This is a genomic window from Mesorhizobium alhagi CCNWXJ12-2 (assembly GCF_000236565.1).
Lineage (GTDB): Bacteria > Pseudomonadota > Alphaproteobacteria > Rhizobiales > Rhizobiaceae > Allomesorhizobium > Allomesorhizobium alhagi.
On sequence record NZ_AHAM01000140.1, the window covers coordinates 55,261 to 110,176 of the forward strand.

The window sequence follows — 54,916 nt, forward strand, 5'->3', positions numbered from 1 at the left end:
TTCCAGCACATCGATCTCGGATGTTTCATAGTGGCCGGCGACGCGCACCTCGTCGACCGCGAAGCCGGTTCGGGCGGTGACGGCCTGGACGAAGGCCGGCATATGGCCGCCGACATAGGCGCCGTAGAGGCTGCTCGCTCCAAGGAAAACGGCGGTCATGATGGTCGCGCAGAAGGGCGGCGGCGTGAAATCGCCGCTGCCGAGACGGGCAGCGACGCGCGCGGGCCGGCGCAGCCAGCGCGGCAGCACGAAATGCGGCGCGGAAAGCCAAGCGCCAAGGACGCCCGGCATGGCCGCGTCCGTCCTTTGGGCTTGTCCCGACTTCAACGCGAACACGAAGCGTCCTCCACCATCCAACTCAACAGCTCGCCGAAGGAATGTCCCGCTTCCGCGGCGATCTCGGGCACAAGCGACGTCGGCGTCATGCCCGGCTGGGTGTTGACCTCGAGCCAGATGAGCTCGCCATTTTCGGAATGACGGTCGTCGTAGCGGAAGTCCGACCGGGTGACGCCCCGGCAGCCGATTGCTTGATGTGCCTTGAGCGCCAGTGTCTGTATTTTTTGGTAAATATTTAGTGAAATTTTAGCGGGGCAGACGTGTTTTGAGCCGCCGGGAACGTATTTTGAATCATAGTCGTAGAAGGAATGGCCGGTCGGGATGATCTCGGTCACGCCGAGCGCCACGTCGCCCATCACCGCGCAGGTCAACTCCCGCCCGTGGATGTAGCGCTCGACCATCACCGCGTCGCCGTATTTCCACTCCGCCGAACCGATCACCTGCGGCGGATGCGACTGATCCTCCTTGACGATGACAACGCCGAAGCTCGACCCCTCATTGACCGGCTTGACCACATAAGGCGGCTTCATCGGATGCTTGTTCCCGATGGAGAACCGGCTCATCACCTTGGATTCGGCAACCGGAATGCCGGCGAGCTTGGCGATCTTCTTGGACAGTTCCTTGTTCATCGCCAATGCAGAAGCCAGCACCCCGGAGTGAGTGTAGGGAATTTCGAGATATTCGAGCACGCCCTGGATTGTGCCGTCCTCGCCGAAAGGCCCATGCAGCGCATTGAACGCCACGTCAGGCTTCAATTCCGAAAGGACCCGGCCGACATCGCGCGTGACGTCGACACGCGTCACCCGATAGCCCTCAGCCTCCAGCGCATCCGCGCACGAATTTCCTGAAGACAGGGACACGGGCCGCTCGGAGGAGAACCCTCCCAACAATACGGCGACGTGTTTCTTCGACATGCTTCCGCAATCCCCATGCGAACCGGCTACGCACCGTTTCCTAAAGTTGAATCCGAGTCTTCCGGCGGTTGCCCCCCAGACGGAAAACGCGTCATCGACTCAAATCAGGAAACGCTTTTGTCCAAAGAATCAGAGACTGGATTCCGTGGCAAGCCCCGAGGATTCAATCGGATTCACTTTATGTAAAAAGAACGCGGTTGTGGCTGGGTTGCAGCGCAAAAATCGGCGGTAGGAGGTAGGCTTGCGGCGGCGCACGCTTCTGTAAGACGTGGCGCGCCGCCGCTGCAAAACGAAAAAAGGGCACAATTCACGCTTGCTAAGGTTCCTGTACCGCAATCTTGATCGAGGCGTAGTAGGCGGCAAGATTGGCAATATCCTCCTCGCCCAGAGTTGGCGCCACGACCGACATCTGCGGATTCTTGCGCTCGCCGGTCTTGTAGGCAGTTAGTGAGCGCACGAGATAGAGTTCGTTCTGCCCGGCGAGATTGGGGGCGTCGGGCAGTTTGGCAATCCCGTCGAGGCCATGACAAACCCGGCACATTGCCGCGGCCTGCTTCTTTCCTGCCGCCAGATCTCCCCCAGCCTGAGCGTCGATGACGCAGGCCGAAATCGCGGCCAGCAAGAAACCTGTCAGGCGCACGGCGCACTCCAGCTTTGCCATGGAACAACGCCGTGCCGGGGGCCCCGGCACGGCACCAGTGCTATTCACCGTAAGAAATCCGCCAAATCGCGCCAGCCAGATCGTCCGAGACGAGCAGTGAACCGTCTTTGAGGACCTGAACGTCGACCGGGCGGCCTAGATACTCGCCATTCTCGTTTAGCCAGCCTTCGGCGAACACTTCAGTCTTGTCCGCAGTCCCATCCTCTTTCAGCGAGGTGAACAGCACCCGGGCGCCAACCGGATCCACGCGGTTCCAAGAGCCGTGCTGGGTCGAGAAGATGCCGCCACGGAATTTTTCGGGGAACTGCTTGCCGGTGTAGAACGACAGCCCGAGATCGGCCGCGTGAGCGTCCTGCTCGACCTCCGGGAAGATCACGCCCTCGGGCACTGTGGCGTCCTTGTACTCGACCGTGCGCGTTTTGCCGCCGCCGTACCAGGGGAAGCCGAAATTCTGGTCCGGCCCGGTAACACGGTTCATTTCGCCCGGCGGGATGGTGTCCCCCATGCCGTCGACCTGATTGTCGTTTACCCAAAGCGTCTTGTCCTTTGGATTGAAATCGAGACCGAGGGGGTTGCGCATTCCGCGCGAGTAGATCTTCCGGTCGGAACCGTCCTGCTTCATGCTGACGACGCCGCCGATGCCCAGTTTCTCGAATTCCGGAAGGATGTCCGCCGCCGGCACGTTGAATGGCTGGCCGATGGTAATGTAGAGGCGGCCATCGGGGCCGACGCGGCAGGTGCGCGCCGTATGATTGTAGCTCTCATCCGATGCCGGAATCAGTTCACCCTGCTTGACGATCGCGAAGGCGGCCACATCAGGACCTTCGTAGAAGAACTCGGCGGCCGGGAACCATAAAACCCGGTTCTGTTCGGCGAGATAGAGGTGGCCGTCTTTGGAGAAACAAACCCCATTCGGCACCGCCATCTTGATCGACGGTGCGAAGACTTTGACGTCATCGGCGACGCGGTCCTTGTTTCGGTCGGTTACCGAATACATCAGTTCCTTGCGCGTTCCGACAAAGGTGACGACGCCTTGCGGCCCTACCGCCATATGGCGGGCATCAGGCACGGCTGCATATAGGCTCACCTTGAATCCGGCCGGAACTTTTATTTTGGCGGCAATAGCCTTGAGCGCCTCGATATTCTCGCCGGTCTGCTGGATTGGCTCCATCATTGGCGTGCCGGTAGTCTTGAAACCACCCAACTTTTCAAGATTGCCTGTATCGGGCGCCGACTGAGCAAATGCCGCAGTCAGCCAAAAAGCGGTGGTGCATGACAAGGCGAAAGCAGTCTTCTTAATCATTACATCCTCCCTTGGCCCAGCAAAGGGTATCTCACCTACCAGACGTCACATCACCGGGCTGTTGCTTTGTGAGACCCCCCAATTCGGCAGCTTCCCGACTGCGGGCGCCGCAATGCTGAGTAATGCATGAATTGGTAGGACTGACAAATAGGTATTCAGCCGCCGCGATGGCGCGCCCGCAAGGCAACGTTCCATCCCCTGTCGAAGGTAGGCCGACCCACCAACGTCCAGAGCCGCCCCTAACCGAACCGTGCCGCTACAGCAATCGCCCCAAAAACTCGTCCACCTCATGCCCCGGCTTGAAATTGCCGATGCGCTTGATTTCCCACTGCAGCCTTATGCCGGAATGTTCGAGCACCCGCGCGCGCACGGTTTCGCCTAAAAATTCAAGGTCGTAGCCGGTCGCGTTGCCAGTGTTGATCATGAAGTTGCAATGCATCGGCGACATCTGCGCCCCGCCGATCATCAGCCCGCGGCAGCCGGCCTTGTCGATCTCCTTCCAGGCAGACGTGCCTTCCGGGTTCTTGAAGGTCGAGCCGCCGGTCTTCTCGCGGATCGGCTGCACCGTCTCTCGATGGTGCTGCACGGCGTCCATATCGGCCTTTATCTTTGCCTTGTCTTCCGGATAGCCCTCGAACAGCGCCGAGGTGAAGATCAATTCAGCGGGTGCTGAGGAATGGCGATAGGCGTACCCCATCTCGGCGTTTGTCAGCGTATGGACCTTGCCCTTGCGGTCCAGCGCCCGGACCTCCACCACCCGCTCGCGTGTCTCGACGCCGTTGGCGCCGGCGTTCATGCGCAGCGCTCCTCCGATCGCGCCGGGAATGCCGTGGAAGAAATGGAAGCCGCCTATGCCGGCTTCCAATGCGACGGCAGCGACCCGCTTGTCGGGCGTCGCCGCGCCTGCCCGTATCTGCGTCTCCGAAACCGCCTCGGCCTCGCCGAAGCCCTTGGCCGAAAGCCGGATGACGAAGCCCGAAATGCCGCCCTCGCGCACCAAAAGGTTTGAGCCAATGCCTACGACGGTCAGCGGGATTTCGGCAGGTAGCGCCTTCAGGAAGGCGGCGAGATCCTTCTCGTCGGCCGGCTGGAACAGCGCATCGGCCGTGCCCCCGGCGCGGAACCAGGTGATTTTGTCCATCTCGGCATTGGGCGTGATGCGGCCGCGGATCCCGGCGAGCCGGTCGCCGAGCCTGGCCAGCAGCGCCTCGCCGCGGTTCATGCCGCTTCCCCGCCGAGTTCCTTCGGCAGCGCATAGGCCCATTGGGTGATGTTGCCTGCGCCCAGGAAAACCACGAAGTCGCCTGGTTTGGCTATGTCGCGCACGATCGGCGCGATTGCTGCAGCGCCCTCGATGTAACGTGCGTCGCGGTGCCCGCCGGCGCGGATGCGGCCGACCAGCGCGTCGGAGCTGACGCCGTCTATGGCGTCCTCGCCAGCCGCATAGACCGGAGCCACCATCACGGTGTCGGCGTCGTTGAAGCAGGCGGAAAAATCGTCGAACAAATCGTGCAATCTCGTGAAGCGATGCGGCTGCGCTATCGCGATGACGCGGCCGCCGGTGGCGTCGCGCGCCGCCCTGAGCACCGCCTTGATCTCGACCGGATGGTGGCCGTAATCGTCGAATATCTGCACGCCGTTCCACGAACCCGTACGCGTGAAGCGACGCTTGACGCCGCCGAAGGATGACAAGCCACGCTTGATCGCCTCGGCGGAGAGGCCGAGTTCATGCGCCACCGCAATCGCCGCCGTGGCGTTGGCCACATTGTGGCGGCCGGGCATGGGCAGGCGCAGATCGCTGATAATCTCCGCCCCGCCGGTCTTGCGGTTGCGGATGATCACGTCGAACTCCGACACCGCGCCGTCCATGCGATGGCGCGTAAAACGCACGTCGGCCTGGGTGTTCTCGCCATAGGTGATGACGCGCCGGTCCTCGATGCGCGACACCAGCGCCTGCACTTCCGGATGGTCCGTGCACATCACGCCGAATCCGTAGAACGGAACGTTCTCGACGAACTGGCGGAACGCCTCGCGCACCTTGTCGAACGTGCCGTAATGGTCGAGATGCTCGGGGTCTATGTTGGTGACCACGGCGATGTCGGCCGGCAGCTTCAGGAAGGTGCCGTCGCTCTCGTCGGCCTCCACCACCATCCACTCGCCCTCGCCCATACGGGCATTGGTGCCGTACGCATTGATGATGCCGCCATTCACGACCGTCGGGTCGAGCCCGCCGGCGTCGAGCAGCGTCGCCACCATGGATGTCGTCGTCGTCTTGCCATGCGTGCCGCCGATCGCCACAGCCTGGCGGAAGCGCATCAGTTCGGCGAGCATCTCGGCGCGGCGCACGATCGGGAGCAGCTTTTCACGCGCCGCCATCAGTTCGGGATTGGATTTCTTGATCGCCGTGGAAACCACCACCACCTCGGCGTCGCCGAGGTTTTCGGCGCGATGGCCGACGAAGCACTCTATGCCCTTGTCGCGCAGCCTCTGCACATTGGCGCTTTCGGCCAGGTCGGAGCCCTGCACGCGATAGCCGAGATTGTGCAGCACCTCGGCAATCCCGCTCATGCCGATGCCGCCGATTCCGATGAAGTGGACGAGGCCGATCGTCTGCGGCATCTTCATGGCCGCGCTCCCTTTTTTAATTCAGCTACCGCTTTGCCCGACGCAATAGCCTCTGTCAGGTCGGCGAGCAACCGCGCTGCGTCCGGCCGTCCGGCCAGTTTGGCGGCTGCGGCCATCGAGGCGAGCTTGCCCGGGTTTTCCATCAGCCCGCCAACTAGCGACATGAGCGCCTTTGTCGACAGCGTCGATTGCGGATGCACCTGCGCGCCACCGGCAGCCGCGAGCGCTGCCGCGTTCGCCGCCTGGTCATGGTCCAGCGCATGCGGATACGGAACCAGCAGCGCCGGCCGGCCGATCACCGCTATCTCCGACACCGTCGACGCGCCGGATCTCGATATCACCAGATGCGCGGTCGCCATCCTTGCAGCCATATCGGTGAAGAATGGCAGAACGTCGGCCTCCACGCCGATCTCGTGATAGGCGGAACGGACGCGCGCAACGTCCTCGGCTCGCGCCTGCTGCGTCACCTTCAGTCGGCTGCGCTGGCTCGCGGGGAGTGCTGCGATCGCCGGCGGCACCGCCTCGGAAAAGAACTGCGCGCCCTGGCTGCCGCCAAACACCAGCAGCCTGAACGGCGCGAAAGGTCCGGACGAAGCATAGGGTGTTTTCGCCGCCTCGATGACCGCGGGGCGCACCGGATTGCCGGTTATCACGATCTTGGCGCCGGCGCCGCTCGCGCTCTCGCTCAGGAAGCCGCCGGCGATGGCGTCGACGCGAGCGGCGAGCGCCTTGTTGGCGCGGCCCATCACCGCGTTCTGCTCGTGAATTATCGTCGGCACGCGCCGCCTTGTCGCCGCATAGAGCGGCGGCAAGGTCGGGTAGCCGCCGAAGCCGACCACCACGGCGGGCTGGATCTTGCGGATCACCTCCGAAGCCTGCCTGACGCCGCGCCAGATTGTCCAAAAGGCGCCGGCCAGCGCAAAGGGATTGCGCGAGCCGAAAGTGGCCGAGGCGATCGGATGGATATGCGCGGCCGGAAAATGCCCAGCGTAGCGCTCCGCGCGCTCGTCGGTCGCCAGATCGACCCGCCAGCCGCGCTCGATCAGCTCGTGCGCCAGAGCTTCCGCCGGAAACAGGTGGCCGCCGGTACCACCGGCGGCCAGAAGGATCGTGCCCTTGGCCATTCTATTCCGCCGGCGCGGGCCGCCGCGGGAGCTCGGGGAAGCCGAGCTGCTTGCGTTTCTCCGGCTTCTTGCGCGTCAGCGCCAGCACCATGCCCATGGAGATGGCGATGGCGATCAGCGACGAGCCGCCATAGGAGATGAACGGCAGGGTCATGCCCTTGGCCGGCATCATCTGCAAATTCACGCCCATATTGATGATCGACTGGAAGCCGAACACGACGACCAGCCCGGCCACCGCATAGCGAGTGAAGTCGTCATGCTCCTTGAGCGCGGTGTTCAGCCCGCGCAGCACGATGAAGGCGAAGATGCCGAGGATGAGGAAGCAGAGCACGATGCCGAACTCCTCGCCGGCGACGGCGAAGACGAAGTCGGCATGGCTGTCGGGAATGACGCGCTTGATCGTGCCCTCGCCCGGCCCGACGCCGAACCAGCCGCCCTGCACCACCGCCTCGCGCCCCATGTCCACCTGGAACGTGTCGCCCTCGCCGGTCAGGAAGCGGTCGATGCGGCCCGCCACGTGCGGGAAAATGGTGTAGGCGCTGATCGCGCCGGCGGCCCCGATCGCGCCGATCACGATGATCCACAGCCAGGGCATGCCGGCCATGAAGAACATCACGCCCCAGGTGCCGACGACCAGGATGGTCTGCCCGAGGTCGGGCTGGGCAACCAGCAGCGCCATCACCAGTCCGAGCAGGATCACAGCAAACAGATTGCCGGGAATATCGGGTTGACGCGCATGCTCGGCAAACAGCCACGCGCAGACGATGACGAAGGCGGGTTTCATGAATTCGGACGGCTGGATCGACATGCCGAAAAGCGAGATCCAGCGATGCGCGCCCTTCACCTCGACGCCGATATAGAGCACAGCGACCATCAGCAGGAGCGAACCGCACAGCATTACCAGCGCCAGCCGCCGCACCTCTCTCGCCTCCAGGAACGATACCGATATCATCGCCGCCAGAGCCGGGATCATGAAGATGATCTGGCGGGTGGCGAAATGGAAGCTGCCGAGGCCGATGCGCTCAGCCACCGCCGGACTGGCTGCAAACGACAGGATGATGCCCAGTCCCATCAACGACAGGAAGGCCGCGAGGAACCAGCGGTCAACCGTCCACCACCATCTCGCGACAGGGCTCCTGTCCAGTCTGCTAGCCATCAGCTCAGTCCTCCGATAGGTCTGATACCCTCGATAGCATTCACAGCTTGCCTGAAGGCTTCGCCGCGAATCTCGAAATTCTTGTATTGGTCGAAACTGGCGCAGGCCGGCGACAGCAGAACCACCGCCTCGCCTGCATCGTCCAGAGCCGCGTCGCGTGCCGCATGCTCCACGGCCGCAGCCAGTGTGCCCGAAATTTCGTAGGGCACAGCCTCGCCGAGCGTCGCTGAGAAAGCCGGCGCGGCCTCGCCGATCAGATAGGCCTTGGCGACGCGCGGGAAGAACGAGCGCAGCGGCTCTATTCCGCCTTCCTTCGCCAGCCCGCCGGCAATCCAGTAGATGCGCGGGAAGCTCGACAGCGCGGGCGCCGCGGCGTCGGCGTTGGTGGCCTTGGAGTCGTTGACGAAAAGCACATGGCCCTTGCGGGCGACCTGCTCCATGCGATGCGCCAGCCCGGGAAAGCTTTCGAGCCCGGATTGTATCTCGCCGAGTTCGAGCCCGACCCTCACGCAAGCCGCAACCGCGGCCAGCGCGTTTTGCGCATTATGCTGGCCGCGCAGCGAGCCGATGCCCTCGAGGAAGGCGATCCGGCTGTAGCGCCCGTCCTTCGCTTCCATGATGTCGGCGCCGTCGGCGAAATAGCCGTCGGTCAGCGGCAGCCGCTTGGATATCCGCACGACGTCCTTGCCCACCCGCTCCAGCCGGTCGGCGATTTGCGCGCAGTAGACGTCGTCGACGCCGATAATCGCGGTTTCGCTGCCCGACACCAGCCGCTCCTTGATCGAGACGTAATGCTGCATCGTTCCATGGCGTTCCAGATGGTCGGGCGTCAGGTTAAGCAATATGCCGGCCGTCGGATTGATCGAGGGACCGAGATCGATCTGATAGGAAGAGCTCTCGACGACATAGTGCCGGTCGGGCTCTGGCGGATCGAGCGTCATCACCGCGCGCCCGATATTGCCGCCCATCTGTGTGTCGCGCCCGGCGGATTTCAGGATATGTGCGGTTAGCGCCGTCGTCGTCGATTTGCCGTTGGTGCCGGTGATGGCGATGAAGGGAGCGTCTGGCGCTTGGCGACTCCGTTCGCGCGAAAACAACTCGATATCGCCGATCACTTCCACGCCGGCGCCACGCGCGAGTTCCACGGCCCAGTGCGGCTTTGGATGCGTCAGCGGCACGCCGGGCGACAGGACGAAGGACGAAAATCCCTGCCATTCGGCGGAGCGCAAATCGCCAGTCGCGATCGAATGCGAATTGGCGTTTGCCACGCTTTGGGGATTGTCGTCCCAGGCCAGCACTTCGGCCCCGCCCTCGATCAAGGCGAGCGCCGTCGCTATCCCCGAACCGCCAAGCCCGAAGAGTGCGACACGTTTTCCGCTGAACGACCGCGCTGGAATCATCGCATTCCCTATCGCAGCTTCAGGGTCGAGAGCCCGACCAGCGCCAGGATGACGGCGATGATCCAGAAGCGGATCACCACCTGGCTTTCCGTCCAGCCGAGCTTTTCGAAATGATGATGGATAGGCGCCATCAGGAACACGCGCCGGCCGGTCATCTTGAAGAAGCCGACCTGTATGATAACCGAAAGCGCCTCCATAACGAACAGGCCGCCGATGATGGCCAGAACTATTTCGTGCTTGGTGGCGACCGCGATTGTGCCGATCAGCCCGCCAAGCGCCAGCGAGCCGGTGTCGCCCATGAAGATCGCCGCCGGCGGTGCGTTGAACCACAGGAAGCCGAGCCCCGCGCCGATCACCGCGCCGAGAATCACCGCCAGTTCGCCGGTTCCCGGCACGAAGTGGATCTGCAGATACTCGGCGAAAACGGCGTTACCCGAGAGGTAGGCGATAACGCCGAACGAGGCGGCGGCGATCATGATCGGCACGATCGCCAGCCCGTCCAGCCCGTCCGTCAAATTGACGGCATTGCCTGCGCCCACGATCACGATGCAGGCGAACGGAATGAAGAACCAGCTGAGATTGATCAGGAAATCCTTCACGAACGGAAAGGTCAGCGACGACGAGAACGGCTCCTGTCCGTTATGCATGATCGCCCAGGCGGCAATCGCCGCGATCACGAATTCGATGCCGAGCCGCGCCTTGCCGGAAAATCCGAGATGCGACTGCTTGGTCACCTTCAGATAGTCGTCGTAGAGCCCGATCGCGCCGAAGCCCAGCGTCACCAGAAGCACTACCCAGACATAGACGCTGGTTATGTTGGCCCAGAGCAGCGACGAGCCGACAATGCCCGAAATGATCATCAACCCGCCCATTGTCGGCGTGCCGGCCTTCTTGAAATGCGTCTGCGGTCCGTCGGCGCGGATCGGTTGGCCCTTGCCTTGGCGGATGCGCAGCGAATTGATGATCATCGGCCCGAAGATGAAGACGATCAGCGCTGCCGTGATCAGCGCTCCGCCTGTCCGGAACGTAATGTAGCGAAATATGTTGAAGACCGAGACCTGGTCCGCAAAATTGACGAGCAGCGTTAACATGCGTCCCCCGGATACTGCGCTCAGCCTGGCATCGCGCGTCCGGCTTCAGCCGGAAATTGTTTGATCAATGCATCGACCAGCTTGGCGAAGCCGATGCCCTTCGATGATTTGACCATGACTACGTCGCCGGGACGGATCTTCTCGAACACCACCGGCCTGAGGTCGTCGGCGCTGGCGCGGTATTCGCTCGGGACCGCATCCGGCAGCGCTTCGGCGAGCGCCTTCATATCCGGTCCACCCATTAGCACCAAATCGACGCCGGCGCCGGCAATCATATCCGCAAGGGCGGCGTGCAGCTTGGCGGAATGGCTGCCGAGTTCCAGCATATCGCCAAGCACCGCAACGCGCCGCCCTTCCCCGGTGACCGGGGTGGCGGCCAGCAGGTCGATCGCCGCCTTCATCGACACGGGATTGGCATTGTAGCTCTCGTCTATCAGCGCGAACGGGCCGTCCGGGTGCTGGAGCGTATGCCTCTTGCCCCGCCCGCTTTCTGCCGTAAGGCTGCCGAGTGCAGCTGCGACCTTGCCCATGTCGGCTCCAACCAGCCGCGCCGCGCCCAATACAGCCAGCGCATTCTGCACGATATGCCTGCCCGGCGCGCCGATTTCGGCCATCGTCTCCTTGCCGCCGATCTTGACCGCAATGGTCGAACGGTCGGCGAAGAGTTCGTGCCGCATCAGTTTGAAGTGGGCACGCGCGTTCTCGCCGAAGCCGACGATATGGGCCACACCTGCGTCGCGCGCGAGCTTTTCCAGAAGTTTCCAGCGCTGATCGTCGCGGTTGATCAGGGCATAGCCGTCCGGTTCGATGCCCTCGAATATCTCCGCCTTGGCGCGGGCGATTTCGTCGAGATTCTTGAAGTGCCCGAGATGCGCCGGCGCTATCAACGTGACGATGGCGACATGCGGCCGAACCAGCTTCACCAGTGGACGGATTTCGCCCGGATGGTTCATGCCGATCTCGAAAACCGCGTAGTCGCAATCCTCGGGCATCCGGGCCAGCGTCAGCGGCACGCCCCAATGGTTGTTGAACGATTTGTCCGACGCATGCACTTTGCCGACCGACGAGAGCACATGCCGGAGCGCTTCCTTGGTGGTCGTCTTGCCGACCGAACCCGTCACCGCGATGATCTTAGCCTGCGTCCGGGTGCGCGCGGCGACGCCGGCCTTTTCGAGCGCGGCCAGCACGTCGGGCACCACGATCATCGGCGCGGTCAGCCGCCCGAGCGCCGGCAGCTTGCCTTCCGCAACCACAAGCAGCCCGGCGCCCGCCTTGACGGCGGCGGTCGCGAAGTCATGTCCATCCATGGCCTCGCCCTTTATGGCGAAGAAGGCTTCGCCGGGCTTCAGGCTGCGGCTGTCGATGGAAATTCCGGAGACCCCTTCCGGCATCTGGCCGAGAGGCCGGCCGCCCATGGCGGCCACCAGCGCGTCCGAGGTCCACAAATAGCTCATACGGCGCGCTCCTCCAGCGCCTTGCGCACTTCCTCATGGTCGGAGAACGGGAACGTCTCGGAGCCGATCGTCTGGCCCTCTTCATGGCCCTTGCCGGCTATAATCAACGTGTCGCCGGGATGAAGCATCGCGACCGCCTCGTGGATGGCGGCGCGCCGGTCAGCGATCTCGATCGCGCCCGGCGCGGCGGCGAGTATCGCCGCCCGGATTGTTTCCGGGACTTCCGATCGCGGATTGTCGTCAGTGATGATGACGACGTCGGCCAGCCGCGTCGCGATCTCGCCCATGATCGGGCGTTTGCCGCGGTCGCGATCTCCGCCGCAGCCGAACACAACGATGACGCGGCCTGTCGTGAAGGGACGCACCGAGGCAAGCACGTTTTCCAATGCGTCGGGCTTGTGCGCATAATCGACATAGACCGGAGCGCCGTTGGCAGCCGTTCCGACCAGATCGAGCCGGCCCGGCGCGCCCTTCAGCTTTTCAAGCGCAGCGAGCGCGCGGCCGATCGGTGTGCCTGTGGCAATCGCGAGGCCTGCTGCGACCAGCGCATTGTAGATCTGAAAGTCGCCGGCGAGCGGCAGGTCGACCTCGTGGATGACGCCGTCGGCTTCCACTTCCGCACGCTGGCGGAAGCGTTCGTGTTCGACCCGCTTCAACTGCAGGAAAGTTCCATGCCGCCCGACGGTCAGCACATTCAGCCCGGCCGCCTGCGCCGACGAAATCGTGGGCTCCGACCACGGATCGTCCGCGAAAATGACCGCCGGCGCGTCCTTGGCCAGCAGGGACTCGAACAGCCGAAGCTTGGCCCGGTGATATTCCTCGACCGTCGGATGATAATCCATATGGTCGCGGCCGAGATTGGTGAAGCCGCCCGCCGCAAGCCGAACGCCGTCGAGCCGGCGCTGGTCGAGGCCGTGGCTGGAGGCTTCCATGGAGACGTGCATGACGCCCGAATCCGCAAGTTCGGCCAGCAGCTTGTGAAGCGCGACAGGGTCGGGCGTGGTCAGCGAGCCGTATTCGTTGCGGCCGGGCGCGACCACGCCGGTCGTGCCGATGCTGGCAGCCGCAAGTCCCGTCTGCTCCCAGATTTGCCGCGTGAAGGCCGCGACCGAGGTCTTGCCGCTGGTGCCGGTCACCGCGACCACCGTTTCGGGCTGCCGCGGATAAAACTTTGCCGCAAGCAGAGCGAGCGAGAGCCTGGGATCTTCGACGCCGATCACCGGCACCGACAGCCCGGAAAGATTGCCGCCCTTGGCAGCAATGATCGCCGCAGCGCCCCGGCTTGCGGCATCTGCGGCATAGGTCGCGCCATCCGCCTTCGTGCCTGCGACGGCCACGAAAACCATGCCGGGCTTGATCAGCCGCGAGTCCGACGACACGCCGCTGATTTCCAGTTCGCCGGGCTGATCCCCTTCGACAGGCAGGATACCGGCGAGGTCCTTGAGTTTCATCAAATCCCGTTCGTCACAAACAAATGGCGCGCTCTCGCCGGCGCGCCTTGAGAATCATTGGTACGAAGCCAGCGTAGCCTTACTTTCATGGCTGAATTCTGGCTTCACGCCAAGCAAAGAGGCCGAACGGCGTATTATATTGGCGACGATCGGGGCGGCATTCAGGCCGGATGTCGCGCCCATGCCGGGTTTTTCGGGTTTCGGCTCGTCGATGATGCTCAAGACGATGTATTGCGGATCATCCATGGGAAACGCAGCAAGGAAGGCGTTGAACCGCACCGTCGACGAATAGCGCCCGTTGACGACCTTTTCGGCGGTGCCGGTCTTGCCGCCTACGCGATAGCCAGGCACCTCGGCGCGCTTGCCCGAGCCCTTTTCCGCGTTGAGCCGGTAGAGATAGCGCATGTTTTCGCTGGTTTTCGGGTCGATCACCTGTTTGGCGACCGCGTCGGCCTGTTCCTGCGTGCGCGGCAGGAAGGTCGGGTCGATCAGCTTGCCGCCGTTCATCAGCGCGGCGGCGGCCACAGCGGTCTGCAGCGGCGTAGTCGACATGCCATGGCCGAAGGCGATGGTGATCGAATGAACCTTCTTCCAAACCTTCGGTTCGCTCGGCCGCGCGACTTCCGGAAGCTCGGTGTTCATCCGCTCCAGGAGTCCCATGCGATGAAGGAATTCGCGGTGACCTTCGATGCCGACCACATCGGCCTCGCGCGCCGAGCCGATGTTGGACGAGTAGATGAACACCTCCGGAACCGTCAGCACCCTGCCCTTGCCGTGGAAATCCCGGATCGTCTGGCGGCCGATGGTAATGGGACGTGACGCGTCGAAGCGGCTTTCCATCGTCACCTTGCCCGAATCGAGCGCCATGGCCGTTGTGAAGCTCTTGATCGTCGAGCCCATCTCGTAGGTACCGGCCGACATACGGTTCAGCCGGTCCTTGTCGTGCGCGTTGTAGGGATTGTTAGGATCGTAATCCGGCACAGAGGCCATCGCCATGACCTCGCCGGTCTTGGCGTTCAGGACGACCGCGCCGGCCGCAATCGCATGATATTTCTCCATGGCTCGGGAAATTTCGTCGCGCACGATGTGCTGGACGCGCAGATCGATCGACAGCCTGACCGGTTTCAGGTCCGTGGCGACGGCTAGACCCGTGGCCTGCAGGTCGGCGAGCCCCTGGTCATCGATGTATTTTTCCAGGCCCGAAATGCCCTTATTGTCGATGTTGGTCAGCCCGACGATGTGCGGCGCTGTTTCGCCTCCCGGATAGAAACGGCGCTTTTCGGTGCGGAAGCCGATGCCCGGAATTCCGAGCTGCATGATGTCGTTCTGCTGCTTAGGCGTGAGCTGACGGCGCAGCCAGACGAAGCCGGCCCCGCTTTTCAGCTTGTGATAAGTCTGCTCGACCTGGATGTCCGGCAGCACCAGCGACAGCTTTTCAATGACTTCGTTAGGATCGACGATGCGCCGCGGCTCGGCGAACAGCGAAGCCGTCTTGATGTCGGTCGCCAGCACCTCGCCATTGCGGTCGACGATGTCGGGCCGCGACGCTGTGATCCGGCTCTCCGGCCCCGAAGAAGCTTCGGCATCTTCGAATCCGAGATAGACGAGTCGGCCGGCTATGGTGGCGTAGATGCCGAAGAACACCGCCATGGTCATGACGACGCGGGTTCTCGCACGTCCGCCGGTCGACTTGCGTGCGCCGTCGACGACGATCGAGGCGGTCGACGCCTCGGCTTCGGAAGCGCGCTTGCGCCAGAGCTTCATCATTGCACCACCGCTCCGGTTATCGTCTTGTCGGTTTCGGTCTCAGCCATGCCGCCGAGACGCTCCGTCGAGAAATCCTCGATTTCCATCGGGCGCGCCGGCAGTTCGTCGAGCCCGACGATCTGGTGCGCTTCGACCGGCTGCAGTTCCAGTTCGGCCGCGTAGATCTCGGCAAGCTTCTGCAGCCGCGAGGGTTGGGTCAAAAGGCTCCAGTCGGCCTTCAGGAGATCGATCGAATCCTCCTCGAACCGGATCTGCGCCTCGATCTTGCGCATCGTCGAAAGCTGGTCTTCGGCCTCATGCTTGGTCTTGTAGGTGAAGGCGGCGGCCGAAACCATGACGGCGATGAGCACGATATCGCTGGTGCGGAACATGATCTACCTTTCTCCGGACTGGCGTATTTCGGGAAGCTTCGGCAGGCCGAAGATCGAAAGATCGGCGGCGCGCGACGGCGCTTGCGTCCGCACGGCCGCCCGCAGCTTGGCGGAACGGGCACGCGGGTTTGCCTCGATTTCGGTTTCGGTCGGCGCGACGGCGCCGCCCAGCTTCCGGAATGTCGGCGCCTTCTCCTGCGCCTCGGGCATGTGGCGTGATCCCGCAGCCTTGCCCGACCGGTCTGTGATGAAGCGCTTGACGATGCGGTCTTCCAGCGAATGGAAGGTGACGACAACCAGCCGGCCGCCGGGCTTCAGCGCGCGCTCGGCCGCGAAGAGTGCCGCCGCAAGTTCCCCGAGTTCGTCATTGACGAAGATGCGCAGCGCCTGGAAAACGCGGGTCGCCGGATGGATCTTGTCCTTGGGATTGCGCCCGACATGGTCGGCGATCGCTTCGGCGAGGTCGCGCGTGCGCTCGAACGGCCGGACCGCCCTGCGCTTCTCGATCATCCGGCCAATGCGGCCCGCATGCCGTTCCTCCCCGAGAAAACCGAAGATGCGAGCGAGATCGCCGGCCTTGAAGCGATTGACCACATCGGCCGCGCTCAGGCCCTCCTGCGCCATCCGCATGTCGAGCGGGCCGTCATTGCGGAAGGAGAAGCCACGTTCGGCCTGGTCGAGTTGCATGGAGGAAACGCCGATATCGAGCACGACGCCGTCCGCATTCTGCGCATGCTCGTCGAGATCCGAGAACGGCGCCCGGACCAACGTCAGGCGTCCATCGGAAGCCTGCTCCATAGCCCGCCCGGCGGCGATCGCGTCGGGATCGCGGTCGATCCCCACGACTGATGCGCCTGCCTCCAGGATCGCTTTGGTATAGCCGCCTGCGCCGAACGTGCCGTCGACGATCATCTCGCCGGGTTTCGGGTCCAGCGCCGCCAGCACCTCGTTCAGGAGCACCGGAACATGGCGGGCCGGGGCCCGCCAGCCGCGGATTCGTCCCCGCTGTGGCCGGCGCTCATTCCGTGCTCCCGGAGGCCTTCGCCCCCAAATCCTGCCGCAACTTCAAAAGCCGCGCGCGCGCTTCGGCGCCATAGGCCGCGAGCCGGCCCGGCTCCCATATCTGGAAGAAATTCCCCCGCCCGACGAAAGCCACTTCCGCCGAAATGCCGGTGTGCTCGCGGATGAAATCCGGCACCGTGATGCGGCCGTCCTGGTCCAGCTTCAGGAACGTCCCGTCGCCATGGCAGAAGAAGGACATGTCGTCCGCCGTCTGCAGGAACGGATCCTCCTGCGCGATCCGCTGCTCGTAGCGATCGAGCAGGTCGAGGCCGCCCACATCCATGGCCGGAATGTCGAGCGCGCGAAGGGCGTAGAGCTCCGAATAGCCGCGCTTCTGCACAACGGAACGGAAATGCGCCGGCACGGAAACCCGCCCCTTGGCGTCGATCCTGTTCACTGCATTTGACAGAAACCGGTCCATCACTCGATACAGCCGCTTCCGCCGCCGCGCCCCTTTTCATTATTGCGTCCACGCTGTCGTCGCGCGGCCCTTCTGCGAAAATATACTGCGCTCCACGGGCTGAAAAATCGCCCCACGCAGCCGCCCCGACCGCATGTCTGACGAACGCTTTCACCGAAACCGGAACAAAGACTTGATTGTCGAAATGGGATATCATGGGGCGATATGGGCGTCAACGGGAACAGGCTTCACAACTCGTCTGCGCCGGCCCGTAAACTCGGCTTTGGCAGCTTCCCCAACTTTATCGTCCATTAAGGCTAACGAACCGTTTAGAAGCGATGCTCGGGCAGCCCTTACGCCTTGTCCGCGGGCCGGCCTCAGCATAGCCTTGCAACCGGCATCTCCGCGAAAGAACAACCACATGACCGACAACGCTCAAGCGCGCGCCGCGCGCCTCATTCACCTGCGCCGCAGCGGATACTCGCTAGGCGATCCGGTTCCGTTGCCTCTGACCATGGCGGCGACTTATCACTCGCCCGGTGACGCGACCGGCTACAACCAGTATGGCCGCTTTTCCAACCCGACATGGGATGCGGTTGAAAAGGTGCTTGCCCATCTGGAAGATGCGCCTTGCGTGGCCTTCCCCTCCGGCATGGCGGCAATCGCCTCGACATTTTTCGGCTTGCTGAAGGCTGGAGACCGCGTCCTCCTGCCGTCGGACGGCTATCACACAACGCGCGGTCTAGCTGAACGCTTCCTTGGAAAGCTTGGCATAGGCGTCGATGTCAGACCGACAGCGTCCTTTCTGGACGGCGGCTTTGCCGGTTATAGGCTTGTCTTTGTCGAGAGCCCTTCCAATCCCGTGCTCGATATCTGCGACATCGCCGCCGTAGCCAAGGCCGTCCATGCGGCGGGCGGAATCCTCGCCGTCGACAACACTACCATGACCCCATATGGCCAGCGTCCGCTCGACCTAGGAGCCGACATCGTCGTCGCCGCGGACACAAAGGCGCCGAACGGCCATTCCGATGCGCTGTTCGGGCATGTCGCCAGCCGCAACGAGGACATGATCACTGCGGTCACCGACTGGCGCTTGACCTCGGGAAGCATCCCGAGCCCGTTCGATGCCTGGCTCGTCCATCGCGGACTGGAGACGCTGGAGGTGCGGTTCGACCGCATGTGCAATTCGGCCGAGCTGATCGCAGGCCGGTTAAAGGACCATCCGGCCGTTCACGGGCTGCGCTTCCCCGGACTGGAGGGCGATCCTTCCCACAATCTTGCGCGCATCCAGATGCAGCGTTTCGGCTTTCTGATCAGCTTTTCGCTGGCGTCTGCCGAACAGGCGGACGATTTCATCGCTGGCTGCGAATTGATCCAGCCGGCAACCTCGTTCGGAGGGGTGCACACATCGGCCGAACGCCGCGCCTGCAGGGGCGACGCGGTCGGCCCGGGCTTCGTACGTCTCGCCATAGGCTGTGAACCGGCCGAGGAACTCTGGTTGGCTATCAAGGCCTCGCTGGACAGGCTATCCGCATAACTGCGATTCGTTGAGAGCGCCGCGCCTAGTGTCTCGCCACATGACGCGTTCGGTGAAACGCGTTAGAATACCGCCATGAACCGCACAGAGATCATACATCGGCTTCGCTCGGTTGAGCCGAAGCTCAAGCCGCTGGGTGTCGAGGCGCTTTATCTTTTCGGCTCCTATGCCAGAGATGAGGCGCGCCCCGACTCCGACGTCGATGTGTTCATCGACAAGGCGCCCGGAAAGAAATTTGGATTCGAAGAGTTCATGGCCGCCTATGACTTGCTCAAAGAAGCTCTGCCGGATGCGGATATTCAGTATGGCACCCGGGAAGGCCTCTCGAAATACATTCGAGATGATGTCGAGCGCGAAGCGATTCGTATCTTGTAATGGCTGCGACGAAAAATCCGCTCGTACGCCTTTATCACATTCGCGATGAGATCAATGGTGTAGCGCTGACGCTTGCCGGCGTCGATTTCGACAGCTATGCGGCAAGCTATTCATTGAAGCGCACTGTCGAGCGCGCCTTGCAGATTATTTCAGAAGCCGTGAAAGCACTGCCGGATGATTTGCTCGACCGCTATCCCACATCGGACTGGGATCGCATCCGGAGCCTGGGCAATTTTCTTCGCCATGAATACCATCATATCGATCTTGAGCAGCTTTGGCTGATTGCCACCGAAAAGCTCCCGGAATTGCGTCCGATCGTTGCTATGATGATTACCGATCTCGAACGTTGACCGGAAAAACTGCCAGCCGGCCTGTAAGCCGGGTTCTGTATGGCCTTCGCGCCTCACGGCACGAAAACGTGGCGGCCATTCGTCTTGGGCGCATGTCGCCATGCGCCTCACGCAACCTACCCGGATGGCGGGGCCGGAAACAGCCCTGAGGCTTCCCTCGTACCATCCCTATTCGGTCTTGCTCCCGGTGGGGTTTACCGTGCCGCTCCTGTTGCCAGTCGCGCGGTGGGCTCTTACCCCACCCTTTCACCCTTGCCACGTTGAACGTGGCGGTTTGCTTTCTGTGGCACTTTCCCTGGGGTCACCCCCGCCGGTCATTATCCGGCACCGTGTATCCATGGAGCCCGGACTTTCCTCACCCGCAGCCTTTCGGCATTTGCTGGTGCGGCCGCCCGGCCGGCTGGCAGTGCGTATAAAGGCATTCGCGCGTCAAAATGCAAACAAAAAGCCCGATTTGGAGAACGGGCTTTTTGTCCGTCTGCTTGCGATCAGACGCCGAGGAAGCGCTTGACCTTGACGCAATAGGCCGACGACACGGGATTCATGCGCTTGGCAGCATGGCCGGCATTATACTTCAGGATCGTACCGCAGGTGGTCCCGTCGCCCACTTTCTGCGCCTTCGCCAGGTACTTCATGCCGTACTTGATGTTGGTTTCCGGATGAAACAGCCCCTGGGTGCTGCCTTCATAGCCCATCATGCGGGCGGTGGCCGGCTTGATCTGCATCAGGCCGATCTCGCCGGCGCTGCCCTTGGCATCGGGCCGATAATTGCTCTCGACCTGGATCACCGCATGTGCCAGCGACACCGGCACACCGTAAGAGGCCGCATATTTCGCAATGATTTCGGCAAACCGGCCGCCGGCGCCCTTCATCGTCTTTGCGCCCTTGCTGCCGATTGAAGCGGTTTCGACCAGATCCAGCGCCACCGACTCCTTCACCGCCACCAGCCTGTCGCCACCGTCCTGGGGCTTCGCCGGGCTTTTCTCCGCGACTTTTTTGGCCTTGGAAGTTTTCCTTTCGGCAACCTTCTTGGCCTTCGGCGCGCTCTTTTCCGCGACCTGCTCAGGCCTCGGTGTAGGCCTTACGGCCACCACCTCGTCAAGCTTCGGCGCGCTCTTTTCCGCGGCCTTCTTGGCCTTCGGAGTGCTCTTCTCGGCCGTCTGCTTTGCTTTTGACTCGCTCTTGCTCGCGACCCGCGTCCGCTTCGGCTCTGCCTTTTTGGCTACCCGCTTTTTCTTGGATTCAGCCTTTTCAACTACCCGCTTCTTCTGCGTGCTCTTTTCGGCAACGTGCCTGCCCTTCGGCTGCTTTTCCGCCGCCGGCTTGTTCTCGCCCGCCTCATTCGTGACGATGAACAGTGGCGTTTTAACAGTCCCGGGCTCGGTATTCGCCTTCTTTGGCTGTCTGGTCCCGGCCGGCCTCGTCTCGGTCCTGGCGGTGGCCTTTCCCTGCTGCTTCTTATCCTTGGCTACGCTGTTGTCCTGCGCTTTCGCTGCCGGAGCGCTGTCGGCGCCTTCGCCCCTTAGGCTGTGGCCCGGATGCGGCGCTGAATTTGCGGCAAAGCTCGTCAGGCCGGCAGCAAATGCTGCCGCTAAAACGGTCAGTTTCCTCATGTTGTCCTAATTCTGTGTAGAGCCGCGCGAAAGATCTTCACACGGCAGCCCAAACCTCAATGACGCTGTTTTTCGGAACAGCTTTGTCATCTGCACAGAAATGCCTTTGACGGCTGAATGGGTAGCTAAAAAGGCACTGGAAATCACATTATGTTACAGAATGTAACGTTGGCTGTATTGGCATACCATCAGACAAGACTGGACGACAGCGAAGCAAGCAGGCGGCGCAAGGTCTCGACCGTCGCGCGATCGGCGATGCCGTCGACCTGCCTTGGCCGGAAATGACGCTGGAACGCCGCCACCGCAATCTCGGTCTGGCGGTCGAAAACCCCGGTGATTTCCACGCCGTAGCCATAGAGCGCCAGCATCGATTGCAGCTCTTCCACAGGCGCGCCGCTATCGCCCAGGCTCGATATGGCGCCACCGCGCAATCGAGCCGGCTCGACAAAATGGCCGATCCCATGGCGCGCCAGACGCCGCCACGGAAATTTTTCGCCGGGATCCACTTTCCTGCCAGGAGCTACATCCGAATGGCCGAGTATCATCTCGGGCTTCACGCCATGCCGATGAGCAATGCCGCGGCAAAGCTCGATCACCGCAAGGATCTGGATCTTCGGGAATTCCCGATAGCCAAACTCGTGCCCCGGATTGACGATCTCGATGCCGACCGACCGCGAGTTTATGTCGGTCACGCCGCGCCAGGAACTCTTTCCGGCGTGCCAGGCACGGTCGCTTTCGCGCACCATCTGCACGATGCGGCCATCCTCATGCACGAGATAGTGCGATGACACTTCGCTTGCCGGATCGCAGAGCCTGGCCTCCGCCGCCGCTCCCGTCTCCATGCCGGTATAGTGGAGCACGATCATATCGGGTCGTACCCCGTTCGCCCGTGGTCCGAAATTGGGCGAAACCCGCACCTCCGCGCCGGAATGATCGGGCGCAAATCCGCTCATAGATGCCGAAAGCCCCGTTCGATCATCTCGTACGCGGCGTTGATCGCGGCGATACGGGTGGTGGCGATGGCGATGAACTCCTCCGGAAGTCCGCGCGCGATCAGCTTGTCGGGGTGGTTGTGGGCGACGAGCTTGCGATAATGCCTGCGGACTTCGTCGAATGGCTTGCCGCGCTCTATTCCGAGCACCGTATAGGGATCGGCCTCGCCGAGATCGAGATGCCTCGCCAGAATGCTCTGATAGTGCTCTTCACTGATCTTGAATATCTGAGCCACGCGGTGAAGGTACAGCCCCTCGCGCTCGTGCAGCAGGCCGTCGGCCTTCGCTATGTGAAACAGGCCGTCGATCACATCCTCCAGCATGGCGCAGTTCGGCCGGCCCGACCCGCATAATCCGGCCATGCGTTCGGCGTAGGCCTCGAAGCCAGCAACGTCGGCCTGCGCCAGGTCGTAGAGCCTCGCGACGTTGCGCGTCTCCTTCGGCGGCACCGAAAATATTTGCTGGAAGGCGCGGATTTCGTCCTGCGTGACGATGCCGTCCGCCTTTGCCATTTTCGCCGAAAGCGCGATCATGGCTATCGAGAAGGAGACGCGCCGGCGCAGTTCCGCGTCGCCTTCGAAAATGGTGCGCACCGCTTCCACCACGTCCGCGACGCCCGTCGCGGCGGTGGAGGTTACGCGCGCGACGAATTCGCCAATGCGGTCCCAAATCGACATGCCGCTTCTTAAACCATGATTTGACGGATTGGCGAGACGCAATACGCCGCGGCTGCGATCTACAAACGCGGCTCTGTTTGCGTGGACCAAGTGATTTGCCGCGACGGATGGACGACCACTGATTGCTCGGCAGCGATAAGCAGTCCGGATGAACTATTCGGTTTTTCGGGTTCTACCGGCGATCGCCATACAGCAAAAAGGCCGGGCGAACCCGGCCTTTTCGAGATTGGTCGCCCTTACTGGGCGGGCGCCGGCTCGGCTGGTGGTGTGGCCTCAGCAGGCGGCGGCGTTGCCGGCTCCGTGGTATCGGCAGGCGGCGTGCTCTGTGTCGTTGTGTTGTCGGCTGTGTCGCTGCATGCCGCGATGCCGAAAAGAGCGATCGCGGAAGCAGAAGCCAAGATCAATTTCTTCATTACAGTCTCCTCGTGATTACCCCCGATCGCCCTTTTAATGCATTCGGCGCCATCGGGTTGCGTCACGTCTGCTGTCGTCGAGTAACAATCCGTCAGAAAGCGACGCGCAGGATAGAATAGCAACGACATGTGGCATCGTTGCGGCCTGAGCTGCGAGCCAGTATATGGCGGCGCTTGATTTGTTGCCGGCCGGGAGAGATTGCTATGAAAAAATGGGACTTCTGGATCGACCGCGGCGGCACCTTCACCGACATTATCGGCCGCAGTCCCGAGGGTGCGTTGCATCCGCGCAAGCTCCTGTCGGAAAATCCCGAAGCCTACAGCGATGCGGCAATCCAGGGCATTCGCGATCTGCTTGGGGTAAAGTCTGGCGAGCCGATGCCTTCGCATCTGATCGGCGACGTGAAGATGGGCACGACCGTCGCCACGAACGCCCTACTGGAGCGCAAAGGCGATCGCGTTCTCCTGCTCATCACCAAAGGCTTCCGCGACGCGCTCAGGATCGCCTACCAAGCCCGCCCCGACATTTTCGCCAAGGAGATCATTCTTCCTGAACAACTGTATGAAAAAGTTATCGAAGTCGACGAGCGCGTGGGCGCCGATGGCATTGTGTACAAATTGTTGGACATCGCCGCGGTCAAGCCCTTGATCGAACAAGCGAAAGACGATGGCATCGACGCCGTCGCCATCGTTTTTATGCACGCCTGGAAGTTTCCCGAGCACGAGCGCGCCATCGCAAAGACTTGCCGCAAGCTCGGCTTCGGCCAGGTCTCGGTCAGTCACGAGGTCTCGCCCCTGGTCAAGCTCGTCGGCCGCGGCGACACCACGGTGGTCGATGCGTATCTGTCGCCGATCCTGTCGCGCTATGTCAGCCGCGTCGCGGGAGAATTGGGGATCGGAGCGGCGTCCCCCTCGTCCTCCTCAGCCCGCCTGATGTTCATGATGTCGTCCGGCGGCCTCACCGCCGCAGACATGTTCCAGGGCAAGGACGCAATCCTGTCCGGGCCGGCCGGCGGCGTCGTCGGCATGGTCGAGACGGCAAAGCTCGCCGGATTCGAAAAGGTCATCGGTTTCGACATGGGCGGCACCTCGACCGACGTCGCCCACTACGATGGTGAGTACGAGCGCGCTTTCGACACCGAAGTTGCCGGCGTGCGCATCCGCGCTCCGATGATGCGCATCCACACCGTTGCGGCCGGCGGCGGTTCCGTCCTGCATTTCGAGGCGGGCCGCTTCCGCGCCGGCCCGGACTCCGCCGGCGCCAATCCCGGCCCCGCCTGCTATCGCCGCGGCGGTCCGCTCGCTGTCACAGACGCCAATGTGATGCTGGGAAAGCTCCAGCCCGATTTCTTCCCGGCGATCTTCGGCCCGGCGCAGGACCAGCCGCTGGACACGGCCGTCGTGAAGCAGAAGTTCGAAGCGCTTGCCATCGAGATCGGCGACGGCCGCAGCCCCGAATCGGTCGCCGAGGGCTTTGTCACCATCGCGGTCGAGAACATGGCCAACGCCATCAAGAAGATCTCGGTCCAGCGCGGCTACGACGTCACCGAATACCTGCTCAACTGCTTCGGCGGCGCAGGCGGCCAGCATGCCTGCCTCGTCGCCGACGCGCTCGGCATGGAAGCAGTGCTCATCCACCCCTTCTCCGGTCTGCTGTCGGCCTATGGCATCGGACTTTCGGGCGTCTTCGCCTCGCGCCAGCAGGCTCTGCTGAAACCGCTCGCCGACGATTCCCTTCCGGCAATCGACGAACTCATCGATGGCCTGAGCGATGGCGTGCGCGGCGAGTTGGCCGGCCAGGGCGTGCCTGCCGAAGCGGCGGCGCTGCGTCCGGTCCTGCATATCCGCTACGACGGCACCGACACCGCCCTGCCGGTCGGCTTTGCGGCGCGTTCGCTCGATCAGGCGCGCATCGACTTTGAGACCGCGCACAAGGCGCAGTTCGGCTTCGTCTATGAAAACAAGCCGATGATCGTCGAGACGGTCGATGTCGAAGGCGCGGACGGGCGCATGCGCGGCCGCGGTGAAAGCGACCTTCCGCTGGCTTCGGATGCGGCGCACCCGGGCGAAACCCGAAAACTGTTCAGCGACGGCGCCTGGCGCGACGCCGGCATCTTCCGCCGCGAGCGGATGAAACCCGGCCACAAGGTTTCCGGGCCGGCGCTGATCATCGAGAGCCACCAGACCATCGTCGTCGAGCAGGGCTGGCAGGCGGAGATCACCCAAAAGGATCACGTGCTGATGCGGCGCGTGGAGAAGAAGCGCAGGCTAGCCGCGCTAGGCACCGAGGCTGATCCGGTCATGCTCGAGGTCTTCAACAACCTTTTCATGTCGATCGCCGAGCAGATGGGCGTGACGCTGCAGAACACCGCCTATTCCGTCAACATCAAGGAGCGGCTCGATTTCTCCTGCGCCGTCTTCGACCGCAACGGCGCGCTGGTCGCCAATGCCCCGCACATGCCGGTGCATCTCGGCTCGATGGATCGCTCCGTCGAAACCATCATCCGGCTGAACGAGGGCGACATCCATCCGGGCGACGTATTCGCGCTGAACGCCCCCTACAATGGCGGCACCCACCTTCCCGACATTACGGTCGTTACCCCGGTGTTCGACGACAGCGGCAATGAAATCCTCTTCTACGCCGCATCCCGCGGCCATCATGCCGATGTCGGCGGTACAGCACCCGGCTCGATGACGCCGCTCGCCACCACGGTCGACGAGGAAGGCGTTCTGATCGACAATTTCCGCCTCGTCGAGCGCGGCCGCTTCCGCGAGAAGGCGCTGCACGCGCTCCTGACCGAACACCCCTGGCCCGCGAGAAACCCGCACCAGAACATCGCCGACCTCAAGGCGCAGATCGCCGCCAATGAGAAGGGCGTCGCCGAACTCCGCAAGATGGTCGCGCATTTCGGGCTAGATGTGGTCGAGGCCTATATGGGCCATGTTCAGGACAACGCCGCGGAAAGCGTGCGCCGCGTGCTGGAGCGCCTGCCCGACATATCCGAATACGAGTACCCGACCGACACCGGCCAGGTCATCAAGGTCAGGATCACCGTCGATCGCCAAAAACGCGAGGCGACGGTCGACTTTACCGGCACCTCGCCGGTGATGAAGAACAATTTCAACGCCCCCGAACCGGTCGCTCGCGCAGCCGTGCTCTACGCCTTCCGAGTCATGGTCGAGGACATGATTCCGATGAATGCCGGTTGCTTGAGGCCGATCAACATCGTCATTCCCGAAGGTTGCATGCTGCGGCCGAGCTATCCGGCGGCTGTCGTCGCGGGCAATGTCGAGACCTCGCAGCACGTCACCAATGCGATCTTCGGCGCCATGGGCGCCCTCGCAAACGCGCAGGGCACGATGAACAACCTGACCTATGGTAACAAGCAATATCAATATTATGAGACGATCTGCTCAGGTTCGCCGGCAGGCCGGATGAACGACGGCCGCGGCTTTCACGGCACATCGGGCGTCCACACCCATATGACCAATTCGCGTCTCACCGACCCCGAAATCCTCGAGCTGCGCTTTCCCGTGTTGCTGGAAGATTTCCACATCCACGAAAATTCGGGAGGCACGGGCAGATGGAACGCCGGCGACGGCACGCGCCGTACCATCCGCTTCCTCGAGAAAATGGAATGCGCGATCCTGTCCTCGCACCGTTCCCACCCGCCGCGCGGGCTCGATGGCGGCGGCGACGGCCAGGTCGGCAAGACCGAAATCCGCCGCAATGACGGTTCCGTCCAGACCCTGAAAGCCTGCGACCAGACCGTTCTGGAACCCGGCGAAGCTGTGATCGTGACAACACCGACGCCGGGAGGATTTGGGCGCGACTGAAACGCCGCGGCTTTCTATTCGAGGTTGGTCTGAATCCAACGTGGCGACAGGTGAATGTCGAGCGTCTGGAGCCGTCCGGGGCCCAGATCGATGAACCGGTGCGGCAGCCCGGCAGGCCCCAGCACCGTTTCGCCAGCCTCGGCGTCGATTATCTTGTCGCCGACGAAGAACCGCGCGCGGCCCTGCTGGATCACGAAAACCTCGTCATAAGGATGGATATGCAGCATGGGGCCAGTACCCGGCTCGTCGTTGCCATAGGTGAGCACCGTGACCTGCGTTGCCAAGGCCTCGCCGTTGATCGAACCGCGATAGGGACCGTCGCCGGTGGCGTCGAAAAGCTTGGCCTTGGCAGGTGGGCGACCGTCCGGGGTGACGGTCGCAGGATCGAAGTCGCGCCGGGTCATGGAACCTCCTGATTGATGGGAAGGATGCCCGGCGCGAGAAATGGGAGCAAGCCCCTGGACTCATGCCGCCAGTTGCCCCTTCTCCGCCAACTCCTCCAGCCGCTGATAGCTCGCCTCCATGCCCTGGTCCATGCCGGTCGCCAGCATGGCTGTCCGCGTCTCCTTGTCCGGCAATGTCATGCGCATGGTCATCAGCGTGCCCGTGCCGTCAGCCTCGAAGCGCGTCTCGACATGGTTGTCGGGCGTCGGGTCGGGCAGGTGCATGCGCTCGACGTGGACGATCCGGCTATACGGCTCGACTTCAACATATCCGCCGGTGAGATAAAATCCCGGTCTGTCCCCTTCGGCCCATTCGTAGCGGATCTTCCCGCCCGGCTTCGCATCGCTGATGCAGACAGGCATCGTCCAGCCCTCGGGACCGAGCATCCATTTCTGGATCAGCTTCGGCTCGGTATGGGCGCGGAACACGGTTTCCGGTTTGGCCGCAAAGCGCCTTGTGACGATGACATGGGTATCGCCCTCGGTCTTCAGCGTCAGCTTGCTCATGATCTGTCCTTTCCTTCCTCGTTTTCAATTTCGGCCAGAACACCGTCCAGCCGGTCGTAATTGCGCGCCATCGCTTCCCGCAGCCAGTCGAGCCAACGGTCGATTTCGGTGATCGCCTGCGGCGCCAGGCGGCACGGGCGTTTCGCGCCCTCCACGCGGCGTAGAATGAGCCCCGCTCCCTCCAGCACCTTCAGGTGGCGTGAGACAGCGGGCTGGGTCATCTCGAACGGCTCCGCCAATTCCATCACCGTTGCCTCGCCAAGCGCCAGGCGCGCGAGGATCGCCCGTCTTGTCGGATCGGCGAGAGCGGAGAATGCGGAGTCGAGATCGAGCATTTTTGCGTAGTCCGTTAATAACATACTTGTTATATAACAAGCTTGTTTTGTCAAGCGCCTTCCTGCTTCCGCTAGCGCCACAGCCGCAACCGTCATTCTCCCGTCATCGGCATGTCATCCGCGCGTCATCGCTATGGCTTAGCCGGGACACGATCTCACAATGAGGGAGCCGCGGCATGGCCGACCTTTCCGCCGAACTTGCAACGCGCCGCAAGCGGCCGATCCGCGATGCGGTCTACCAGAACCGCGCGCTCTCCAAGGCGGGCCTGTCGGAGCGCCTGTTCACACTCCTTTTCTCCGGCCTGGTCTATCCGCAGATATGGGAAGATCCCGAGGTCGATATTGAAGCGATGGAACTCACCGAGGGCCACCGTATCGTCACCATCGCGTCGGGCGGCTGCAACGTGCTGGCCTATCTGACGCGTTCGCCGGCGCGGATCGACGCGGTCGACCTGAACACCGCCCACGTCGCGCTGAACCGGATGAAACTCGCCGCGGTTCGCCACCTGCCATCCCAGGCCGATCTGTTCCGCTTCTTCGGCGAGGCCGGAAACCACCACAATTCCGCGGCCTATGACCGCTTCATCGCTCCGCACCTCGACCGCGCCAGCCGAGACTATTGGGAAAAGCGCAACTGGCGCGGCAAGCGCCGCATCGCTGCCTTCGAAGGCAATTTTTACCAGCGCGGCCTGCTCGGCTTGTTCATAGCCGTCGGCCATCGCGTGGCGCGACTCTACGGGGTCGATGTCAAGGAGATCATGACCGCCGAAACGCTGGAGGATCAGCGCGTTTATTTCGAAAGCCGCCTGGCTCCGATTTTCCGCCGCCCGCTCCTGCGCTGGGCCACATCGCGCAAGGCCTCGCTGTTCGGCCTCGGCATTCCGCCGGCGCAGTATGATTCGCTGATTACCTCCGGCGACGGCACCATGGCCAGCGTGCTCTCGGCTCGGCTCGAAAAACTCGCCTGCGACTTCCCGCTGAAGGAAAACTACTTCGCCTGGCAGGCCTTCGCCCGCCGCTATCCCGCGCCCGGCGAGGCTGCCTTGCCGGCCTATCTCGACGCCGCGAACTACGCCACGATCCGACGCAATCTCTACCGCGTTGCGATCCACCACGCCAATTTCGCTGAACTGCTCGCCGCCAAGGGTGCGGGCCAGGTCGACCGCTTCGTGCTGCTCGATGCGCAGGACTGGATGACCGACCGGCAGCTCAACGAGCTCTGGACCGAGATCACCCGCACGGCGGCGCCCGGCGCGCGCGTCATCTTCCGCACGGCAGCCGAGCCCAGCCTGCTGCCCGGCCGCGTCTCGGACACGCTGCTCGACCAGTGGAGCTACGAGGCCGAGACGTCGCGAGAACTCTCCGCCCGTGATCGTTCCGCCATTTATGGCGGCTTCCACCTCTATGTGAAGAAGCCCTGATGAGCGCGGGCGAAAGCGCCCATGCCGAGCTGATGGACGGTGTCTATCGCCATCAGCGCCATGTATACGACCTCACCCGCAAATATTATCTGCTCGGCCGCGACCGGCTTATCGAAGGGCTCAGCGTCCCGCCGGGCGGGACCGTGCTGGAACTCGGCTGCGGCACCGGCCGCAACCTGATCCAGGCGGCGCGGCGCTATCCCGATGCCCGTTTCTTCGGCATCGACATTTCCCAGGCGATGCTGGAAACGGCATCGGCGGCGGTCGCGCGCCACGGCTTCTCCGGCCGCACAGCGCTTGCGAAGGGCGACGCCACCGCGTTCGACGCGAACGTCCTTTTCGGCCAACCCGCCTTCGACCGAATCTTCATTTCCTATGCGCTGTCGATGATCCCCGGCTGGGAGAAAACCATCCCGGCAGCGCTCGCCTCGCTTGCACCCGGCGGTTCGCTGCACATAGTCGATTTCGGCCAACAGGATGGCCTTCCGCGCTGGTTCCGCTCGGGCCTGCGCGCCTGGCTGGCAAAGTTCCACGTCGAGCCGCGCGATTCCCTACGTGAAGTGCTGGAATCGGACTGCCAGCGGACCGGCGCAAGCCTTTCCTTCGAAACGCTTTATCGCGGCTATGCAGTGCGGGCGGTCGTGACGCGGGCAAGCTGAGAACGCGTTACTCCGTCCCCTTCGCCAGCGCCTCAAGCAGCACCTGCGGCTTGTAGCCGAGCTTCGACGGCGTCAGCCCGAGCCGCACCACGACCAGACGCTTCGAAGGCACGATCGCGACCGATTGACCGTCATGACCGAGCAGCCAGAAAGCGTCGTCCGGCAGGTTGAAGCCGGCATCGGGATCTTCACCGCGGGGCGTGCCGGCTACCGGTCCGTGCAGCCAGACCTGCCCGCGTCCAAATTCGCCTTCCGAGGCTGGCGCTGGCTCCCGCATCCATGCCACGAAATCTGGCGGCAGGAGTTCTTCCCCGTTCCAGACGCCATCCTGGGCAAGGAATTGCCCGAACCGCGCCCAGTCGCGTGCTGTCGCATACATGTAGGACGAGCCGACGAACGTGCCGCGCGCATCGGTTTCCATCACAGCGCTGACCATCCCGAGCGGGCCGAACAGCGCCTCCCGCGGCCAGATCAGCGCCTGGTCCGGGTCTCCCACCGCGTCCTGCCACAGCCGGGACAGCAGCACCGTCGTGCCGCTCGAATAGCTGAAGGTCGTCCCTACGGGCCGGACCAGCGGCTTTGCCGCCGCGAAACCTGCCATGTCGGGTTCGAGGTAGAGCATGCGCGTGACGTCGGTCACGTCGCCGTAATTCTCATTGAATTCGAGCCCGCCCGACATCGCCATCAGGTCGGCAACGCTGATCTCTGCCCGCCCATCGTCAGTCCAGCCCTCGAATAGCCCTCGCCGGTTCACGTCCATCCGGCCTTCTTTTACCAGCGTACCGATGATCGCGGCGGTCACGCTCTTGGCGATCGACCAGCCGAGCAAGGGCGTCTCGGCCGAAAACCCGTCGCCGTAGCGCTCGCCGACGATGCGACCATCACGCACCACCACGACGGCGCGCATACCCGGCCCGGTCATCGCAGGGTCGTCGAGAATCGCCGCGATCCCGGGGGCCTGCGACGGCTCGACCCGGTTTCCCTCCGGCCATATCTCATCCGGAAGCGGGGCCGGCGGCTGAATTGCAATGTCGGTCACCTGTGCCGAAGCCAAATCGCCATCCGGAACCGCCGCGCAGCCAAAGCCGGTACGGTCGACCGCCAGGCCCTTTCCGAACAGGCCGAACAGTCCTGCCGAAACAGTTCCGGCGCTCTCGTCAACAACAACATTGATCAGCTTCAGGATCGGATGCCCCGGCGCCTGCACATCGGCCTGCAGCACATCGGCGGCATTGCGTCCGGCAACGAATACGCTGGAGCAGACGATTTTCGCGGAGTAGCCGGCCGCCACCCGGATCATCGCCGGCGGCGCGAAATAAAGCCAGGCCGCGAGCCCAACCAGCCCAACAACCGCCAATCCAGCCAGCCATTTCGCGATTTTCAGCGCAATTCGCATCCTGTGTCCACCGAACCGCCATCGTTCTGCCGCAATTCCTCACGGAAATTTCGCGGCCTGTCGAGCGGGGATCAACGGTTTGTCAACCATGATCGGCCAAGACTGGAATATGCCGGCCTGTCACGAGGTGGCGGCCCTGCTGCACGGCTGCGCGTCCAAGGGGGACACGCATACTCGATAGAGATCCGGGCGGGCTAAACCCGTCCAACAGGAGACGCGATGCGCCGATTTCCGGCTCTGATCCTGCTGGCGCTGCTTGCCGCCTGCACGACCATGGACGATCTGGTGCCGGTCGCCTCCGATGCCGGAACCGGCCCCAGCAGCGCTGTCTCGGTCGGCTATCCGCGCTTCGACGACAGCGATCCACACGACTGGCAGGGCCGCACGCCATGGCACCACGCCGTGCACGGCACCGACGTGTCGAAATACCAGTCGTCCATCGACTGGCACACCGCCAAGGCGAGCGGCATATCCTTCGCCTTCATCAAGGCGACGGAAGGCGGCGACCGCATCGACGACTATTTTGCCGAGCACTGGCGCGGCGCCAAAGCTGCCGGGGTGCCGCGCAGCGCCTATCACTTCTATTATTTCTGCCGCCCTGCCGCAGAGCAGGCGGCCTGGTTCATACGCAACGTGCCTCGCGACCGCTCGGCCTTGCCGCCGGTGCTCGATATGGAGTGGAATCCGCAATCGCCGACCTGCAAGCTACGTCCACCTGCGGCGACCGTGCGCAGCGAGATGAAGACATTCCTCGAGATCGTCGAAAAGCACTACGGCAAGAAGCCGATCATCTACACCTCCATCGACTTCTTCGACGATAACGGCCTCGCTTCCTTCACCGGCTACCCCTATTGGCTGCGCTCGGTCGCCGGCCATCCGAGCGACCGCTACGGCGGTCATCCCTTCACGTTCTGGCAATATACGGGAACTGGCGTCGTCCCCGGCATCAAGGGCAATGCCGACATCAACGTCTTTAACGGCAGCCCCTCCGCATGGAAAAAGTGGCTGAAGGCGAATACGCATTGAAGGCGTGATCCCGAACCGAAAGTCCGCCTAGCAAAAGTTGCAGACTTTTCGGGCAAGATCGTGCATCAAACGCTGGCCTCGCCCGTTTTTCGCCACGACTTTTGGGCAGACGACTGCCTGGGAATCAGACTGGAGCATTGAATGATGAAATCGCGAACGATCGCGATCGCGCTGCTTGCAGCCATGGCGGCAACGCCTGCGCTGGCTCAGGAGTGCGGCGGCGATTTCGACGCGTGGCGCGCGGCAGTCGCGACCGAAGCAAGGGCCGCGGGCGTTGGCGATACCGGCCTGGCTGCGCTGGAGCGGGCGAGCGTCGACCGGAAGGTGCTGGAGCGCGATCGCGCCCAAGGCGTCTTCACGCAGAGTTTTATCGAGTTCTCCAACCGCATGATTTCCGATTACCGGCTGAAGCAAGGCGCCGCCAATCTCAAGAAATATGCCGATGTCTTCACCCGCGCCGAACAGGAATTCGGCGTACAGGGGCCTGTCATCGCAGCCTTCTGGGCTCTGGAAACAGATTTCGGCGCGGTTCAGGGTGATTTCGACACGGTCAACGCGCTGTTGACGCTCGCGCATGATTGCCGGCGGCCCGAACTCTTCCGCCCCCAGGTGGTGCCGCTGCTCACCCTCATCGATCGCGGCATTCTTCCCGCCGGCGTCAAAGGCGCCTGGGCCGGCGAAGTCGGCCAGACCCAGCTCCTGCCCTCCGACTACCTGGCGCGCGGCGTCGATGGCGACGGCGACGGCTTCGTGGACCTGCGCAACAGCGCGCCGGACGTGATCATGACGACCGGCAACAAGATCCTGTCGCGCGGCTGGAAGCGCGGAGAGCCATGGATCGAGGAAGTCCGCGTGCCCGACGCCATGCCGTGGGAACAGACCGGCCGCACCAACAAGCTGCCTTTGTCGCAGTGGGCCGAGTGGGGCGTGATCCGACGCGACGGCTCGCCGCTCACCGACAACGGATTGAAGGCCGGACTGGTCCTGCCTATGGGCCATAAGGGCCCGGCCTTCCTCACCTACGACAATTACGACGTCTATCTCGAATGGAACCAGTCGATCACCTACACTTTGACGGCCGCCAATCTCGCCGCCCGGCTTGCCGGCGCGCCGGCCTATGACAAGCGCAATCCCGAGCCGGGCCTCGACGGCAACCAGATGAAGGAACTGCAGCACAGGCTCCAGGCGAAAGGCTACGATGTCGGCGGCATCGACGGCATCCTCGGCACCAACACCCGTGAGGCCGTCCGTCAGGAGCAGATGCGCCTTGGCCTGCCGGTCGATGGCTGGCCGACGCCGGCTCTCCTGGCAGCGCTGAAATGAGCGGTGAGTAGCCGCTCCCCTACTCCCCTACTCCCTTGTTCACTCCGCCGCCATGGTCTCCATGCTGGCCAGGCCCTCCGGCGCATCGCCTGCCTCGAACGGCGTCGTGACCTCCACGAAGGTGTCGGGATAGAAGCCGTTGAAGCGGGTCCTGAGCGACAGCGAATAGGCCCCGATATGGCCGATCTCGATCCAGTCGCCGGTATCGATCGTCTCCGGCAGCCAGAACGGCCGTGACAATATGTCGACGGAATCGCAGGTCGCGCCGCACACCTTGAACGGCACGATGTTCTTCTCCGAGCCGTTGCGCGAGCGGATCGCCGGGTCGGGGATGAAGCGCGCCGGCAGCGCCAGCTTGCCTGTCCAGGAGTCCGACAGCGACGCCCAGATGCCGTCATTGATGTAGATGCGGCGGCCTTTCCTCAGCAGGACGCGCACGATGAGCGAGAAAGCGCGGGCGACAATGACCCGCCCCGGTTCCGCCACCAGCGGCATCTCGTCAAACCCGTATTCCTTGAGATCGCCGCGCAGCCTGGACATAATCTGGCCGATCGACGGCATTTCCGGCTTCTTGCTGTTGGGATCGCTGCCGTAATCGGCGGGAAAGCCGCCGCCGACATCGAGCCCGGCAATGTCGAAACTGACGCGGTTGCGCACCCAGTCGGCGGAGGCCAAGGCCCTTTCATAGGTGTCGGGGTCCTGGATCTGGCTGCCGACATGAAAGCACAGCCCGACCTTGTAGCCGTTGCGGTTCAGCCGCTCGGCGAGTTCGACCGCATAGGCCGGCCCTGCTCCGAATTTTTTCGACAGCTCGTAGGCCGCCGAACCCTTGGTCTGAATGCGCACGAACACCGTGATCGTGCCGGGATCGATGTCGAGCGCGCGCACCACCCGCGTCAGTTTGGTGATCTCGTCTTCATGGTCGAGCGCGATCACCCTTATGCCGTATTTCTCCAGCGCCAGGCGAATGTCGGATTGCGCCTTCACCGGATGCATGTAGAGCATCTCGGCGTCGGCCGAGACCGCCCGGACAGCCGCGAATTCGCCGGGCGATGCCGCATCGAACGCCGTCACGCCGGCCTCGACCAGCGTCTTCAGCACCATGTTCTCGCCATTGGTCTTCACGGCATAGGCGGTCTTGCCGGGAAACATATCCATGAACTGCCGGCAGTCGGCCTTCAGCACTTCGGGGCGAAAGCAATAGACCGGATCGTCGGGGCGAAGGGCGAGAGCGGCCTCTTTCGCATTCTCGAATCGCTGCATCAGGTGCTCCTCGGCCAATCGCCGTTACTTAGAACACACTCGCCGCAAAGGGAACGATTCTGTGCCAATGGGAATCGGGTGGCTACGGCCAGCGAATGCCGTTAAGCCTTTGCACGAACAAATCCCCAGAGGCTTCGATGACAGCGTTCACAGCGCCGGTTACAGCGCAGAGAACCATGACTGCCCGCGATTGGGCGCAGCTTTTCCTGCTGGGCGCGATCTGGGGCGGGTCATTCTTCTTCGCCCGCATTGCGGTCTCCGAAATCCCGCCGCTGACGCTGGTGCTGTTTCGCGTTGCGATCGCCGCCATCGCCTTGCATCTCTATCTCCTGGCCCGAGGCCCGTCCTTCAAACTCGCCTTGCCCCATGCTTCCAGCTTCTTTCTGCTGGCGCTCTTGAACAACGTCATCCCTTTCTCTCTGATCTTTGCCGGCCAGACCGTGCTCGGCGCGGGTCTGGCATCGGTGCTCAACGCCACCACGCCGTTCTGGACCCTGATCGTCGCGAACACGCTGACCAGCGACGAGAAGCTGAACTGGAACAAGGTCGCCGGGATCCTGCTCGGCATCGCCGGCACGGCGGTGATGATAGGGCCAGGCCTGATCGCGGGCCTGGGCGGGCCGGTCTGGGCCAAGTTCGCGCTTGTCGGCGCTTCGCTCTCCTACGCCTTCGCGCTCATCGTCGCCCGCCGTTTCAAAGGCGTGCCGCCTGCCGTGATGGCGACCGGCCAACTGACCGCATCGACGGTCATGATGCTGCCCGTCGTGCTCGTCATGCACGGCACCGCGGGCTTGTTCGACGCGAGCGCCCCGGTATGGACGGCGGTGCTGGCGCTGGCGCTCGTCTCCACCGCCTTTGCCTATATCCTCTATTTCAACGTCATCGCGTCCGCCGGCGCCACCAACACCTCATTGGTCACGCTGATCGTTCCCGCGAGCGCCATCCTTCTCGGCACCGCCTTTCTCGGCGAACGGCTCGATTTCTTCGAATTGGCCGGCATGGCGTTGATCGCGTTCGGCCTGGTTACGATCGACGGCAGGCTGCTGCGCCGGTAACGCGATTTGCGTTTTGTTCACAGGCCGTGAAGCGATTTTAGGTGAATATTTTCAAGAGCTAACGCGACGCGGCAGGTCGGAATTTCCACAATCCTGCCGCAATGCAGCACGTTTTCCGCTTGCCTGTTGCCCAAAGTCCCCTAGACTCAGCCTGCAGCTCTAACAAGGAGGCTACGCATGGGACTTACACGGCCAATCAACGCATTGATGATTTGTGCTGCGTTCGCCTTCATTGGCGCCCTGATCATGGGAGTTCTTCCTTAAGCCACCGAAGCTTGGAGGAGGCCAGCGCAGTCTGGCAAGAATAGCGAAAAGGCCGGGTTAATCACCCGGCCTTTTCTTTTGCGTCACGCTGCCGCGAAGCCTTCAGCCGCAGCGGTCGCGTCGTGGGCGCGGATGCCGATCATGTGGCAGATCGCAACGACGAGGTCGGCGCGGTTCATCGTATAGAAATGGAAGTCGCTCACCCCGCGTTCGACCAGGTCCATCACCTGCTCGGCCGCCACTGCCGAAGCGACCAGCGCATGCGTCTGCGGATCGTCGTTCAGCCCTTCGAAGCGCTCCGCCAGCCAAGCCGGGACATGCGCGCCTGCCCTTGACGAGAAGTTCGCCACCTGCCGGAAATTGTGAACCGGCTGGATGCCCGGCACGATGGGGATATAGATGCCGGCCCGGCGCACCCGCTCGACATAGCGCTCGTAGATATCGTTGTCGAAGAAGAACTGGGTGATGGCGCGCGTCGCGCCATTGTCGACCTTGCGCTTCAGCATCTCGATGTCGGTCGCGAAATCCGGGCTTTCCGGATGCTTCTCGGGATAGGCGGCGACGGAAATGTCGAAATCCGAAATCGCCCGCAGGCCCGCCACAAGTTCAGCGCCGTTCTCGTATCCCCCCGGATAGGGGGTATATGCCTGGCCGACACCGGACGCAGGGTCGCCGCGCAGGGCGACGAAACGCTTGATCCCGAGCGCATCATATTCGCGAATGACCGCGTTCACCGCATCCCTAGATGCTCCAACGCAGGTCAGGTGCGCCGCTGCCGGAATGCCCGTCTCGGTCAAGATGCGCTTGACCGTCCGGGCGGTGCGCTCACGTGTCGAGCCGCCGGCGCCATAGGTCACCGAGACGAATTTCGGCTGCAGCGGCTCGAGCCTCGTCACCGTGTTCCACAGCCGCGCCTCCATCTCGTCGGTCTTGGGCGGGAAGAATTCGAACGAAACGCTGACCTTGTCGCCAATGTCGGGACGGCGCGAAAAACGGAACTGGTTCATCAGGCGGTTTCCCTCTGCTCGGCGTTTCGCGCCGGGTCGGCAATCAGCATACGGCGGTCGCGCCCGAGCCACAGCTTCACGGTAAGCTTCGCCTCGTTCGCAACTCGCGGTTCGAAATCCAGCGTCTCCTCGAGATCGAGCCCAGCCTCGGCGAACCATTCCGCGATCTGGCGGTCGGAAAAGCCAAGCCTGATATGGGCATGCACCTCGCGCAGGAATTCCAGCGCATGCGGTGCGAAATCGACGATAACCAGCCTGCCCGACGGCCGCAGCAGGCGCGCCGCTTCGCGGATGCCGGTTGCCGGATCGTCGAGATAGTGAAGGACCTGGTGCATGGTCACCAGATCGAAGGCGTCGCGCTCAACCGGCGGCGCAAAGATGTCGCCCTGCCGTACCTGTGCGTTCGACACTCCCGCTCTGTCGAGATTGGCGCGGGCGACCGCCAGCATTTCGCGCGACATGTCGATGCCGACGCCGCGCTTGTATAGCGGCGCGAAGAGCTCCAGGAGGCGTCCAGTGCCGGTGCCGAGATCGAGCATGGACTGGAAAGGCCGTTTCCCGACGAGCTTCAGCAGCGCCGCCTCGACGGCGCGGTCCGGCGCGTGCAGCGAGCGGATCTGGTCCCAACTTGCGGCATTGCGGCTGAAATAGGAGGCGGCGCGCTCCTGGCGCTTGCGTTTGACGCTGGCCAGCCGCTCCAGATCGCGCTCGATCTGCGGATCGCCATCATGCACCCGCGACACCAGCCCATTCACGAAATCGCGGGCGGCATCGTCGTCCGACAGCCGGAAAAACGCCCACGACCCCTCCTGGTAGCGTTCGATCAGTCCCGCTTCGAGCAACAGCTTGAGATGGCGCGAAACACGCGGCTGTGACTGGTTGAGGATTTCGGTGAGGTCCGAAACGGTGAGATCGCCGCGCGAAATCAACGCGAGGATCCGCAAACGGCTGGATTCGGCCGCCGCCTTCAATGTATCAACCATCAGGTCCAGGGTTACGCGCATGATTGTTGATTTACCCAAAAAGACATAAACATATCTTTATGTGAAAAATAGACGTCTGGCAACCGCAATGTCGCGGACGGGCCAGAAAATGACGCGACCATTTCGGGAGGCGCCGGCATGTTCGAAAAACGCGACGGCGAGATTTCCCTCGCCACCGACCCGGCTGCGATGCCTCCCGACGGCTATGTCGTGTTCATCGGCCGCATCAGTTCGCCCTGGAAATCGCGTGCCGACTGCCCGAAGAACATGGCCGCCGCGCGCGAGCGCGGCCTGACCGCCACGGTCGAGGTCGGCGAGGCTTTCCGGCCGGGACTCGAAGGGTTGAGCGGCGCCAGCCACGTCGTCATCCTGTCCTGGTTCCATTACGCGCCGCGCAATCTGATTGTCCAGAAGCCGCGCCACGCCACTGAACCGAAAGGCGTTTTCACCCTGCGCTCCCCTGCCCGACCGAATCCGGTCGGCCTGCATGTGGCGAAGCTGCTCGCGCTCGATATTGCGGCCGGCCTGCTGACGCTCGACGCCATCGACGTGCTGGACGGCACGCCGGTGATCGATATCAAGCCCTATTTCGCGTCGATCGACGCCTTTCCCGACGCCACGATCGCGCGTCGCGAAGGCGGCGAATAGCCATGGCGACAGGCCGCCAGCGGGCGATTGCCAAGGCGCTGACAGCGCTGCTGCCGCTTGCTCCCTATGCCGACACCGAAAAGATCCGCACTGAAGCCGGCGCCCGGCATCTGAAGACGATGCCGCCCGCGATCGCCGTGTGGCTGGCCGCCATCGCCCACATCCGCCACGAGCATACCGACTACGAAAAACTGCTCGCCGAAGGTTATGACCGCGATTCCGCGCGCTTCTTCGTCGTCGACCAGACCAACGAAGTGCTCACCCGCTGGCGCGCGACAAGACTGCTCGATCCGGATGAGGATGAGGAATAGCAGCACTTTTGTGAGTATTGGCTCTATGCGATGCGTTCCAGCAATAGCATCGATGCGTATAGCAAATCCAAGAGACCCGGGATGAACTAATGGTCGAACCTGGAGCCAGTTCGCTTCCGCAAATCCAGAACCGCCACGCCGACCCGCATAACTACCCTAGCGGAGTGGCGTTCATGGACAGCCAGTACCTGCCGATGTCGGAGGCAAAAATCTCAGTGCTGGATTGGGGCTTTCTCCATTCCGACGCCACTTACGACACGGTTCACGTGTGGGGTGGGCGCTTTTTCCGCCTCGACCTTCACCTCGACCGCTTTTTCGGCGGGCTCGAAAAATTGCGGATGACGATCCCGTTCAATCGCGATGGCGTCGCCGAAATTCTCCACAATTGCGTGGCTCTTTCAGGCCATCGCTCTTCCTATGTCGAGATGATCTGCACCCGTGGCGCGTCGCCCACCTTTAGCCGCGATCCGCGCGATGCGGTCAACCGCTTCATGGCCTTCGCCATCCCCTATGGTTCAGTCGCCAATCCGGAGCAGATGCAGCGTGGATTGCATGTCGCCATCAGTAGGACTGTGCGGATTCCCGCGGCTTCCGTCGACCCGTCCATCAAGAATTATCATTGGCTGGACCTCGTTCGCGGACTTTACGACGCCTATGACCGCAGCGCCGAAACGGCGCTTATTCTCGACATGGCAGGCAATGTCGCCGAAGGTCCGGGCTTCAATGTCTTCGTCGTCAGCAATGGCGCCCTGATGACGCCGGCCTCAGGGGTTCTGCCCGGCATCACCAGGCGGACGGTCTTCGACCTCTGCGCCGAAATCGATATTCCGGCAGTCGCCGGCGAGGTCACCGTCGATGCGCTCCGCAGCGCCGACGAGGTCTTCATCACCTCCACTGCCGGCGGCATCATGCCGGTCACCGTCCTGGACGGCCGGCCCATTGCGGATGGCAAGGTCGGGCCGGTCACCAGACAACTGACGGAACTTTATTGGCGGAAACACGAAGACCCGAACTGGTCTACGCCGGTGCGCTATCCCTAGGGGCGACGATCAGTCGAGTGTTGCGATCAGGCCCCGTAAATCCACTGTTCCGGCACCCGCACCGAAACCTCTTCGCCGTTCGCGATCGTGCCCGGCTTCTCGACCCAGGCGACCAGCCCGCGCAGCCGCTTCGCTGCCTTGGGAAACATGAGCGAGCCGGCTTCGACGTCCGGCATGTCCGCACGCTCGGCGACCAGCCGGCCTGCGATCCGGCACGGCCCGTTCTGCGCATCCACTTTCAGCGTCACGCCGCCCTTGAAGAACAGCATCGTACCCGAAGGCAGCATCGACAGTTGCGGCACGCCGGCCAAAAGCAGGTTTGCGCCGATCCATTCCGGCCTGATCTCGGCAAGTCCCATGCGCAGGGCGACCGTGGCAAGCTCGTCCGGCGAAACGATCGACAATTGCCGCTCGTTGCGCATTTCGGTGCCGCGCGGATACCAGGGCTCGCGCCCGCCGGACCTGCGTGTATAGCCGGCGTGGAAATCGCCCTTGATGCCCTGGAAATCGAGCGTCAGCGCCTCTGTCGCAACGGTCTCGAAATGATCGGCCGGCGCGACATAGACGCCGGCGACCCTGCCGGCGAGCTTTCTTGAGGGAAGGATTTGCGGCTCTCCGTTCAGCGGAGCGAGCAGGTCGAGCATAGGCGTTTTCCTGATTGAGGATTCGCGCGAAACTGCCGTCGAACGGCCGCCGCGTCCAGCCAAAAAGGCTGATCGACCGATGATCGCCGCTGATGCCTTACAGCTTTCTCAGCAGCGCGCCGCCGATCGAGTACCCCGCCCCGAAGGCGCAGAGCAGGCCGTAATCGCCCGCCTTCATGTCTTCGTGGTTCTCCTTGAAGGCGATGATCGCGCCGGCCGCGGCGGTGTTGCCGAGCCGCTCCAGCACCATCGGCGCGCGGTCGTGGCCGACGTCGTGGCCGAAGGAGAGCTTCAGGATCATGGCGTTCATGCGCGCATTGGCCTGGTGCAGCCAGAACCGCCGGATGCCGTGCGGCGTCAGGCCGTGCTCGGCGAGGAAATCGACGATGAAGCGGTGGCCGGCAACCGTCACTTCCTTGAATACCTTGTTGCCGACCTGCTTGATCATGTTGCCGCGCATGTCGATCGCGGAGGTGTCTTCCTGCCCGGCCCTGAGCAGAAAGCCGAGATTGGTGCGGATGTTGTTGGAGAACTGCGTCCAGCCGCGCGTGTCCAGAACCTCGAATTTTCCAGGCCGGGTCTCGCCTTCCTCCAGCGCCTCGACAACCATGGCCGTCGAGGCGTCGCCGAAGATGAAATGCGTCTGCCGGTCGCGGAAGTTCAGATGCCCGGTGATGATCTCGGGCGTCACCACCAGCACCCGCTTCTGCCCGCCCGCCCGCACCAGGTTCGACGCCACGTGCAATCCGGCGGCGGCCGACGAGCAGCCGAGGCCCATGTCGAAGGCCGCGCCCTTGATGCCGAGCGCGTTCTGGATCTCGATGCCGATCGCCGGATAGGGCCGCTGGTGATGCGAGGCCGCGCAGATCACGAGGTCGATATCTTCGGGGCCGAGCCCCGCATCGTCGAGCGCGCGGCGCGCCGAAGCCACGCCGAACTCCGCCATCACCGACAATTCGTCGTCGCCGCGCGGCGGGATGCGCGGCGTCATCCGCTCGGGGTCCAGAATCCCGTCCAGCACCAGCACGTGGCGCTTCTTCACTCCCGATGCATAGACGATAAAGTCGGTATCGGACTTCGCCAGCTTCTCCTCGCCGGTGATCTCGCGGCGCGCGTTCTCGGCGTCTACCCAGATATTGAAGCTGTCGACGAGTTCCTCATTGGTGATCGAGGCCTCGGGGATGACGACGCCGACGCCGCTGATGATGACGCGATGCATGCTGCTGAATGATCCCCGTGCGGTTGCCGCGACCCTGCCCACGCACGCCCTACAGTTTCGCGGTCTCCCGGTCGACACTTTTGCCGTGTAGCAGTTTACGCCGGCTTAAGCGCCACGCCCGCGATCCTGTCAAGCGCCACGCCGATCTTTCGGCCGCCGCCGACGCTTTACGCTCACGCTGGCCAGGCGTATCGTCGTTGCGGGCCGGGAAGAGCAATGCGTCAGGAGGGTTCATGATGCGCGCGACTTCCATTGTTCCTGCAATTATGTCGATTCTGGGCTTTACTGCGCCGGCCATGGCGGCCGACATTTCCTGCAACGGCCTCGTCACCTCGGGCGAAACCATGATCTGCTCCGGCTTCGAGCCGAACTGGGCGGTGGAACTCACCTGCGTCGGCGGAACGATGCAGTCCTCCTTCATCGACGCGTTTTCCGGCGACGGTATCCAGAACACGCCCGGCACCGTCGTCTTCTCCTCGGAAGACCCGTGGACCTTCGAGACCAGCCACGGCATCCGCGGCACCATCGCCGCCACGCCGGGCGGCTGCACCGACGAGAGCGACGCCGTGCACGACTACACTTTTACGCCGACCGCAGTGCCCGGGCTTTCGGGACCGTTCTTCCCGTTCTGCTGCCGGATGCGGTGAGCGAATCTCGGCATTGAACTGAAAGGATTTCGAAGCAGCATTGAGATACAACTCTGCCGACACAAGCGCAGAGCGATATGAAATTCGGCTTCAAAGAACCAACCACAAGCTATGTTAGCGGATCGCAACGAGCGCGAGTCTGGACGGAACAATGGGTTTCCGAGTGGCTGTACTGTCCCAATTGTGGAAACCCGGAGATTCTGCAGTTTCCAGCCAATCTGCCAGTCGCGGACTTTTATTGTCCACGCTGCAACGATCAATATGAACTGAAGAGCCAAAAGAAGGCATTCGGCGCAAAACTTGCCAATGGCGCATATGCCACGAAGATGGAGCGGCTTAGATCGGCAAGCAATCCCAACCTGCTCCTACTCAGCTATGACGCGACCAGCGCATCCGTCAGGGACATCTGCATCATCCCAAAGCACTTTTTTGTCCCAGAGATTGTCGAGCGGCGAAAACCGCTGGCCGCCAGCGCACGGCGCGCCGGCTGGATCGGGTCGAACATACTGCTGAGCAGAGTTCCAGTGTCCGGCAGAATTCACATTGTCCAAGGCGGCATTGTGGTTCCTCGGGAAAATGTGCTGGAGCAGTGGAGACAGACGCTTTTTCTTCGCGCTCAACCAGCGGAAACGCGTGGATGGCTTATCGAAGTTATGAAATGCGTAGATGTTTTCGGTGACCGCGAATTCGGAATTGACGAGATTTACGCGTTTGAACCGATGCTTGCTCAACTCTATCCCGGCAACCACAATGTCAGACCGAAGATAAGGCAGCAGCTTCAGGTTCTTCGGGATAGTGGATATTTGGAGTTCTTGGCAAGGGGACGCTATCGACGCATTCAGCCGAAGAACCTATAAAGAAAAAGCGCGTCTCCTAAGGAAAACTCCATGGCTTGGTACCGCAACCACTATGAGTGCTATCGGTGCAGTGAGGCGTGGGAGGACGAATGGTCGTGCGCTTGCGACGATGAATGCCCAGCGTGCGGTGCCAGGCACGCAAGTCCAGTCGATAGCGAAGACCTGACCTTCATCGTTGTCGATGAAGGTCATTATTTCGCGGTTCTAAAATCACCGGACGAGGCCGAGCATTACCCCGACTATCGCGAGGTGATTCGATTCCTGTCGCGTGGCTTGGCGGAAGCATATATCCGCGCAGAGCCCGCAGAAGCATTTGTCTAGTCCCCTACCGCGTCAGCCGCTTATACGTCATGTGTGGGGTCAGTGGCATCCGGCCCGAGCCGCCGGGCCTTGTCCTTCATCGCAATAAAAATTTTGTCCACACCCCTCCACCCCGCGCGACAATGGCGTCGAAAGGAGGCGGCGATGGACTGGACCACTATCATCAAAGGGATCGTGAGACGCTGAAGCGCATTGTCGCCGTGCTGCTTTCGCTCGCCGCGCTGGCCGAACTGGCCAGTTCGAAACCTCGCCCGCTTCGCGCCGGCGCCCGCTGGTTCCTGGCTCCGGCCGAGATGATCGCCCGGGACTTCGTCATGGGGCTGTGGGAGGATTTTGGCGACCGTTCCGTTTCGCTGCCGGCTTGTGACGCCGACGATGCCGTGTGCCTGGCGCATTCCTTCCGGGCGCTGGCGGGGCTGCTGGGCGGCCTGATGCGTTGCGGCCTCGCTTCGCCGTTGGCTCGAACCAGACGCTGCCTGATCGGCGATCAGTTGCGGAAGCTCCGGAATCTGAGCCAAGGACTGCCGCTCCTCGCGCGAATGCGGCCGGATACGTCTTGAGCTTGGGGAGCCCGGCAATCTCATCGCCGTCACCCTCGGGCTTGTCCCGAGGGTCTGCCGGCCTATGGAATGTGATGCTCTTTGCGTGCGAGCCGCCAAAGCACATAGACCCTCGGGACAAGCCCGAGGGTGACGACGCGACCTACCTCGTCAGCCGCTTGTACGTCATCCTGTGCGGGTTGACCGCATCCGGGCCGAGGCGCCTGATCTTGTCCTGCTCGTAATCCTCGAAATTGCCCTCGAACCATTCGACATGGCTGTCGCCCTCGAAGGCGAGAATGTGCGTGGCGAGCCGGTCGAGGAACATGCGATCGTGCGAGATGATGACGGCGCAGCCGGCATAGCTTTCCAGCGCGTCTTCGAGTGCGGCAAGCGTTTCGGTGTCGAGGTCGTTGGTCGGCTCGTCGAGCAGGAGCACATTGCCGCCGGTCTTCAGCATCTTGGCCAGGTGCACGCGGTTGCGCTGGCCGCCTGAAAGGTTGCCGACCTTCTGCTGCTGGTCCCCGCCGCGGAAATTGAACGACGAGCAATAGGCGCGGGTGTTGACGTCGTGCTTGCCGAGCTTGACCACCTCGGCGCCGCCGGAAATCTCCTCCCACACCGTCTTCGACGGGTCGAGCGCGTCGCGGCTCTGGTCGACATAGCCGAGCTTCACCGTCTCGCCGACGCGGATCGTGCCCTCGTCCGGCGTCTCCTGGCCGGTGATCATGCGAAACAGCGTCGTCTTGCCGGCGCCGTTCGGGCCGATCACGCCGACAATGCCGCCGGGCGGCAGCTTGAATTCCAGATCTTCGATCAGCAGCCGGTCGCCGTAGCCCTTGGACAGGTCCGACACCTCGATCACCACATTGCCGAGACGCTCGCCATGCGGGATGACGATCTGCGTGTCGGAAGGACGGCGCTTGTCGGCCTGCTCCAGCAGATTCTCGAACGCCTGGATGCGCGCCTTGGACTTGGTCTGCCGCGCCTTCGGGCTGGAGGCGATCCACTCGCGCTCGCGGCTGATGGCGCGCTGGCGCGCATCATCCTCGCGGCCCTCCTGCTTCAGCCGCTTGGCCTTGGCTTCGAGATAGGCGGTGTAGTTGCCCTCGTAGGGGATGCCGCGGCCGCGGTCGAGCTCCAGGATCCAGCCGGTGACGTTGTCGAGGAAGTAGCGGTCGTGGGTGATGATCATCACCGCGCCCTTGTAGGCGCGCAGGTGTTTTTCCAGCCAGGCCGTGGTTTCGGCGTCCAGATGGTTGGTCGGCTCGTCGAGCAGCAGAAGGTCGGGCTCGCGCAGCAGAAGCTGGCACAGCGCCACACGGCGGCGCTCGCCGCCCGAAAGCTTGGTCACGTCGGCGTCCTTGGCCGGGCAGCCCAGCGCTTCCATCGCCATCTCGACCTGCTGCTCGAGATCCCACAGGTTCAGCCGGTCCATCTCGTCCTGGAGCCTGGCCGACTCGTCGGCCGTCTCGTCGGAATAATTCATCATCAGCTCGTTGTAGCGCTCGATGATGGCGGTCTTCTTGGCGACGCCTTCCATGATGTTGCCGAACACATTGAGCGCCGGATCGAGCTCCGGCTCCTGCGCCAGATAGCCGACGGTCGCGCCCTCGGCGAGCCAGGCTTCGCCGCTCCATTCCTTGTCGATGCCGGCCATGATCTTGAGCACGGTCGACTTGCCGGCGCCGTTGGGGCCGAGAATGCCGATCTTGGCGTCGGGGTAGAAGGAGATGTTGAGGTTTTCGAGAACCTTCTTGGTGCCGTATGCCTTGGTCAGGTCGGCCATGTGATAGATGAACTGGCGTGCCACGCGCGCTTATCCTGTAATCTGTTGAGGAGAGTTGGGCGCTATGTAAGCGAAGCGGCCCGCAACGGCAATGCTTTCGCGCCGGTTGGGTCGCCTTGCCGCGCCGGTCAGGCTGGCGCGATCACCTCCCCGATGAGCTTGCCCGGCCGCGCCTCACGCTCCAACTGCTCGAAGGTGCATTGGCGCGGCGCCTTGTCCGGCCGCCAGCGCAGAAGTTTCGTGCCGTGGCGGAAGCGATCGCCGGTGACGTGGTCGTAGCGCACTTCCACCACCAGTTCGGGCCGAAGCTTCTCCCACTGCGCCGAGCGCTCGGTCGACCAGCGGCTAGGCCCGCCCGGCGCGCGGCCAGTGAAGCCGGTCCCGCCTTTCAGCGCTTCCAACTTTTCAGTCAGCTCCGGCCGCTCCGCATTGGAAATCGTCGAGGTGAAGCCGACATGGTGGAGCAGGCCATCATCGTCATAAAGGCCGAGCAGCAGCGAGCCGACGAGCGCGCTTGCCGAGCCGTAGCGGAAGCCGCCAACCACGCAATCAGCCGAACGCAGCCGCTTGACCTTCAGCATCGCGCGCTCGCCGCTTTCGTAGAAGCCGTCGAGCCGCTTGGCGACAACACCGTCGAGCGCTCCGCCCGCACGAGCCAACCAGGCGGCTGCCTCGTCACGATCGCGCGTGAAGGGCGAAAGGCGCAGCCCCTCAGCGTGCCTGACCCGGGCGAAGAAGCTTTCCAGCCTCGCGCGACGTTCGGTCAGCGGCGACTTCACCAGGCTTTCCCCGCCCGGCGCCATTGGCATGTCGAACAGGATGAACATTGCCGGCGTCTCGCGCGCCAGTTTGCGTATGCGGCTTTCGGCGGGATGGAGCCGCATCTGCAGCGCATCGAAGGACAGCGTGTCGCCCTCGGGGATGGCAAGTTCTCCGTCCAGCACGAAATCCTCGCCGGGCAGGTTTTTGACGGTCTCGACCATTTCCGGAAAATAGCGCCCCAGCGGCTTGCCCGACTTGGCGTAGAGTTCGACATCGCCGCCCGCCTTCACGGCCAGGCAGCGAAAGCCGTCCCATTTTGGTTCGAACTGCCAGCCCGGTTCGTCAGGCAGTTGGTCGACCTGCTTGGCCTCCATCGGTTCGATGGACGGTTTGGCAAACGCAGGCGCGGTCTGGCTGTCAGCGTTCTGGCGCATCGTTTCCTCCTTGCTTTCCCGAATACGCTTTAAGTCTGCTTGGTTCCCCGACAGCGTTGGCGGATTAGCGAAGTCACGCCTGCTTTCTATACCAGGCGAAGCGTAGCGAGACCTGGAACCATGCCCTACCAGCGCGGGCAGTGCTCCGGCGGTCCAGAACCGGCTTTGGCGCATTCGGCGGCGATGAAGCGCACCTCTCCCTTCTCCCCTTGTGGGAGAAGGTGCCTGAACGAAGTGAAGGCGGATGAGGGGTGCTGGAAGAAATGAGGCGAAGAAGGTGGAACAGTCACGATGCAGCCAATCACCAACCATCGCACGCCGCCAACACCCCTCATCCGACCTCGCTCCGCTCGGCCACCTTCTCCCACAAGGGGAGAAGGGAGAGGCACCCCTCGCTGCCCGCTAACCCTTGACGCGCCGTCAAGCTTCGCCAACAGTCCCTCGCCGGGGGAGAAACCATGCCGTTCGACGAACAACGCACGCTCGCCTCGCCGACCGGCGCGGCGCTCAATCTCTATACGAAGCAGGCCGCCGGTCCGGCGCGCGGCGTCGTGCATATCAGCCACGGCCTGGCCGAGCATGCCGCGCGCTACGCCCGCTTCGCCGATTTCCTCGGCCAGCGCGGCTTTCATACCTACGCCCACGACCATCGCGGCCACGGCTTCACCACCGCGCCCGACGCGCCGCAGGGCATGTTCGGCAGCCCCGACGGCGGCGCGAAGGTCCTGGCCGACATCGGCGCGGTCCACGACCTCGTCGCCCGCGAGCATCCCGGCCTGCCGCTGATCCTTTTCGGCCATTCGATGGGCGGCATCGTCGCGCTCAATTTCGTGCTGCGCCATTCCGCGCATCTGCACGCCGCCGCGATCTGGAACGCCAACTTCTCCGCCGGCCTGCTCGGCCGGGTGGCGCTGGCGATCCTTGCCTGGGAGCGCTTTCGGCTAGGCTCGGACGTACCGTCCCGCATGCTTCCAAGGATGACCTTCGTCGAATGGGGCAACAAGGTGCCGAACCATCGCACCCTGTTCGACTGGCTGTCACGCGATCCGGAAGAGGTCGACAAATACATCGCCGACCCGCTCTGCGGCTGGGATGCGTCGGTGTCGCTCTGGCAGGATGTCTTCCGCTTCGTCTTCCATGGCGCGGACGACGCGAATTTCTCCGCCGTCCGCAGGGACATGCCCTTCAGCCTGGCCGGCGGCGAAAAAGACCCCGCCAGCGACGGCGGCAAGGCGGTCGAGGCGCTGGCCGCCCGCATGCGCCGGATGGGGTTTTTGAATCTGGTTTCAAAGGTTTACCCCGAAACCCGCCACGAAAGCCTGAACGAGGTGAATCGAAACATCATCATGGCGGATTTTGCGGAGTGGGCTGAGAACCAGCTATCGGTTGAAAAACCCATCAAGATGGGTTACTGATTGGTCACGGTCATTCGTTCAAGCGGATTCAGGATCGTGGTCTTCGTCGACGATCATGAACCGGCGCATGTGCATGTTTACGGCGACGGGGAAGCCAAGATCAATCTGATCGGACCGGATGGCTTGCCCGAGTTGATCTGGGCAGTAGGAATGAAGCGGAGCGAAGTACGTCGATCGATGGCCATCGTTCTGGAAAATCGCGACGCGTTGCTCGCAAGATGGAAAGAGATCCATGGCTGAGTTGACCGACAAGGACATCGACGCCGCAACCGAGCGGGGCAGGCTTGCGGCAGTCGGCGAACCCCGCGCGGCGAGCGCGCGTTACGACCGCCGCCTGGACCGCGTCGTGGTGGAGCTCACCAATGGATGCACGTTTGCTTTTCCGCCGCGTTTGGCCCAAGGCCTGGAGGGGGCGAGCGACGAGGAGCTCTCCCAAGTAGAAGTCCTGGGCGCTGGCTACGGGTTGCATTGGGAAGCGCTGGACGCCGATTTCACCGTTCCCGGGCTGCTGGCCGGCATTTTCGGCACCGGCGCCTACATGGCGCGTAGGGCTGGCCGCGCGACATCGCCGGCTAAGGCGGAAGCAGCCAGGCGCAATGGCTCGAAGGGCGGACGGCCGCGCAAGTCGGTTAGCCGCACGTGACAGCAGCCCACCGGATGCGCTAGGCAGTGGCGACCTCTGTCCGAGCCATATCAAAAATGCCCAATCCCCCGCTCCAAGGCGTCCGCGTCATCGAACTCGCCCGCATTCTTGCCGGACCCTGGGCGGGCCAGCTGCTGGCCGATCTGGGCGCCGACGTCATCAAGGTCGAGAGCCCGGACGGCGGCGACGACACCCGCAAATGGGGACCGCCCTTCGTAAAAGGAAAGGACGGCGAGAACCTGTCGGCTGCCTACTATCACGCCTGCAATCGCGGCAAGCGCTCGATCGCCATCGACTTCTCGACGCCCGAAGGGGCAGAGACGGTCCGCCGGCTGATCGCCACCGCCGATGTCCTTATCGAGAATTTCAAGCTCGGCGGCCTAAAGAAGTACGGCCTCGACTATGAAAGCCTGAGGAAGATCAATCCGAAGCTGGTCTACTGCTCGATCACCGGCTTCGGCCAGGACGGGCCCTATGCGCCGCGCGCGGGCTATGATTTCATCATCCAGGGCATGTCCGGCCTGATGTCGATCACCGGCCCCGCCGGCGGCGAGCCGCAGAAGGTGGGCGTCGCGGTGACCGACATCTTCACCGGCCTCTATTCGGTCATCGCCATCCAGGCAGCGCTTCGCCACGCGGAAGCCACCGGCCAGGGCCAGCATGTCGACATGGCGCTGTTCGACGCGCAGATCTCGGTGCTCGCCAACCAGAACCTGAATTTCCTGGTGTCAGGCACTCCGCCGGTACAGATGGGCAACGCCCATCCCAACATCGCACCCTACGAAGTGCTGCCGGTCAGCGACGGCCACTTCATCCTCGCCGTCGGCAATGACAGCCAGTTCCGCAAATTCTGCGCGGTGGTCGGACTGGAAGAACTGGCCGGCGATCCTGCCTATGCGACCAATGAAGCGCGCGTCGCCAACCGCGCCGCCCTGCGCGAATCGATCGTCGCACGGCTTGCGGATTTCGACCGCGACGAGTTGCTCACCCTGCTAGAGAAAGCCGGCGTTCCCGCGAGCCCGATCAACAATATCGGAGAAATGTTCGCCGACCCGCAGACCATTGCCCGCGGCATGCGGCTCGACCTCGACGACAGCCACGGCAACACGCTGCCCTCGGTGCGCTCGCCCATGGTCCTGTCGGAGACGCCGCTCGTCTATGAACGCCCCTCGCCGCGGCTCGGCGAGCACACGGCCGAAATCCTTGCCGAACTGGAGAGAACCGGATCATGAAAACCGGCGGGAAGCTGATCGTCGAAGCGCTGGAAGCCAATGGCGTCGACCGCATCTATTGCGTGCCCGGCGAATCCTATCTCGCCGTGCTCGACGCGCTGCACGATTCGAACCGCATCCGCACCATCGTCTGCCGGCAGGAGGGGGGCGCGGCGATGATGGCCGATTGCCACGGCCGGCTGACCGGCAAGCCGGGCATATGCTTCGTGACGCGCGGCCCCGGCGCAACCAACGCGTCGGCCGGCATCCACATTGCCATGCAGGATTCGATCCCGCTGATCATGTTCATCGGCCAGGTGGCAAGTCACGCCAGGGAGCGCGAAGCCTTCCAGGAGGTCGACTACCGCGCCTTCTTCGGGCCCATCGCCAAATGGGCGACCGAGATAGACGATGCTGCGCGCATTCCCGAGATCGTCACCCGCGCCTTTTCGGTCGCCACGTCCGGCCGGCCCGGCCCGGTGGTCATCGCCCTGCCTGAGGACATGCTGACCAGTCTTGCCGAAGCACCCGATGCCCGACCATTCACGCCGGTCGAAACCCGTCCGGGCGCGGAAGAAATGGCGCGGCTGGAGGAGCTTCTCGGCAAGGCCGAGCGCCCATTCGTCATTCTGGGCGGCTCGCGCTGGAGCGCCGAGGCGAAGTCGTGGATCGAAAAGGCGGCAGAGGCCTGGGCGCTGCCGGTCGGCTGCTCCTTCCGCCGGCAGATGCTGTTCGACCACCTCCACCCCTGCTATGCCGGCGATGTCGGCATCGGCCCGAACCCGAAGCTCGCCGCCTACATCAAAGAGGCGGACCTGGTGCTGCTGATCGGCGGCCGCTTCGGCGAGATGCCGTCCTCCGATTACACGCTGCTGAAGAGCCCCTATCCCGACCAGACGCTGGTGCATGTGCATCCGGACGCAAGCGAGCTCGGCCGCGTCTACCGGCCGACGCTGGCGATCAACGCTTCGCCCGATGCGTTCGCCGAGGCCTTCGCCGATACGGGACCGAAGGCAGCGCCGGACTGGTCGGTCGAGACCGAGCGGCTGCATGGCTGGTATCTCGACTGGTCGACGCCGCCCGAGACCGGCCCCGGCGCGGTCCAGATGGGCCCGATCATGAGCTACCTGGAATCGGTGCTGCCCGACGACGCGATCATGACCAATGGCGCCGGCAATTACGCCACTTGGGTCCACCGCTTCCACCGCTTCCGCCGCTTCGCCACCCAAGGCGCGCCGACCTCCGGGTCGATGGGCTACGGCACGCCGGCCGCGGTCGCGGCGAAAGCGCTGTTTCCGGAGCGCGAGGTTGTCTGCTTCGCCGGCGACGGCTGCTTCCTGATGAACGGACAGGAATTCGCGACCGCCGTGCAATACGACTTGCCGATCATCGTGATCGTCGTCAACAACGGCATTTACGGCACAATCCGCATGCACCAGGAGCGGGAGTATCCCGGCCGCGTGGTCGCCACCGATCTGAAGAACCCGGATTTCGCAGCTCTCGCCCGCGCCTATGGCGGCCATGGCGAGACGGTGGAGGCCACCGCCGAATTCGCCCCCGCCTTTGAACGCGCGCGGGCGGCCGGAAAGCCTGCGATCATCGAGATCAAGCTGGATCCCGAGGCGATCACCCCGACGCGGACGATGACGGATATTCGGGAAAAGCGGTGACTTGACGCTTCCTGCCCACGAAAAAGGGGCGGTTGCCCGCCCCTTTCCGGTGCCTCGCAAGACAGTGGCTACTGAATCGCCTTGTCGGTGATCGCCGAGGTCCAGGCGCCTGTCGGCTCCTTGGAGATGATCTTCTGGTCCTGCAACGCCTTGGCAGTTCGCTCGTAGGCCGCTTCGATCAGCTTGCCGTCGGCATTGTCGATGAGCTTGGCGACCTCGCCCATCATGCGCTTCTGGTGGTTCTCGTCCTGTCCGCCATTCTCGACGACGATGTCCGCCGCTTCATCAGGGTTTTCGATGGCGTATTTCCAGCCCTTCATCGAAGCGCGCACGAAGCGGACCATCTTGTCCTCGAAGGCCGGATCCTTGAGCTTGTCCTCCATCGCGTAGAGGCCGTCCTCGAGCAGGTCGTTGCCCATAGCCGAATAGTTGAAGACGATCAGGTCTTCCGGCTTGTAGCCGGCGTCGATGAGCTGCCAGTATTCGTTGTAGGTCATAACCGAGATGCAGTCGGCCTGCTTCTGGATCAGCGGCTGCACGTCGAAGCTCTGCTTGAGGACCGTAACGCCGTCCGCCCCGCCTTCGGTCGAAAGGCCGAGCTTGTTCATCCAGGCAAAGAACGGATATTCGTTGCCGAAGAACCAGACGCCGAGCGTCTTGCCCTTGAAGTCGGCTTCGGTCTTCACGGGGCCGTCCTTCGGGCAGACGAGCTGCATGCCCGCCTTCTTGAACGGCTGGGCGATATTGACCAGCGGCACGCCCTTCTCGCGTGCGGCCAGCGCGCCGCCCATCCAGTCGACGATGACGTCGGCGCCGCCACCGGCGATCACCTGCTCGGGAGCGATGTCGGGGCCGCCCGGCTTGATCTCGACCTCGAGGTTCTCCTCCTCGTAGAAGCCCTTGTCCTTGGCCACGTAGTAGCCGGCGAACTGGGCCTGCGTGACCCATTTCAGTTGCAGGGTCACCTCGTCGGCGGCCCATGCCTGGACAGCAGCCAGCGACATCGCGCCGGCAAGCATGGAAACGATCAGTTTTTTCATTTTTTCATTACCCTCTGAAGTTTCGTCTATCCCCCACGGATAGACGGATGCCAAAACGTGGTGGCCCTTTCGATCAGGGCGATCACGCCATAAAAGACCGAACCCGCGAGCGCCGCAACCGCGATTTCGGCCCATGCCATATCGACCCTCAGGAGGCCGATCTCCGTGGAGATGCGGAAGCCCATGCCCACGACCGGCGTGGTGAAGAACTCCGCCACGATGGCGCCGATCAGCGCCAGCGTCGAATTGATCTTAAGCGCGTTGAAGATGAAGGGCGCCGCCGCCGGCAGGCGCAGCTTGAACAGGGTCTGCCAGTAGCTCGACGCATAGGTGCGCATGAGGTCGCGCTCCATATGGCCGGAGGCGGTCAGGCCGGTCACCGTGTTCACCAGCATCGGAAAGAAGGTCATGACCACGACCACGCCGGCCTTGGACGGCCAGTCGGGACCGAACCAGGTGACCATGATCGGCGCGACGCCGATGATCGGCAGCGCCGACATCATGTTGCCGATCGGCAGCAGGCCGCGCCGGAAGAACGCGATGCGGTCGGCTAGGATTGCAACAAGGAAGCCTGCCGAGCCGCCGATGATATAGCCGGTCAGCGCCGATTTGAAGATGGTCTGGTTCACGTCGGCCGCGAGCATCGGCAGCGAGGTGACGATGCGGGCGGCAATCGCGCTTGGCGGCGGCAATATGATCGCGGAAACGCCGGCGCCCCTGACGATAGCCTCCCACAAGATCAGGATCCAGACGCCGAACAGCAGCGGAATGGCCAGCCGCACGAAGGTCCGGCCCTGCGCGGTGACGGGGCGGAGGTGTGAGAGGACGCTTACCGTCCGCCAGGCCAGCAGCCACGTCGCAGCCAGCAGCGCAAAATAAGACAGCCGCGCCGTGCCTTCATTGCCAGCGAGAGCGGAAATCAGCAGCCAAGCCGCGCTGTGCGCCGAGGCGAACAGCAGGAATACCGAGGTCGGCCGGAAGCCGCTTCCCGCTGAAAAGACGATCGCGGCGAGTATCAGCGCGAAGATTTCCACCGTCGTTGCCACGCTCGTTCCCGGTTGGGAATCGAACAGCGGCAGGCCGAATGCCGCGCCGATGCACAGAACGAGCGCCGCAAGCGCCTGCCAGGACAGAC

The 54,916-nt window shown here is 63.1% G+C and carries 53 protein-coding genes, 1 other RNA gene and 1 pseudogene (2 of these 55 running past the window's edge); 21 read left to right on the top strand and 34 right to left on the bottom strand.

Features of this window, described 5'->3' with window-relative positions; translation table 11 throughout:
* From MAXJ12_RS16610 to mraZ, 16 genes and pseudogenes are all read right to left on the bottom strand, one after another.
* Positions 1 to 336: the start of a cell division protein FtsQ/DivIB gene (locus MAXJ12_RS16610; protein ID WP_008837084.1), read on the bottom strand. The gene continues 606 nt to the left of window position 1, outside the view; 336 of the gene's 942 nt are visible here — the first part of the coding sequence; the start codon lies at positions 334 to 336; the stop codon falls past the left edge of the window.
* Entirely contained in the window at positions 324 to 1,250 is a 927-nt protein-coding gene (locus MAXJ12_RS16615) for a D-alanine--D-alanine ligase (RefSeq protein WP_008837085.1), read from the bottom strand. The genes MAXJ12_RS16610 and MAXJ12_RS16615 overlap by 13 nt, the downstream gene beginning before the upstream one ends.
* A gap of 316 nt (positions 1,251 to 1,566) precedes the next feature.
* Positions 1,567 to 1,911: a c-type cytochrome gene (locus MAXJ12_RS16620; protein WP_008837086.1), complete on the bottom strand. Its 345-nt coding sequence runs from the start codon at positions 1,909 to 1,911 to the stop codon at positions 1,567 to 1,569.
* A gap of 40 nt (positions 1,912 to 1,951) precedes the next feature.
* Positions 1,952 to 3,214, bottom strand: a complete 1,263-nt coding sequence (locus MAXJ12_RS16625; protein WP_008837087.1) for a PQQ-dependent sugar dehydrogenase — start codon at positions 3,212 to 3,214, stop codon at positions 1,952 to 1,954.
* A 256-nt stretch (positions 3,215 to 3,470) separates the two neighbouring features.
* Positions 3,471 to 4,436 carry a UDP-N-acetylmuramate dehydrogenase gene (gene murB / locus MAXJ12_RS16630; protein WP_008837088.1) on the bottom strand — a complete coding sequence of 322 codons (966 nt, stop codon included), beginning with the start codon at positions 4,434 to 4,436 and terminating at the stop codon, positions 3,471 to 3,473.
* On the bottom strand, positions 4,433 to 5,839 hold the full coding sequence (gene murC, locus MAXJ12_RS16635; protein WP_008837089.1) for a UDP-N-acetylmuramate--L-alanine ligase: 1,407 nt from the start codon (positions 5,837 to 5,839) through the stop codon (positions 4,433 to 4,435). The genes murB and murC overlap by 4 nt, the downstream gene beginning before the upstream one ends.
* The gene (gene murG / locus MAXJ12_RS16640; protein ID WP_008837090.1) at positions 5,836 to 6,963 is read right to left on the bottom strand and encodes an undecaprenyldiphospho-muramoylpentapeptide beta-N-acetylglucosaminyltransferase; all 1,128 of its coding nucleotides are present in this window, start codon (positions 6,961 to 6,963) and stop codon (positions 5,836 to 5,838) included. Before murG ends, murC begins: the two co-directional genes overlap by 4 nt.
* Before the next feature lies 1 nt (position 6,964).
* Complete coding sequence (ftsW, locus tag MAXJ12_RS16645) at positions 6,965 to 8,119, bottom strand: putative lipid II flippase FtsW (RefSeq protein WP_008837091.1); 1,155 nt, start codon at positions 8,117 to 8,119, stop codon at positions 6,965 to 6,967.
* Complete coding sequence (murD, locus tag MAXJ12_RS16650; protein WP_008837092.1) at positions 8,119 to 9,519, bottom strand: UDP-N-acetylmuramoyl-L-alanine--D-glutamate ligase; 1,401 nt, start codon at positions 9,517 to 9,519, stop codon at positions 8,119 to 8,121. The genes ftsW and murD overlap by 1 nt, the downstream gene beginning before the upstream one ends.
* 8 nt (positions 9,520 to 9,527) lie before the next feature.
* Positions 9,528 to 10,610, bottom strand: coding sequence for a phospho-N-acetylmuramoyl-pentapeptide-transferase (mraY, locus tag MAXJ12_RS16655; RefSeq protein WP_008837093.1), 1,083 nt, complete (start codon positions 10,608 to 10,610; stop codon positions 9,528 to 9,530).
* A gap of 20 nt (positions 10,611 to 10,630) precedes the next feature.
* Positions 10,631 to 12,064: a UDP-N-acetylmuramoylalanyl-D-glutamyl-2,6-diaminopimelate--D-alanyl-D-alanine ligase gene (locus tag MAXJ12_RS16660; RefSeq protein ID WP_008837094.1), complete on the bottom strand. Its 1,434-nt coding sequence runs from the start codon at positions 12,062 to 12,064 to the stop codon at positions 10,631 to 10,633.
* Positions 12,061 to 13,515, bottom strand: a complete 1,455-nt coding sequence (locus tag MAXJ12_RS16665; RefSeq protein WP_008837095.1) for a UDP-N-acetylmuramoyl-L-alanyl-D-glutamate--2,6-diaminopimelate ligase — start codon at positions 13,513 to 13,515, stop codon at positions 12,061 to 12,063. Before MAXJ12_RS16665 ends, MAXJ12_RS16660 begins: the two co-directional genes overlap by 4 nt.
* Positions 13,516 to 13,569: 54 nt before the next feature.
* A complete protein-coding gene (locus tag MAXJ12_RS16670) occupies positions 13,570 to 15,282 on the bottom strand; it encodes a peptidoglycan D,D-transpeptidase FtsI family protein (RefSeq protein WP_008837096.1) in 1,713 nt (570 codons plus the stop codon).
* On the bottom strand, positions 15,279 to 15,653 hold the full coding sequence (gene ftsL / locus MAXJ12_RS16675; protein ID WP_008837097.1) for a cell division protein FtsL: 375 nt from the start codon (positions 15,651 to 15,653) through the stop codon (positions 15,279 to 15,281). Before ftsL ends, MAXJ12_RS16670 begins: the two co-directional genes overlap by 4 nt.
* 3 nt (positions 15,654 to 15,656) lie before the next feature.
* Positions 15,657 to 16,675: pseudogene (gene rsmH / locus MAXJ12_RS16680) on the bottom strand (16S rRNA (cytosine(1402)-N(4))-methyltransferase RsmH).
* Positions 16,672 to 17,136, bottom strand: a complete 465-nt coding sequence (mraZ, locus tag MAXJ12_RS16685; RefSeq protein ID WP_008837099.1) for a division/cell wall cluster transcriptional repressor MraZ — start codon at positions 17,134 to 17,136, stop codon at positions 16,672 to 16,674. Before mraZ ends, rsmH begins: the two are co-directional and overlap by 4 nt.
* Before the next feature lie 400 nt (positions 17,137 to 17,536).
* Between mraZ and MAXJ12_RS16690 the strand changes: the two genes are divergently transcribed.
* The 3 genes from MAXJ12_RS16690 to MAXJ12_RS16700 all read left to right on the top strand — a co-directional run bounded on the left by MAXJ12_RS16690 (position 17,537) and on the right by MAXJ12_RS16700 (position 19,377).
* Positions 17,537 to 18,652 carry a cystathionine gamma-lyase gene (locus MAXJ12_RS16690; protein WP_008837100.1) on the top strand — a complete coding sequence of 372 codons (1,116 nt, stop codon included), beginning with the start codon at positions 17,537 to 17,539 and terminating at the stop codon, positions 18,650 to 18,652.
* Between the two features lie 75 nt (positions 18,653 to 18,727).
* The gene (locus MAXJ12_RS16695; protein WP_008837101.1) at positions 18,728 to 19,027 is read left to right on the top strand and encodes a nucleotidyltransferase family protein; all 300 of its coding nucleotides are present in this window, start codon (positions 18,728 to 18,730) and stop codon (positions 19,025 to 19,027) included.
* Complete coding sequence (locus MAXJ12_RS16700) at positions 19,027 to 19,377, top strand: HepT-like ribonuclease domain-containing protein (RefSeq protein ID WP_008837102.1); 351 nt, start codon at positions 19,027 to 19,029, stop codon at positions 19,375 to 19,377. Before MAXJ12_RS16695 ends, MAXJ12_RS16700 begins: the two co-directional genes overlap by 1 nt.
* Before the next feature lie 8 nt (positions 19,378 to 19,385).
* On the opposite strand, the gene rnpB is transcribed toward MAXJ12_RS16700, so the two are convergent.
* The 5 genes from rnpB to MAXJ12_RS38230 all read right to left on the bottom strand — a co-directional run bounded on the left by rnpB (position 19,386) and on the right by MAXJ12_RS38230 (position 23,072).
* Positions 19,386 to 19,781, bottom strand: an RNA gene (gene rnpB / locus MAXJ12_RS34460) — RNase P RNA component class A.
* 84 nt (positions 19,782 to 19,865) lie between these two features.
* Positions 19,866 to 20,990 (bottom strand): lytic transglycosylase domain-containing protein, encoded by a 1,125-nt coding sequence (locus MAXJ12_RS39860; protein ID WP_008837103.1) that lies wholly within the window; start codon positions 20,988 to 20,990, stop codon positions 19,866 to 19,868.
* A gap of 188 nt (positions 20,991 to 21,178) precedes the next feature.
* A complete protein-coding gene (locus MAXJ12_RS16710; protein WP_040586532.1) occupies positions 21,179 to 21,943 on the bottom strand; it encodes an N-acetylmuramoyl-L-alanine amidase in 765 nt (254 codons plus the stop codon).
* The gene (locus tag MAXJ12_RS16715) at positions 21,940 to 22,659 is read right to left on the bottom strand and encodes a J domain-containing protein (protein ID WP_008837105.1); all 720 of its coding nucleotides are present in this window, start codon (positions 22,657 to 22,659) and stop codon (positions 21,940 to 21,942) included. The genes MAXJ12_RS16710 and MAXJ12_RS16715 overlap by 4 nt, the downstream gene beginning before the upstream one ends.
* 236 nt (positions 22,660 to 22,895) lie before the next feature.
* Positions 22,896 to 23,072, bottom strand: coding sequence for a hypothetical protein (locus tag MAXJ12_RS38230; RefSeq protein ID WP_085983965.1), 177 nt, complete (start codon positions 23,070 to 23,072; stop codon positions 22,896 to 22,898).
* Between the two features lie 204 nt (positions 23,073 to 23,276).
* Between MAXJ12_RS38230 and MAXJ12_RS16720 the strand changes: the two genes are divergently transcribed.
* Positions 23,277 to 26,909 carry a hydantoinase B/oxoprolinase family protein gene (locus MAXJ12_RS16720; RefSeq protein WP_008837107.1) on the top strand — a complete coding sequence of 1,211 codons (3,633 nt, stop codon included), beginning with the start codon at positions 23,277 to 23,279 and terminating at the stop codon, positions 26,907 to 26,909.
* 14 nt (positions 26,910 to 26,923) lie between these two features.
* Here MAXJ12_RS16720 and MAXJ12_RS16725 read toward each other — a convergent pair whose 3' ends face one another.
* The 3 genes from MAXJ12_RS16725 to MAXJ12_RS16735 are packed head-to-tail and all read right to left on the bottom strand — an operon-like array spanning position 26,924 to position 28,194.
* Positions 26,924 to 27,313 (bottom strand): cupin domain-containing protein, encoded by a 390-nt coding sequence (locus MAXJ12_RS16725; protein WP_008837108.1) that lies wholly within the window; start codon positions 27,311 to 27,313, stop codon positions 26,924 to 26,926.
* Positions 27,314 to 27,373: 60 nt separating this feature from the next.
* Positions 27,374 to 27,859: an SRPBCC domain-containing protein gene (locus MAXJ12_RS16730; protein ID WP_008837109.1), complete on the bottom strand. Its 486-nt coding sequence runs from the start codon at positions 27,857 to 27,859 to the stop codon at positions 27,374 to 27,376.
* The gene (locus MAXJ12_RS16735) at positions 27,856 to 28,194 is read right to left on the bottom strand and encodes an ArsR/SmtB family transcription factor (protein ID WP_008837110.1); all 339 of its coding nucleotides are present in this window, start codon (positions 28,192 to 28,194) and stop codon (positions 27,856 to 27,858) included. The genes MAXJ12_RS16730 and MAXJ12_RS16735 overlap by 4 nt, the downstream gene beginning before the upstream one ends.
* A gap of 176 nt (positions 28,195 to 28,370) precedes the next feature.
* Between MAXJ12_RS16735 and MAXJ12_RS16740 the strand changes: the two genes are divergently transcribed.
* Both MAXJ12_RS16740 and MAXJ12_RS16745 read left to right on the top strand, forming a co-directional pair.
* Positions 28,371 to 29,615, top strand: coding sequence for a BtaA family protein (locus MAXJ12_RS16740; protein WP_008837111.1), 1,245 nt, complete (start codon positions 28,371 to 28,373; stop codon positions 29,613 to 29,615).
* Positions 29,615 to 30,274: a class I SAM-dependent methyltransferase gene (locus MAXJ12_RS16745; RefSeq protein WP_008837112.1), complete on the top strand. Its 660-nt coding sequence runs from the start codon at positions 29,615 to 29,617 to the stop codon at positions 30,272 to 30,274. Before MAXJ12_RS16740 ends, MAXJ12_RS16745 begins: the two co-directional genes overlap by 1 nt.
* A gap of 7 nt (positions 30,275 to 30,281) precedes the next feature.
* Here MAXJ12_RS16745 and MAXJ12_RS16750 read toward each other — a convergent pair whose 3' ends face one another.
* Complete coding sequence (locus tag MAXJ12_RS16750) at positions 30,282 to 31,670, bottom strand: serine hydrolase domain-containing protein (RefSeq protein ID WP_008837113.1); 1,389 nt, start codon at positions 31,668 to 31,670, stop codon at positions 30,282 to 30,284.
* A gap of 219 nt (positions 31,671 to 31,889) precedes the next feature.
* On the opposite strand from MAXJ12_RS16750, the gene MAXJ12_RS16755 reads away from it, so the two are divergent.
* Positions 31,890 to 32,696 (top strand): glycoside hydrolase family 25 protein, encoded by an 807-nt coding sequence (locus tag MAXJ12_RS16755; protein WP_008837114.1) that lies wholly within the window; start codon positions 31,890 to 31,892, stop codon positions 32,694 to 32,696.
* Between the two features lie 141 nt (positions 32,697 to 32,837).
* A complete protein-coding gene (locus MAXJ12_RS16760; protein ID WP_008837115.1) occupies positions 32,838 to 34,019 on the top strand; it encodes a lytic murein transglycosylase in 1,182 nt (393 codons plus the stop codon).
* Positions 34,020 to 34,058: 39 nt separating this feature from the next.
* On the opposite strand, the gene MAXJ12_RS16765 is transcribed toward MAXJ12_RS16760, so the two are convergent.
* Complete coding sequence (locus MAXJ12_RS16765; protein ID WP_008837116.1) at positions 34,059 to 35,282, bottom strand: alanine racemase; 1,224 nt, start codon at positions 35,280 to 35,282, stop codon at positions 34,059 to 34,061.
* Positions 35,283 to 35,458: 176 nt separating this feature from the next.
* Here MAXJ12_RS16765 and MAXJ12_RS16770 point away from each other — a divergent pair, with 176 nt between their 5' ends.
* Entirely contained in the window at positions 35,459 to 36,337 is an 879-nt protein-coding gene (locus tag MAXJ12_RS16770) for a DMT family transporter (protein WP_008837117.1), read from the top strand.
* Between the two features lie 347 nt (positions 36,338 to 36,684).
* Here MAXJ12_RS16770 and metF read toward each other — a convergent pair whose 3' ends face one another.
* Both metF and MAXJ12_RS16780 read right to left on the bottom strand, forming a co-directional pair.
* On the bottom strand, positions 36,685 to 37,608 hold the full coding sequence (metF, locus tag MAXJ12_RS16775; RefSeq protein ID WP_008837118.1) for a methylenetetrahydrofolate reductase [NAD(P)H]: 924 nt from the start codon (positions 37,606 to 37,608) through the stop codon (positions 36,685 to 36,687).
* The gene (locus MAXJ12_RS16780) at positions 37,608 to 38,612 is read right to left on the bottom strand and encodes an ArsR/SmtB family transcription factor (protein ID WP_008837119.1); all 1,005 of its coding nucleotides are present in this window, start codon (positions 38,610 to 38,612) and stop codon (positions 37,608 to 37,610) included. Before MAXJ12_RS16780 ends, metF begins: the two co-directional genes overlap by 1 nt.
* Before the next feature lie 117 nt (positions 38,613 to 38,729).
* Between MAXJ12_RS16780 and tsaA the strand changes: the two genes are divergently transcribed.
* From tsaA to MAXJ12_RS16795, 3 genes are all read left to right on the top strand, one after another.
* Positions 38,730 to 39,239, top strand: coding sequence for a tRNA (N6-threonylcarbamoyladenosine(37)-N6)-methyltransferase TrmO (gene tsaA, locus MAXJ12_RS16785; protein ID WP_008837120.1), 510 nt, complete (start codon positions 38,730 to 38,732; stop codon positions 39,237 to 39,239).
* Positions 39,236 to 39,550: a DUF2293 domain-containing protein gene (locus MAXJ12_RS16790; protein WP_085983966.1), complete on the top strand. Its 315-nt coding sequence runs from the start codon at positions 39,236 to 39,238 to the stop codon at positions 39,548 to 39,550. The genes tsaA and MAXJ12_RS16790 overlap by 4 nt, the downstream gene beginning before the upstream one ends.
* 173 nt (positions 39,551 to 39,723) lie before the next feature.
* Positions 39,724 to 40,590: an aminotransferase class IV gene (locus MAXJ12_RS16795; RefSeq protein ID WP_008837122.1), complete on the top strand. Its 867-nt coding sequence runs from the start codon at positions 39,724 to 39,726 to the stop codon at positions 40,588 to 40,590.
* Positions 40,591 to 40,616: 26 nt separating this feature from the next.
* On the opposite strand, the gene MAXJ12_RS16800 is transcribed toward MAXJ12_RS16795, so the two are convergent.
* The gene (locus tag MAXJ12_RS16800) at positions 40,617 to 41,234 is read right to left on the bottom strand and encodes an MOSC domain-containing protein (RefSeq protein ID WP_008837123.1); all 618 of its coding nucleotides are present in this window, start codon (positions 41,232 to 41,234) and stop codon (positions 40,617 to 40,619) included.
* Positions 41,235 to 41,331: 97 nt separating this feature from the next.
* On the bottom strand, positions 41,332 to 42,453 hold the full coding sequence (locus MAXJ12_RS16805) for a beta-ketoacyl-ACP synthase III (RefSeq protein ID WP_008837124.1): 1,122 nt from the start codon (positions 42,451 to 42,453) through the stop codon (positions 41,332 to 41,334).
* 233 nt (positions 42,454 to 42,686) lie between these two features.
* Here MAXJ12_RS16805 and MAXJ12_RS16810 point away from each other — a divergent pair, with 233 nt between their 5' ends.
* From MAXJ12_RS16810 to MAXJ12_RS16825, 4 genes are all read left to right on the top strand, one after another.
* A complete protein-coding gene (locus tag MAXJ12_RS16810) occupies positions 42,687 to 43,100 on the top strand; it encodes a hypothetical protein (RefSeq protein WP_008837125.1) in 414 nt (137 codons plus the stop codon).
* 77 nt (positions 43,101 to 43,177) lie between these two features.
* Positions 43,178 to 43,957: a DpnI domain-containing protein gene (locus MAXJ12_RS16815; RefSeq protein WP_008837126.1), complete on the top strand. Its 780-nt coding sequence runs from the start codon at positions 43,178 to 43,180 to the stop codon at positions 43,955 to 43,957.
* A 30-nt stretch (positions 43,958 to 43,987) separates the two neighbouring features.
* Entirely contained in the window at positions 43,988 to 44,278 is a 291-nt protein-coding gene (locus MAXJ12_RS16820) for a hypothetical protein (RefSeq protein WP_008837127.1), read from the top strand.
* Between the two features lie 122 nt (positions 44,279 to 44,400).
* On the top strand, positions 44,401 to 44,838 hold the full coding sequence (locus MAXJ12_RS16825) for a hypothetical protein (RefSeq protein ID WP_008837128.1): 438 nt from the start codon (positions 44,401 to 44,403) through the stop codon (positions 44,836 to 44,838).
* 142 nt (positions 44,839 to 44,980) lie between these two features.
* Here the strand turns inward: MAXJ12_RS16825 and ettA are convergent, their stop codons facing one another.
* Together ettA and MAXJ12_RS16835 are read right to left on the bottom strand one after the other, a co-directional pair.
* A complete protein-coding gene (gene ettA / locus MAXJ12_RS16830; protein WP_008837129.1) occupies positions 44,981 to 46,630 on the bottom strand; it encodes an energy-dependent translational throttle protein EttA in 1,650 nt (549 codons plus the stop codon).
* Between the two features lie 104 nt (positions 46,631 to 46,734).
* Entirely contained in the window at positions 46,735 to 47,802 is a 1,068-nt protein-coding gene (locus MAXJ12_RS16835; protein WP_008837130.1) for an ATP-dependent DNA ligase, read from the bottom strand.
* Between the two features lie 458 nt (positions 47,803 to 48,260).
* Here MAXJ12_RS16835 and MAXJ12_RS16840 point away from each other — a divergent pair, with 458 nt between their 5' ends.
* Genes MAXJ12_RS16840 through MAXJ12_RS16860 form a run of 5 tightly spaced genes read left to right on the top strand, consistent with a single transcriptional unit; the run spans position 48,261 to position 52,741 of the window.
* Positions 48,261 to 49,217, top strand: a complete 957-nt coding sequence (locus MAXJ12_RS16840; protein WP_008837131.1) for an alpha/beta fold hydrolase — start codon at positions 48,261 to 48,263, stop codon at positions 49,215 to 49,217.
* Positions 49,218 to 49,253: 36 nt separating this feature from the next.
* Entirely contained in the window at positions 49,254 to 49,457 is a 204-nt protein-coding gene (locus MAXJ12_RS16845; protein ID WP_244421506.1) for a DUF4160 domain-containing protein, read from the top strand.
* Entirely contained in the window at positions 49,450 to 49,860 is a 411-nt protein-coding gene (locus MAXJ12_RS16850; protein WP_008837133.1) for a DUF2442 domain-containing protein, read from the top strand. Before MAXJ12_RS16845 ends, MAXJ12_RS16850 begins: the two co-directional genes overlap by 8 nt.
* 56 nt (positions 49,861 to 49,916) lie before the next feature.
* Positions 49,917 to 51,092 (top strand): CaiB/BaiF CoA transferase family protein, encoded by a 1,176-nt coding sequence (locus MAXJ12_RS16855; RefSeq protein ID WP_008837134.1) that lies wholly within the window; start codon positions 49,917 to 49,919, stop codon positions 51,090 to 51,092.
* Positions 51,089 to 52,741, top strand: a complete 1,653-nt coding sequence (locus MAXJ12_RS16860; protein ID WP_008837135.1) for a thiamine pyrophosphate-binding protein — start codon at positions 51,089 to 51,091, stop codon at positions 52,739 to 52,741. The genes MAXJ12_RS16855 and MAXJ12_RS16860 overlap by 4 nt, the downstream gene beginning before the upstream one ends.
* 68 nt (positions 52,742 to 52,809) lie before the next feature.
* On the opposite strand, the gene MAXJ12_RS16865 is transcribed toward MAXJ12_RS16860, so the two are convergent.
* On the bottom strand, positions 52,810 to 53,781 hold the full coding sequence (locus MAXJ12_RS16865) for an ABC transporter substrate-binding protein (RefSeq protein WP_008837136.1): 972 nt from the start codon (positions 53,779 to 53,781) through the stop codon (positions 52,810 to 52,812).
* A gap of 26 nt (positions 53,782 to 53,807) precedes the next feature.
* Positions 53,808 to 54,916, bottom strand: the 3' portion of a protein-coding gene (locus MAXJ12_RS16870) for an ABC transporter permease (RefSeq protein ID WP_008837137.1). 13 nt of this gene lie beyond the right edge of the window; only the last 1,109 of its 1,122 coding nucleotides appear in the window; its start codon lies beyond the right edge, outside the window; its stop codon occupies positions 53,808 to 53,810.

Bases quoted from the DNA above. Each gene is read 5' to 3' on its own strand.
- MAXJ12_RS16615 (WP_008837085.1), bottom strand. From the start codon at position 1,250: ATGTCGAAGAAACACGTCGCCGTATTGTTGGGAGGGTTCTCCTCCGAG.
- MAXJ12_RS16620 (WP_008837086.1), bottom strand. From the start codon at position 1,911: ATGGCAAAGCTGGAGTGCGCCGTGCGCCTGACAGGTTTCTTGCTGGCC.
- MAXJ12_RS16625 (WP_008837087.1), bottom strand. From the start codon at position 3,214: ATGATTAAGAAGACTGCTTTCGCCTTGTCATGCACCACCGCTTTTTGG.
- murB (WP_008837088.1), bottom strand. From the start codon at position 4,436: ATGAACCGCGGCGAGGCGCTGCTGGCCAGGCTCGGCGACCGGCTCGCC.
- murC (WP_008837089.1), bottom strand. From the start codon at position 5,839: ATGAAGATGCCGCAGACGATCGGCCTCGTCCACTTCATCGGAATCGGC.
- murG (WP_008837090.1), bottom strand. From the start codon at position 6,963: ATGGCCAAGGGCACGATCCTTCTGGCCGCCGGTGGTACCGGCGGCCAC.
- ftsW (WP_008837091.1), bottom strand. From the start codon at position 8,119: ATGGCTAGCAGACTGGACAGGAGCCCTGTCGCGAGATGGTGGTGGACG.
- murD (WP_008837092.1), bottom strand. From the start codon at position 9,519: ATGATTCCAGCGCGGTCGTTCAGCGGAAAACGTGTCGCACTCTTCGGG.
- mraY (WP_008837093.1), bottom strand. From the start codon at position 10,610: ATGTTAACGCTGCTCGTCAATTTTGCGGACCAGGTCTCGGTCTTCAAC.
- MAXJ12_RS16660 (WP_008837094.1), bottom strand. From the start codon at position 12,064: ATGAGCTATTTGTGGACCTCGGACGCGCTGGTGGCCGCCATGGGCGGC.
- MAXJ12_RS16665 (WP_008837095.1), bottom strand. From the start codon at position 13,515: ATGAAACTCAAGGACCTCGCCGGTATCCTGCCTGTCGAAGGGGATCAG.
- MAXJ12_RS16670 (WP_008837096.1), bottom strand. From the start codon at position 15,282: ATGATGAAGCTCTGGCGCAAGCGCGCTTCCGAAGCCGAGGCGTCGACC.
- ftsL (WP_008837097.1), bottom strand. From the start codon at position 15,653: ATGTTCCGCACCAGCGATATCGTGCTCATCGCCGTCATGGTTTCGGCC.
- mraZ (WP_008837099.1), bottom strand. From the start codon at position 17,136: ATGGACCGGTTTCTGTCAAATGCAGTGAACAGGATCGACGCCAAGGGG.
- MAXJ12_RS16690 (WP_008837100.1), top strand. From the start codon at position 17,537: ATGACCGACAACGCTCAAGCGCGCGCCGCGCGCCTCATTCACCTGCGC.
- MAXJ12_RS16695 (WP_008837101.1), top strand. From the start codon at position 18,728: ATGAACCGCACAGAGATCATACATCGGCTTCGCTCGGTTGAGCCGAAG.
- MAXJ12_RS16700 (WP_008837102.1), top strand. From the start codon at position 19,027: ATGGCTGCGACGAAAAATCCGCTCGTACGCCTTTATCACATTCGCGAT.
- MAXJ12_RS39860 (WP_008837103.1), bottom strand. From the start codon at position 20,990: ATGAGGAAACTGACCGTTTTAGCGGCAGCATTTGCTGCCGGCCTGACG.
- MAXJ12_RS16710 (WP_040586532.1), bottom strand. From the start codon at position 21,943: ATGAGCGGATTTGCGCCCGATCATTCCGGCGCGGAGGTGCGGGTTTCG.
- MAXJ12_RS16715 (WP_008837105.1), bottom strand. From the start codon at position 22,659: ATGTCGATTTGGGACCGCATTGGCGAATTCGTCGCGCGCGTAACCTCC.
- MAXJ12_RS38230 (WP_085983965.1), bottom strand. From the start codon at position 23,072: ATGAAGAAATTGATCTTGGCTTCTGCTTCCGCGATCGCTCTTTTCGGC.
- MAXJ12_RS16720 (WP_008837107.1), top strand. From the start codon at position 23,277: ATGAAAAAATGGGACTTCTGGATCGACCGCGGCGGCACCTTCACCGAC.
- MAXJ12_RS16725 (WP_008837108.1), bottom strand. From the start codon at position 27,313: ATGACCCGGCGCGACTTCGATCCTGCGACCGTCACCCCGGACGGTCGC.
- MAXJ12_RS16730 (WP_008837109.1), bottom strand. From the start codon at position 27,859: ATGAGCAAGCTGACGCTGAAGACCGAGGGCGATACCCATGTCATCGTC.
- MAXJ12_RS16735 (WP_008837110.1), bottom strand. From the start codon at position 28,194: ATGCTCGATCTCGACTCCGCATTCTCCGCTCTCGCCGATCCGACAAGA.
- MAXJ12_RS16740 (WP_008837111.1), top strand. From the start codon at position 28,371: ATGGCCGACCTTTCCGCCGAACTTGCAACGCGCCGCAAGCGGCCGATC.
- MAXJ12_RS16745 (WP_008837112.1), top strand. From the start codon at position 29,615: ATGAGCGCGGGCGAAAGCGCCCATGCCGAGCTGATGGACGGTGTCTAT.
- MAXJ12_RS16750 (WP_008837113.1), bottom strand. From the start codon at position 31,670: ATGCGAATTGCGCTGAAAATCGCGAAATGGCTGGCTGGATTGGCGGTT.
- MAXJ12_RS16755 (WP_008837114.1), top strand. From the start codon at position 31,890: ATGCGCCGATTTCCGGCTCTGATCCTGCTGGCGCTGCTTGCCGCCTGC.
- MAXJ12_RS16760 (WP_008837115.1), top strand. From the start codon at position 32,838: ATGATGAAATCGCGAACGATCGCGATCGCGCTGCTTGCAGCCATGGCG.
- MAXJ12_RS16765 (WP_008837116.1), bottom strand. From the start codon at position 35,282: ATGCAGCGATTCGAGAATGCGAAAGAGGCCGCTCTCGCCCTTCGCCCC.
- MAXJ12_RS16770 (WP_008837117.1), top strand. From the start codon at position 35,459: ATGACTGCCCGCGATTGGGCGCAGCTTTTCCTGCTGGGCGCGATCTGG.
- metF (WP_008837118.1), bottom strand. From the start codon at position 37,608: ATGAACCAGTTCCGTTTTTCGCGCCGTCCCGACATTGGCGACAAGGTC.
- MAXJ12_RS16780 (WP_008837119.1), bottom strand. From the start codon at position 38,612: ATGCGCGTAACCCTGGACCTGATGGTTGATACATTGAAGGCGGCGGCC.
- tsaA (WP_008837120.1), top strand. From the start codon at position 38,730: ATGTTCGAAAAACGCGACGGCGAGATTTCCCTCGCCACCGACCCGGCT.
- MAXJ12_RS16795 (WP_008837122.1), top strand. From the start codon at position 39,724: ATGGACAGCCAGTACCTGCCGATGTCGGAGGCAAAAATCTCAGTGCTG.
- MAXJ12_RS16800 (WP_008837123.1), bottom strand. From the start codon at position 41,234: ATGCTCGACCTGCTCGCTCCGCTGAACGGAGAGCCGCAAATCCTTCCC.
- MAXJ12_RS16805 (WP_008837124.1), bottom strand. From the start codon at position 42,453: ATGCATCGCGTCATCATCAGCGGCGTCGGCGTCGTCATCCCCGAGGCC.
- MAXJ12_RS16810 (WP_008837125.1), top strand. From the start codon at position 42,687: ATGATGCGCGCGACTTCCATTGTTCCTGCAATTATGTCGATTCTGGGC.
- MAXJ12_RS16815 (WP_008837126.1), top strand. From the start codon at position 43,178: ATGAAATTCGGCTTCAAAGAACCAACCACAAGCTATGTTAGCGGATCG.
- MAXJ12_RS16820 (WP_008837127.1), top strand. From the start codon at position 43,988: ATGGCTTGGTACCGCAACCACTATGAGTGCTATCGGTGCAGTGAGGCG.
- MAXJ12_RS16825 (WP_008837128.1), top strand. From the start codon at position 44,401: ATGGCGTCGAAAGGAGGCGGCGATGGACTGGACCACTATCATCAAAGG.
- MAXJ12_RS16835 (WP_008837130.1), bottom strand. From the start codon at position 47,802: ATGCGCCAGAACGCTGACAGCCAGACCGCGCCTGCGTTTGCCAAACCG.
- MAXJ12_RS16840 (WP_008837131.1), top strand. From the start codon at position 48,261: ATGCCGTTCGACGAACAACGCACGCTCGCCTCGCCGACCGGCGCGGCG.
- MAXJ12_RS16850 (WP_008837133.1), top strand. From the start codon at position 49,450: ATGGCTGAGTTGACCGACAAGGACATCGACGCCGCAACCGAGCGGGGC.
- MAXJ12_RS16855 (WP_008837134.1), top strand. From the start codon at position 49,917: ATGCCCAATCCCCCGCTCCAAGGCGTCCGCGTCATCGAACTCGCCCGC.
- MAXJ12_RS16860 (WP_008837135.1), top strand. From the start codon at position 51,089: ATGAAAACCGGCGGGAAGCTGATCGTCGAAGCGCTGGAAGCCAATGGC.
- MAXJ12_RS16865 (WP_008837136.1), bottom strand. From the start codon at position 53,781: ATGAAAAAACTGATCGTTTCCATGCTTGCCGGCGCGATGTCGCTGGCT.